48 protein-coding genes and 1 tRNA gene (2 of these 49 running past the window's edge) are annotated in these 57,671 nt (G+C 51.4%); 33 read left to right on the forward strand and 16 right to left on the reverse strand.

What is annotated here, in order from left to right; translation table 11 throughout:
- The 17 genes from bzdN to HZA49_06770 form a co-directional block, all read left to right on the forward strand.
- Window positions 1-888: the 3' portion of a benzoyl-CoA reductase, bzd-type, subunit N gene (gene bzdN / locus HZA49_06690; GenBank protein MBI5779127.1), read on the forward strand. It extends 240 nt beyond the left edge of the window; the window shows 888 of its 1,128 coding nt (coding positions 241-1,128); its start codon lies beyond the left edge, outside the window; its stop codon occupies window positions 886-888.
- 59 nt (window positions 889-947) lie between these two features.
- Window positions 948-1,349, forward strand: a complete 402-nt coding sequence (locus tag HZA49_06695) for a four helix bundle protein (protein ID MBI5779128.1) — start codon at window positions 948-950, stop codon at window positions 1,347-1,349.
- A gap of 55 nt (window positions 1,350-1,404) precedes the next feature.
- The gene (bzdO, locus tag HZA49_06700) at window positions 1,405-2,712 is read left to right on the forward strand and encodes a benzoyl-CoA reductase, bzd-type, subunit O (GenBank protein ID MBI5779129.1); all 1,308 of its coding nucleotides are present in this window, start codon (window positions 1,405-1,407) and stop codon (window positions 2,710-2,712) included.
- 6 nt (window positions 2,713-2,718) lie between these two features.
- A complete protein-coding gene (locus HZA49_06705; GenBank protein MBI5779130.1) occupies window positions 2,719-3,249 on the forward strand; it encodes a M23 family metallopeptidase in 531 nt (176 codons plus the stop codon).
- Between the two features lie 5 nt (window positions 3,250-3,254).
- Window positions 3,255-3,491, forward strand: a complete 237-nt coding sequence (locus tag HZA49_06710; GenBank protein MBI5779131.1) for a zinc ribbon domain-containing protein — start codon at window positions 3,255-3,257, stop codon at window positions 3,489-3,491.
- A gap of 11 nt (window positions 3,492-3,502) precedes the next feature.
- Complete coding sequence (locus HZA49_06715) at window positions 3,503-3,985, forward strand: HIT domain-containing protein (GenBank protein MBI5779132.1); 483 nt, start codon at window positions 3,503-3,505, stop codon at window positions 3,983-3,985.
- A gap of 106 nt (window positions 3,986-4,091) precedes the next feature.
- Window positions 4,092-4,541: a 50S ribosomal protein L13 gene (rplM, locus tag HZA49_06720; protein MBI5779133.1), complete on the forward strand. Its 450-nt coding sequence runs from the start codon at window positions 4,092-4,094 to the stop codon at window positions 4,539-4,541.
- 10 nt (window positions 4,542-4,551) lie between these two features.
- Window positions 4,552-4,947, forward strand: coding sequence for a 30S ribosomal protein S9 (gene rpsI, locus HZA49_06725; protein ID MBI5779134.1), 396 nt, complete (start codon window positions 4,552-4,554; stop codon window positions 4,945-4,947).
- A 52-nt stretch (window positions 4,948-4,999) separates the two neighbouring features.
- Window positions 5,000-6,493 carry a D-glycero-beta-D-manno-heptose 1-phosphate adenylyltransferase gene (rfaE2, locus tag HZA49_06730; protein MBI5779135.1) on the forward strand — a complete coding sequence of 498 codons (1,494 nt, stop codon included), beginning with the start codon at window positions 5,000-5,002 and terminating at the stop codon, window positions 6,491-6,493.
- Between the two features lie 14 nt (window positions 6,494-6,507).
- Complete coding sequence (locus tag HZA49_06735; protein MBI5779136.1) at window positions 6,508-7,083, forward strand: hypothetical protein; 576 nt, start codon at window positions 6,508-6,510, stop codon at window positions 7,081-7,083.
- Between the two features lie 84 nt (window positions 7,084-7,167).
- Entirely contained in the window at window positions 7,168-8,301 is a 1,134-nt protein-coding gene (gene oah / locus HZA49_06740; protein ID MBI5779137.1) for a 6-oxocyclohex-1-ene-1-carbonyl-CoA hydratase, read from the forward strand.
- A 46-nt stretch (window positions 8,302-8,347) separates the two neighbouring features.
- Window positions 8,348-8,674 (forward strand): helix-turn-helix domain-containing protein, encoded by a 327-nt coding sequence (locus HZA49_06745; protein ID MBI5779138.1) that lies wholly within the window; start codon window positions 8,348-8,350, stop codon window positions 8,672-8,674.
- A 314-nt stretch (window positions 8,675-8,988) separates the two neighbouring features.
- On the forward strand, window positions 8,989-9,735 hold the full coding sequence (locus HZA49_06750) for a 3-oxoacyl-ACP reductase FabG (GenBank protein MBI5779139.1): 747 nt from the start codon (window positions 8,989-8,991) through the stop codon (window positions 9,733-9,735).
- Between the two features lie 111 nt (window positions 9,736-9,846).
- Window positions 9,847-10,635, forward strand: a complete 789-nt coding sequence (locus tag HZA49_06755) for an enoyl-CoA hydratase/isomerase family protein (GenBank protein MBI5779140.1) — start codon at window positions 9,847-9,849, stop codon at window positions 10,633-10,635.
- Between the two features lie 83 nt (window positions 10,636-10,718).
- Entirely contained in the window at window positions 10,719-11,066 is a 348-nt protein-coding gene (locus HZA49_06760) for a hypothetical protein (GenBank protein MBI5779141.1), read from the forward strand.
- Between the two features lie 151 nt (window positions 11,067-11,217).
- The gene (locus tag HZA49_06765; protein MBI5779142.1) at window positions 11,218-12,402 is read left to right on the forward strand and encodes a hypothetical protein; all 1,185 of its coding nucleotides are present in this window, start codon (window positions 11,218-11,220) and stop codon (window positions 12,400-12,402) included.
- Window positions 12,403-12,416: 14 nt separating this feature from the next.
- Entirely contained in the window at window positions 12,417-14,072 is a 1,656-nt protein-coding gene (locus HZA49_06770; GenBank protein MBI5779143.1) for a DUF4173 domain-containing protein, read from the forward strand.
- On the opposite strand, the gene HZA49_06775 is transcribed toward HZA49_06770, so the two are convergent.
- The 4 genes from HZA49_06775 to hydA all read right to left on the reverse strand — a co-directional run bounded on the left by HZA49_06775 (window position 14,069) and on the right by hydA (window position 17,867).
- A complete protein-coding gene (locus HZA49_06775; protein MBI5779144.1) occupies window positions 14,069-15,121 on the reverse strand; it encodes a peptidylprolyl isomerase in 1,053 nt (350 codons plus the stop codon). The genes HZA49_06770 and HZA49_06775 overlap by 4 nt on opposite strands.
- A 21-nt stretch (window positions 15,122-15,142) precedes the next feature.
- On the reverse strand, window positions 15,143-15,589 hold the full coding sequence (locus HZA49_06780; GenBank protein MBI5779145.1) for a hypothetical protein: 447 nt from the start codon (window positions 15,587-15,589) through the stop codon (window positions 15,143-15,145).
- Window positions 15,590-15,780: 191 nt separating this feature from the next.
- Window positions 15,781-16,410 (reverse strand): riboflavin synthase, encoded by a 630-nt coding sequence (gene ribE, locus HZA49_06785; protein MBI5779146.1) that lies wholly within the window; start codon window positions 16,408-16,410, stop codon window positions 15,781-15,783.
- On the reverse strand, window positions 16,383-17,867 hold the full coding sequence (gene hydA / locus HZA49_06790; GenBank protein ID MBI5779147.1) for a dihydropyrimidinase: 1,485 nt from the start codon (window positions 17,865-17,867) through the stop codon (window positions 16,383-16,385). The genes ribE and hydA overlap by 28 nt, the downstream gene beginning before the upstream one ends.
- Window positions 17,868-17,973: 106 nt before the next feature.
- On the opposite strand from hydA, the gene rfbA reads away from it, so the two are divergent.
- The 4 genes from rfbA (at window position 17,974) to HZA49_06810 (ending at window position 21,420) form a co-directional block, all read left to right on the forward strand.
- Complete coding sequence (rfbA, locus tag HZA49_06795) at window positions 17,974-18,849, forward strand: glucose-1-phosphate thymidylyltransferase RfbA (GenBank protein ID MBI5779148.1); 876 nt, start codon at window positions 17,974-17,976, stop codon at window positions 18,847-18,849.
- Between the two features lie 30 nt (window positions 18,850-18,879).
- Window positions 18,880-19,944 carry a DUF362 domain-containing protein gene (locus HZA49_06800; GenBank protein ID MBI5779149.1) on the forward strand — a complete coding sequence of 355 codons (1,065 nt, stop codon included), beginning with the start codon at window positions 18,880-18,882 and terminating at the stop codon, window positions 19,942-19,944.
- Between the two features lies 1 nt (window position 19,945).
- The gene (locus HZA49_06805; GenBank protein MBI5779150.1) at window positions 19,946-21,187 is read left to right on the forward strand and encodes an NPCBM/NEW2 domain-containing protein; all 1,242 of its coding nucleotides are present in this window, start codon (window positions 19,946-19,948) and stop codon (window positions 21,185-21,187) included.
- A 158-nt stretch (window positions 21,188-21,345) separates the two neighbouring features.
- A tRNA-Val gene (locus tag HZA49_06810) sits at window positions 21,346-21,420 on the forward strand.
- A gap of 70 nt (window positions 21,421-21,490) precedes the next feature.
- Here HZA49_06810 and purF read toward each other — a convergent pair.
- The 4 genes from purF to HZA49_06830 all read right to left on the reverse strand — a co-directional run bounded on the left by purF (window position 21,491) and on the right by HZA49_06830 (window position 25,395).
- Entirely contained in the window at window positions 21,491-22,969 is a 1,479-nt protein-coding gene (gene purF, locus HZA49_06815; GenBank protein MBI5779151.1) for an amidophosphoribosyltransferase, read from the reverse strand.
- 104 nt (window positions 22,970-23,073) lie between these two features.
- Window positions 23,074-23,433, reverse strand: a complete 360-nt coding sequence (locus HZA49_06820; GenBank protein ID MBI5779152.1) for a four helix bundle protein — start codon at window positions 23,431-23,433, stop codon at window positions 23,074-23,076.
- A gap of 113 nt (window positions 23,434-23,546) precedes the next feature.
- Window positions 23,547-24,749 carry an Nramp family divalent metal transporter gene (locus HZA49_06825; protein ID MBI5779153.1) on the reverse strand — a complete coding sequence of 401 codons (1,203 nt, stop codon included), beginning with the start codon at window positions 24,747-24,749 and terminating at the stop codon, window positions 23,547-23,549.
- Window positions 24,750-24,966: 217 nt separating this feature from the next.
- Complete coding sequence (locus HZA49_06830; GenBank protein ID MBI5779154.1) at window positions 24,967-25,395, reverse strand: EamA family transporter; 429 nt, start codon at window positions 25,393-25,395, stop codon at window positions 24,967-24,969.
- Between the two features lie 822 nt (window positions 25,396-26,217).
- Between HZA49_06830 and HZA49_06835 the strand changes: the two genes are divergently transcribed.
- The 7 genes from HZA49_06835 to HZA49_06865 all read left to right on the forward strand — a co-directional run bounded on the left by HZA49_06835 (window position 26,218) and on the right by HZA49_06865 (window position 35,412).
- Complete coding sequence (locus HZA49_06835; protein MBI5779155.1) at window positions 26,218-26,328, forward strand: hypothetical protein; 111 nt, start codon at window positions 26,218-26,220, stop codon at window positions 26,326-26,328.
- Between the two features lie 73 nt (window positions 26,329-26,401).
- Window positions 26,402-26,872 carry a hypothetical protein gene (locus HZA49_06840; GenBank protein MBI5779156.1) on the forward strand — a complete coding sequence of 157 codons (471 nt, stop codon included), beginning with the start codon at window positions 26,402-26,404 and terminating at the stop codon, window positions 26,870-26,872.
- Window positions 26,873-26,975: 103 nt separating this feature from the next.
- Window positions 26,976-29,027, forward strand: coding sequence for a sigma-54-dependent Fis family transcriptional regulator (locus HZA49_06845; protein ID MBI5779157.1), 2,052 nt, complete (start codon window positions 26,976-26,978; stop codon window positions 29,025-29,027).
- 181 nt (window positions 29,028-29,208) lie between these two features.
- Complete coding sequence (locus tag HZA49_06850) at window positions 29,209-32,751, forward strand: putative Ig domain-containing protein (protein MBI5779158.1); 3,543 nt, start codon at window positions 29,209-29,211, stop codon at window positions 32,749-32,751.
- 98 nt (window positions 32,752-32,849) lie between these two features.
- The gene (locus HZA49_06855) at window positions 32,850-33,059 is read left to right on the forward strand and encodes a hypothetical protein (protein ID MBI5779159.1); all 210 of its coding nucleotides are present in this window, start codon (window positions 32,850-32,852) and stop codon (window positions 33,057-33,059) included.
- A 409-nt stretch (window positions 33,060-33,468) separates the two neighbouring features.
- Window positions 33,469-34,131, forward strand: coding sequence for a hypothetical protein (locus tag HZA49_06860; protein MBI5779160.1), 663 nt, complete (start codon window positions 33,469-33,471; stop codon window positions 34,129-34,131).
- A gap of 69 nt (window positions 34,132-34,200) precedes the next feature.
- Window positions 34,201-35,412: a hypothetical protein gene (locus HZA49_06865; protein ID MBI5779161.1), complete on the forward strand. Its 1,212-nt coding sequence runs from the start codon at window positions 34,201-34,203 to the stop codon at window positions 35,410-35,412.
- Window positions 35,413-35,564: 152 nt separating this feature from the next.
- Here HZA49_06865 and cdhC read toward each other — a convergent pair whose 3' ends face one another.
- From cdhC to HZA49_06885, 4 genes are read right to left on the reverse strand one after another with little or no spacing between them, the layout of a single operon-like run.
- Window positions 35,565-37,775 (reverse strand): CO dehydrogenase/CO-methylating acetyl-CoA synthase complex subunit beta, encoded by a 2,211-nt coding sequence (gene cdhC / locus HZA49_06870; GenBank protein ID MBI5779162.1) that lies wholly within the window; start codon window positions 37,773-37,775, stop codon window positions 35,565-35,567.
- A gap of 19 nt (window positions 37,776-37,794) precedes the next feature.
- Window positions 37,795-38,070 carry a hypothetical protein gene (locus HZA49_06875; GenBank protein ID MBI5779163.1) on the reverse strand — a complete coding sequence of 92 codons (276 nt, stop codon included), beginning with the start codon at window positions 38,068-38,070 and terminating at the stop codon, window positions 37,795-37,797.
- Between the two features lie 5 nt (window positions 38,071-38,075).
- Entirely contained in the window at window positions 38,076-40,037 is a 1,962-nt protein-coding gene (gene cooS / locus HZA49_06880) for an anaerobic carbon-monoxide dehydrogenase catalytic subunit (GenBank protein ID MBI5779164.1), read from the reverse strand.
- 12 nt (window positions 40,038-40,049) lie between these two features.
- On the reverse strand, window positions 40,050-40,838 hold the full coding sequence (locus HZA49_06885; protein MBI5779165.1) for an AAA family ATPase: 789 nt from the start codon (window positions 40,836-40,838) through the stop codon (window positions 40,050-40,052).
- Window positions 40,839-40,984: 146 nt separating this feature from the next.
- On the opposite strand from HZA49_06885, the gene HZA49_06890 reads away from it, so the two are divergent.
- The 5 genes from HZA49_06890 (at window position 40,985) to HZA49_06910 (ending at window position 45,469) form a co-directional block, all read left to right on the forward strand.
- Complete coding sequence (locus HZA49_06890) at window positions 40,985-41,530, forward strand: epoxyqueuosine reductase QueH (GenBank protein MBI5779166.1); 546 nt, start codon at window positions 40,985-40,987, stop codon at window positions 41,528-41,530.
- Window positions 41,508-42,803 (forward strand): SpoIID/LytB domain-containing protein, encoded by a 1,296-nt coding sequence (locus HZA49_06895; protein MBI5779167.1) that lies wholly within the window; start codon window positions 41,508-41,510, stop codon window positions 42,801-42,803. The genes HZA49_06890 and HZA49_06895 overlap by 23 nt, the downstream gene beginning before the upstream one ends.
- A 167-nt stretch (window positions 42,804-42,970) precedes the next feature.
- A complete protein-coding gene (tgt, locus tag HZA49_06900) occupies window positions 42,971-44,044 on the forward strand; it encodes a tRNA guanosine(34) transglycosylase Tgt (GenBank protein MBI5779168.1) in 1,074 nt (357 codons plus the stop codon).
- Window positions 44,045-44,152: 108 nt separating this feature from the next.
- Window positions 44,153-44,620, forward strand: a complete 468-nt coding sequence (locus tag HZA49_06905; protein ID MBI5779169.1) for a hypothetical protein — start codon at window positions 44,153-44,155, stop codon at window positions 44,618-44,620.
- A 42-nt stretch (window positions 44,621-44,662) separates the two neighbouring features.
- Window positions 44,663-45,469 (forward strand): dihydroorotate dehydrogenase electron transfer subunit, encoded by an 807-nt coding sequence (locus tag HZA49_06910; GenBank protein ID MBI5779170.1) that lies wholly within the window; start codon window positions 44,663-44,665, stop codon window positions 45,467-45,469.
- A 149-nt stretch (window positions 45,470-45,618) separates the two neighbouring features.
- Here HZA49_06910 and HZA49_06915 read toward each other — a convergent pair whose 3' ends face one another.
- From HZA49_06915 to HZA49_06930, 4 genes are all read right to left on the reverse strand, one after another.
- Entirely contained in the window at window positions 45,619-54,102 is an 8,484-nt protein-coding gene (locus HZA49_06915; protein MBI5779171.1) for a hypothetical protein, read from the reverse strand.
- A gap of 102 nt (window positions 54,103-54,204) precedes the next feature.
- Window positions 54,205-56,916: a DNA polymerase I gene (polA, locus tag HZA49_06920; protein ID MBI5779172.1), complete on the reverse strand. Its 2,712-nt coding sequence runs from the start codon at window positions 56,914-56,916 to the stop codon at window positions 54,205-54,207.
- A gap of 13 nt (window positions 56,917-56,929) precedes the next feature.
- Window positions 56,930-57,511, reverse strand: a complete 582-nt coding sequence (locus HZA49_06925) for an RNA polymerase sigma factor (protein MBI5779173.1) — start codon at window positions 57,509-57,511, stop codon at window positions 56,930-56,932.
- A protein-coding gene (locus HZA49_06930) for a metal-dependent hydrolase (GenBank protein MBI5779174.1) crosses the window boundary here: on the reverse strand, window positions 57,498-57,671 show its 3' end. Its footprint extends 393 nt past the window's final position; the window shows 174 of its 567 coding nt (coding positions 394-567); its start codon lies beyond the right edge, outside the window — the gene reads right to left on this strand; its stop codon occupies window positions 57,498-57,500. Before HZA49_06930 ends, HZA49_06925 begins: the two co-directional genes overlap by 14 nt.

A 57,671-nucleotide genomic window follows, 5' to 3' on the forward strand; every position in this document is an offset into this window, starting at 1 on the left:
CTGAAAGGCCGATATAATTATTTAGACGGAATTATGATCGCCCAATCGTGCCTGCATATCCGGCAGGCCTTTACCTCCTGGCAGCTGCATATCCCGGTGCCATACAGTTATTACCTGCCCATGCCCAATAATCTCCAGACCAAGTTTGCCCTGCCTTATCTGCGCGGTGAATTTGAGGCCTTTAAGAAATCGGTCGAAGGCTGGACCGGCAGGAAGATTACGGACCAGGACCTGGACAAAGGCATCGAGATAATGAACCAGAGCCGCCGGCTGATGAAACAGGCCTATGAAACCCGTAAGGCTGCCAACCCGCCGATGACCGGGCTGGAAGCGATGTATATGGCGGTGTCCAACCAGATGACCGACAAGCGGGAGCACAGCCGGATTATTGAAGAAGCGTTGAAGACGCTGCCTAAGCGGAAACTGGACCGGGAAACCGGGGCCCGGCTGATGATTGTGGGCAGCGAGGATGATGACACCGAATTTATCAAGATGGTGGAATCGGTCGGCGTTACGATTGTGATTGACGACCATTGCACCGGCTCGCGTTATTTCTGGAACGAGGCCAAGCCGGACCCGGACCGGTTGAACGCCATTGCCCGGAGATATATCGAGCGCCCGGCCTGCCCGAGCAAGGACTGGCCGGCCCGGACCAGGTTGCCGCATATATTAAAATTAGCCAAGGATTATAATGTCCAGGGCGCGATTGTCATCCAGCAGAAGTTCTGCGACCCGCATGAACTGGATATACCGGCTATTACCAAGATGTTAAAGGAAAATAATATCCCGACCCTGTTCCTGGAATTTGACGTGACCGTACCGATTGGTCCGTTCAAGACCCGGGTTCAGGCGTTCTTGGAAATGATATCAGAAGACGCGTTGTTCTAGAGGTTACATAAGGTTGCGGAAGGTTACAGGAGGTTGCTTAAGATTACAATTAGGTTGCTATGGAAAAGAAAACAGCGGCATATGAGAAATTGAGATTTTACCAGGATATTTGTGAGATTAGAAGGGCAGTATACTTAATTACCGAGCGTTTTGCTAAAAGTCATATGCGTTTGGTATCACAAATGCGCGATGCGGCCAGAAGCGCCAAGCAAAATATCAGGGAAGGTTACAAAAAAGGGACTATCGGGGAGTTTATCCATAGTATTAATATAAGTCGGGGGTCCCTGGAAGAATTAAGCGGTGATATTGAAGATTGCCTTGAAGACGGTTTAATGACAGCGGAGGAATTTAAGGAGATAAGTGGGCTTATTAAAAGCGCTGATTATTTATCAGACCGTTATATTAAAGCCATTAGTAAGATGAGGGAAGCAGGAACGTGGCGGACCCCGAGGGTCAAGTAACTTCTTGTAACATCGTGTAACTTATTGTAACATTTGTAACTATCAAGGAGCATCTATGAGCAATTTGTATCCCACCGAACAACTGAAATCCTGGAACAAGGCCAAGGAAATCAGGGAGAACTATTACCGCGATTATGCGGACGCCAAGAAAAAGGGCGGCTTGAGGTGGGCCGGCGGCGCCTGGTCTTTCGGGGCCATCCCGGCCGGATTGGGCGATGATGTCTTCCCGATTACCGGCGAACCTTACGGCGCTTCCATCGCCTGGAACAAGGAATTCGCTCTGGCCTGCCAGGAAGCGGCCGAGAAAAAGGGTTATGCCCGCGACCTGTGTTCTTATATGCGCAGTTACTGGGGTTCCATTATTCTTGATAAATACCTCTGGGGCGGGCCGTTCCCCAAACCGGATTTTATGTGGCAGGACCATATCTGCTGCAGTCATTCCAAATGGTATCAGGTGGCTAATGAGTTGGAAGGCGGTAAGGTGCCGGTATTTGAGATTGACGTGGCCGTCGGTCCGGAGGGCGAGGTCAATAAGAACCGGGTTGATTATGTGGTTAACCAGATGCTGGAGGGTGTTGAATGGCTGGAAAAGGTGACCGGCCGGAAATACGACGACCAGAAATTGATTGAAGCAGTGTATAATGAATGCCGGGCCACCTCGGTCTGGGCTGAGATATGCGAGCTGAACAAGACCGTGCCGGCCCCGCTGGACGAGAAGACCATGTATTCATTATATGTGCTGGGCACGCTGATGAAACACAGCAAGGTAGTGGCTGATTACTATGAGGAACTGCTGGCTGAGACCAAGGACCGGGTTAAACGCGGGATTGCGGCTATTCCCAACGAGCGTTGTCGGGTAATGAGCGATACCCAGCCGCCCTGGGCGTTCCTCAAGGTGTTCAGATATTTGGAGAAATTCGGCTGCGTATCGGTCGGCTCGCTTTATACATTCGGGTTAATCGGATTATGGGAGGTTAAACCCGATGGCACCTGGGGCGCCAAGACCACGCCTCAGCAGAAGGGCATCAAGATAAAGACCCGCGAACAGGCGCTGCGCATCCTGGCCGAATGGAATCTGGCCAAGCCGGAATGGCAGCACTTCTATTCGCCGGCCCTGAAGAGCGATATGATGATACGGATTGCCAAGGAATGGAAACTCAACGGCGTGATGCTTCATTATAACCGCGGTTGCGAAGGCTTGAGTTTGGGCATTGCCGAGAACCGCCTGGCCCTGCAAAAGGCCGGATACCCGGTCATGACCTTTGAAGGCAACATGGGCGATGAGCGCGAGTTTGACGAGACCCGGACCATGGCGCGCATCGATGCCTTTATGGAAACGCTGGATTTAAAGAAAATGGAATAACCGATTATGCGGTATTTACTGTCTGTTGTTTACTGTTTCCTGATAACTATCTTATGTACCGGTTGCCCCAGCACGCCTTTGCGCCTGCCGCCTGATGAAGAGATGCGGCTGGACCGGGAAATCAAGACCATTCTCCAGGCCAGCGAGCAGAGAGAAAAGGTGCCTTGGGAATCTATTGTTTCGGAATTGGGTTTTATCTCGCCACTGGAAGGCCGGGTTTTGGAGAACCGGGGCGAGGATGGCGTGAGTTTTAAGGCCACTGAAGGCCAGCCGGTCCGGGCTGTCAAGAGCGGTATGGTTACCTTTGTCTCGGACGATATGACCGGCTATGGCAAGGTGGTGACCATCAAGCATTCGGATGGATTCCTGTCTTTCTATGCCTATAATTCTGAGATTCTGGTCAAGGCCGACCAGGTGGTTAAGCAGGGTGATATTATTGCCCGGGCGGGAAAAAGCGGCCGGGCCACCCAGCCCCAGCTCTATTTTAGGTTATTCAAGGGCGAAACGCCGGTTAACCCGATGCGTTATTTACCGTAATTATTATGCCGTTATACGAATACCAATGCCGGAAATGCCAGCAGGTCTTTGAAGCGCTGATTCGTTCTGGCAAAGATACCGCGGACCTGTCCTGTCCTCATTGCAGGGATAGGAAGGTGAATAAACTCTTCTCCACATTTGCCACTAACTCCGACCAGCGAGGCGGTTTATCAGTTCCGGCTTCTTCTTCCAAGTCAGGATGCTCATCCTGCTCCAGAGGTTCTTGTACAACATGTAAATAATGAGGTAACAGATGAAGCAATTATGGGCGCCCTGGCGCTGCACTTACATCAACGTCAAGCCCGGCCATAAGAAAAGATGTTTCCTGTGCCAGGCGCTAAAATCCGTCACTGACCGTAAGAATCTTCTGGTCAGGCGGGGCAAGAAGTGCTTCGTGATGATGAATCTCTTTCCCTATAACGCCGGGCATCTGCTGATTTGCCCCAAGGCGCACAAGGCAAATCTGGAGGACCTCACCAAAGAAGAAATAAAGGAATTGTTTGATTTGGCCATTGAGATGAAACGGGCATTGACCAAGGTGTTGAAGCCGGAGGGGTTCAACATGGGATTCAATATCGGCGCCGTGGCCGGAGCCGGGCTCTTGACTCATATTCATCTTCATCTGGTGCCGCGCTGGGGCGGCGATACCAACTTTATGCCGGTCCTGTCCGGAACCAAGGTTATTTCCCAGTCGCTCAGCCAGTTATATGAAAGGTTACAAAAGTCCTCTAAATAGCCATCTTATTTCCCGCCAAAAACTCTAAAATACTTGACATATTCGTTGTGTTGATATATTCTGTCAAATTCTCATAGAGACCTTGTAAGTTATAAAGGAGCGAACAATGACAGTCAAGAGCGACAATAACAGGACTTTTCTGCTAAAGCGGGAAGAGTTGAAGCAGCAGTGGTATCTGGTTGATGCTTCAGATAAGATACTGGGCCGGATGGCCACCAAGATTGCCACAGTCCTGATGGGCAAGCACCAACCGACCTATACGCCGTATGTGGACAGCGGTAATTTTGTGGTGGTCATCAATGCCGAGAAGATTAAACTGACCGGCAAGAAGTCGCTGGAAAAGGTTTATAAGACCTATTCCGGTTATTCCAACGGCCAGCGGGAGACGCCGATTGCCACCGTGCTGGCCAACACCCCGGACCAGGTGGTCTATCTGGCCGTCAAAAGAATGCTGCCCCAGAACCGCCTGGCCAAGCAGATGATAACCAAGCTCAAGGTATATGCCGGCGCCAAACATCCTCATCAGGCGCAAAACCCGAAAGTATTGGAGGTATAGATATTATATTATGACAGAACCGCTTTTCTACCGTGGAACGGGACGCCGCAAGACCGCGATTGCCCAGGTTATCCTCAAAAAAGGGACAGGTAAGATAACCGTAAACAGTATGGAGTACGATAAATATTTTCTGATTCCCGAAGAACGCAATGCCGTATTAACTCCTTTGCAGAACCTGAAAATGATCGGACGTTATGACGTTACCGCTGAGGTAAATGGCGGCGGGAAACACGGCCAGGCAGATGCGCTTCGGTTAGGTTTGGCGCGCGCCTTGAAACTGGCGCATAGCACTTCTTTATCACAACTGAGCAAGGCCGGACTCCTGACCCGCGACCAGCGAATGAAGGAACGCAAGAAATACGGACAGAAGGGCGCCCGCAGACGCTTCCAGTACTCCAAACGTTAATCCGGATACCTGGAATCGTTTCTGGTTATCTTCATCTGGCGTCTTACGTTATATGATTAACGCTGATGTAATAGACAATCTACCGGCCCCGAAAATAATGGTCATCGGCGATTTCTTGCTGGACCGCTATGTCTGGGGCAAGGTGGAGCGTATCTCGCCCGAAGCGCCGATCCAGATACTCAAGGTCCAGAATGACGGCGATGATCGTTTGGGCGGCGCGGCTAATGTGGTCCATAACCTGATAACGCTGGGCGCTAAAGTCATTGCCCTGGGTGTTATCGGAACGGACAACGGCGGCCAGAGAATCATATCGCTTCTGAAATCACTCAACGGCAAGAACCGCCTTAATTATAATGGAGTTATCAAGGATAAATTTCATATTACCTCCATCAAGGAGCGGATGATCGCCCATAACCAGCAGGTCCTCCGGGTTGACAGGGAAGAACCGAACGAGGATTATTTTATTTCGCATTCCATCGAGAGGAAACTGTTGCACCACTTTTCTCGCACTATCAGGTCTGTGGATGCGGTAATTATCTCGGACTATGACAAGGGCACGCTGACCAAAACGTTCCTCAAAAAGATTATCCAACTTTGTCGTAAGTATCATAAGACGGTCTTAGTCGGTCCCAAGGGCCGGGATTTTACCAAATACCGGGGCGCTACGGCTGTTGTCCCCAATCGTTCTGAGACCGAAGAGGCCACCGGCCTGGAAATCACCAGTAAGGCGTCTTCGTATAAATCAGCCGCCCAGAAGATGCTTCGCAATCTGGCGTTGGATTTTACAGTGATTACCTTGGGTCCGGACGGGCTTTATCTGCTTGATAAGAAAGGCAGCTCGGCTTACGACCCGGCCCGGCATCGGGATGTTTATGATGTCACCGGCGCCGGGGATACTGTCCTGGCTGCGCTTGGTATTGCTTTTGCCGCTAAGTTACCGTATCAGGACGCCCTGCATCTGGCCAATCTGGCGGCTGGAGTGGTGGTCAGCAAAGTGGGCACGGCTACGGTTAGCCGAATAGATATTATACAGCATCATTATCTCAAGTCTCAGCACGAAAATATAAAGGCAGAGCATAAACTCAAGACCGTAAAAGAATTGGCTGTTATTCTATCGGCCAAAAAGGCAGCTGGCGGAAAAGTAGTATTTACCAACGGTTGTTTTGACCTGATACATCCGGGACATATCCGGACCCTGGAATTCTCCCGGGCCCAGGGCGATATCCTGATGGTCGGACTGAATTCGGATAAATCCGTAAGGATAATCAAGGGCAAGTCGCGGCCGATACTTAATCAGTCGGATCGGATTAAGGTGCTATCGGCATTCTCTGCCGTGGATTATATTGTGCTCTTTGACCAATCCACGCCGCTGGAATTAATAAAAGAACTCCGGCCCGATGTCCTGGTCAAGGGCGCGGACTGGGAGGAAGGTAAGATTGTCGGCGCTGATGTGGTCCGGAGTTACGGCGGCCGCATCGCCCGCGTGCCCCTGATACCGGGCATCTCCACCTCGGATATTATAAAGAAAATAAATAAATTTAAGTAGTTTTGGAGGTATTAATGAGATATATTATTGCCGTATTGCTGATATGCACAATGGAATTGGTATCCCTGGCTCAGGATAACAAGCCCGTGGGTGAACCTGTCAATAATTATAATAATGAGCCGGAGAAGAAGGAAATGAGTTTCTATATCGGTCCCTGGTATAACCAGTTTGATGCCGACCTGAATCTCAAGGGTAATATCGGCTGGGTGGCCGGGGTGCGTTATCCGGTGGATACCGGCGGCAAGATACCGATTAATATGGCACTGGAGATAACCTCTTTACGGACCGAGACGAAAAGCGGTAAGGGCGTGAGTGTCACCTCTATGGCTTTAGGCCTGGGTGAATACGGTTTTATTCCCGAGGAAAAGCGGCTCAGGGTGACGTTCCTGGGCGGGATTCAGCGCTATGGCGGCTTGGGTGATTCCGGCACCTTCTTTACCCTGCGTCCCAAGTTCAGCCTTTGGAGCACGCCGTCCACGAATCTTGAAGGGGTGGCCGGGCTGGATTTTGTCCGGACCAATGCCGCGGGCGGTGAGAGTCATTGGGAAATGAACTTTCCACTCGGGCTTAATTTGAGTATCAATTTTTGACCACAGATTACACAGATAGACACAGATTTTCCGGAAATCATTCGTGTAATAAGTGGTTATCGTTACTAAGAAAGGAATATATTTATGAAAGATATGCCCTGGTTAGAGCGCGATAATTCCAATAGAGACCATTTCCTGTTCAGTGAGGAGTTCTTCGGCAAGGAGCCGCCTACTGTTATCTACGAGAAGAAACCCATTGTCAATCCAACTACAGGTGAGGCAGTAAAGGGTCTCTATTCATCCTGGATTACCCTGAATAATCCGGCTCAGTATAATTCATACACTACCAGGATGGTCAAGGGCGTCATCGCCGGATTCCAGCGCGCCTCGGCTGATAACAGCGTCGTGGCCGTGGTCTTTACCGCAATGGGCGATAAGGCATTCTGCACCGGCGGTAATACCAAGGAATACGCCGAATATTATTCCACCAATCCGACCGAATACGGCAATTATATGGACCTGTTTAACGCTATGGTGGATGGGATTCTCAACTGCAAGAAGCCGGTGCTCTGCCGGGTTAATGGTATGCGGGTGGCCGGCGGGCAGGAAATCGGCATGGCCTGCGATATTACTATCTCATCTGACTTGGCCATTTACGGACAGGCCGGGCCCAGGCACGGCTCGGCCCCGGACGGCGGGGCCACGGATTTTATGCCGCTGTTTATCGGTCTGGAAAATGCCTTATGGTCCTGCACGGCCTGCGAACTCTGGAGCGCCTATAAGATGAAACTGCTCGGGCTTATCAGCAAGGTGGCGCCGGTTATCAAAGAGGGCGGGAAATTTATCCGCAATCCGTTGGTCGTGACCGATAAATACGTGGACAACGGCGAGGTTGTCTATGGTGAATTCAAGAAGGGCAAGGAGGCCGAGGATGCCAAGGCATATCTCAAGGCCGCCAAGACCGATTTTGAACTACTTGATAAAGAGGTCAATAATGTAATCTGGACATTCACCAACCTGATGCCGGGCTGTCTGATAAAGACCATAGACAGCATCCGACTGAAGAAGAAATTCTATTGGGACCAGCAGAAACTTCCTAACCGGCACTGGCTGGCCGCTAATATGAACACCGAGGCATATATCGGGTTCAACGCCTTCAACACCAAGAAGGCAACCGGCAAGGACGTGATTGACTTCATCAAATACCGCCAGTTACTGGCCGAGGGGCATTCGTTTGATGAGGAACTGGTCAAGCAGGTTATGCCGAAGCCGAAGTGAACCACAGATTACACGGATTGCACTGATTATACTTTAAGGGAAATCTGTGTCATCTGTGAAATCTGTGGTTGCATTTTTATATTTTCTTGATTATCTTTTGCAACTATTTGTAACCGAGGAAATCATGTCATATCCTAATATCTTTATCAAACTCACCGGACCGGAACGCATTCTGCTAAATCGTGAAGTTACCCGGCTGGCATCAACAGGCAGGATAAGGGCCTGTAGGCGGCTCCAGGCCATCTACCTTTCTGACAGCGGACATACCTACAAAGAGATTTGTCAGTCATTCGATGTCTCTTACCGCAGTGTCAAGGGCTGGGTGGCCCTATACCGTAAACAGGGGATAAGTGGGCTCTTAAAGAGGTCGTAGCTGTTGCATTTTGCCCCCTTCCCCTCACAAAATAGGGGGAGGGGGAGAGGCCTACCCCCTTCAGATAATCCCCCCATACGATATAAAGAGTAGCCATACGGATTGCAAAGAATAGCCAACCGGGTTGGAAAGATTATCCATACGGTTTGTAAAGAATAAGGTAGGTTATTGAAAAGTTGATATAATCATCTGGTTTCCTATTATTTTATTTCTTGCTAAAAACAGAGAGAGTTGATAAGGTGATAAGTAAATAGGTTGATAAGTGGTAATTACTTATCATCTTATAACCTTATTAACTTATAAGCTTTAATTATATGAAAGAATTAGAAGGCAAAGGCGCGATTGTCACCGGCGGGAGCGTGGGTATCGGCGCATCTATTGCCCTGGATTTAGCCCGGAACGGCGCTAATGTGGCGATCAATTACCGCAAGCACGCTGACGAGGCCAATAAAATCGTGGAGGAAATCAAGAAGATGGGACGCAAAGGCCTGGCCATACAGGCCGATGTGGCTAAGTCCGCTGATGCCGAGAAGATGGTTCAGTCCGCGCTCAAGGAATTCGGGCGCCTGGATATCTTAGTCAATAACGCCGGCATCAACCAGGATTCGGTGGTCTGGAAGATGACCGAGGAGCAATGGGATAACGTGATGTCCATCAATCTCAAGGGCTGTTTTAATTATATCCACGCGGTCGTGCCGCTGTTCAAGACCCAGAATTCAGGCAAGATAATAAATATTACCTCTATCAACGGGTTGAGAGGTAAATTCGGCCAATCCAATTATTCCGCCTCCAAGGCCGGGATTATCGGGCTGACCAAGTCCGTGGCCCGGGAACTGGGCAAATTCAGCGTCAATGTCAATGCCGTGGCGCCCGGACTGATTGAGACCGATATGGTGGTCAATGCGCCGGAAGAGGTCAAGCAGAAGGCGCTGGCGGAAATCGTCCTGGGCCGAATCGGCAAGCCGGACGAGGTGGCTTGGGTCGTCTCATTCCTGGCTTCTGATAAGGCCAGGCATATTACCGGAGAAGTAATAAAGGTGGATGGAGGACAGTATATATAAAAGGTTACAAGAGGTTACCTGATGTTACATGAGGTTACAAGATGTTACAGCAACCTTCTGTAACCATTTGTAACTTAATGTAACTTCTTGTAACACCTGAAAGGTTGAACTATGGAATATAAGCATATCAAATATCAGTTTTCAGACGGCGTGGCCCGAATAACCCTGAATCATCCGCCTCTGAATGTCCTTAATATCGCAATGATGAAGGAGATTAATGGGGTGCTGGAAGGGCTGGCTAAAGAGCAGTATTTACCTGATGGTAAGGCAGGCCTGAAACTGCTGGTCTTTGACGCCGAGGGCAAGGCATTCTGCGCCGGGGTGGATGTGTCCGAGCACATCGGTTCTACCGCGATTGAGATGATAAAGGATTTCCACCAGATATTCCGGAACCTGATAGCCATCAACAAGCCGACCCTGGCTGTGGTGCAGGGCGCGGCCCTGGGTGGCGGGTGCGAACTGGCCATATTCTGTGATTTTATCATTGCCGCTGAGACCGCCAAATTCGGCCAGCCAGAGATTCAGGTCGGCGTATTCCCGCCCATTGCCTGTATGCTCCTGCCCCGGATTATCCCGCAGGCCAAAGCAATGGAACTGCTCCTGACCGGCGTGGTTATCGGAGCGCCTGAAGCCCTGTCCATCGGCTTGATAAATAAATCCGTGCCTGTGGATAAACTTAAAGAAGAAGAAAACAACTTCACCTCCAAGATAACCAACTTGAGCGCCGTGGTACTGGGTTACACCAAATTAGCCGCATTGAAGCAGCAACAGAGCGCATTCCTTGAGTATCTTACCGAAGTAGAAAACATCTATCTCAATCAATTGATGAAGACCGAGGACGCCCAGGAGGGCCTGAATGCGTTTCTGTCTAAGCGCAAACCGGTCTGGAAGAATAAATAAACCGGAACCATCCCGCTGGGGTGGAACTTCGCTGTCGCTTCGCAGATTACACAGATGGGCACTGATTAAAGAGGGGAGATAATATGGGAACATTAAAGATTAGAGTTAAGAAGCTTAAGATATCTCTGAAAATGGTACGGCAGGATGCGCGGGGATTCGCAGACCTTTTCCCAAGGGTGATAAAATGGTGTAATAACCCCAGAGATAAAGGCGACTATTATTTCTTTGAGACGACCGGCTCCGGCCCATTTCTATTAGGCGGAATTGTTGTTGATATCGGGCCGGTGGCATACGGTCCGTTTAGGCACGATAATATTATCTTTATTGAAGATATATATAATCCTAATGACAATCCTGATGTCATACGCCGTCTTATAAAGGAAGTAATCAAGTTTGCCAAGACAAAGAGATGCCAGCATATTAGAGGGTAGATTGACTATAAAGATAAGGTTACTCTGCAGGCAATGCGTGAACTCGGGTTCGCTATCGTTCCCATAGATGACCGTAAAGATAGAAGCAAGACAAACCAATATCTGGTGGTTAAATCACTATAAAACTACGGATTGACAAGGGATTGAGAAGATGAAAATAATAAGCAAAGGCGCCATAAAGCGGATTGTAGTTGTTGTTCTTGTCATTATTGTCGGTTATGTGATATTGAACCAATTCTGCTGCGTCATAGAGACCACGCCTTATATAGCGCCGAAACTGCCTTATCGTGAGTTCGTTCCCGCCAAGTCAGGTAAGGGCGAATTGTTCTTTGATGCCGAATCACAGGTGCTGATTATGGTTTTGAGGGGCAGTCCTGCGGAATTGGGCAGTCAGCAGGGGATTTTACTTAAGCCACAGTTAAATACACTCGTCAGCAACTATCTAAACCGTTTCCTGCATACCGAGACTGGAAAGGCCTATGCGAGACAGGCAATGGAGTCAATGAAGAAATATATTCCCAAGGAATATCTGGAAGAGATAGCTGAGATGAGCAAGGCATCAGGCGTTTCTTTAGATGATATCTTATTGTTGCACACTATTATTGACGAGCCGAAGTTTCCGATGTGCAGCGTTATAATTTCATCCGGTTTGGCCAGCAAGGATAAGCAGACCATATTTGGCCGGAACCTTGATTATCTTCCTTTGGGTATTGCCACGTATTATAATATGATAACCATATATCATCCGGACAATAAGAAATCATTTGCCTCAATCATCTGGCCGGGCTTTGCCGGGGTTCTTTCAGGAATCAACCAGGATGGACTGGCTATTGCGATGCTGGTGAGTTTAGACGGGACAGACAGCGATGATGGAATGCCGTCTGTTATTCTGTTACGCAAGATTATGGAGAATGCTTCAGATATAAACCAGGCAATAGAGGTAATAAAAAGCGCGGACCGGTCAGCGCCGATTAATCTTGCGATGGTCGATGCGAATAATCAGTCCGTGATTGCCGAGATTACCCACAATAGGGCGTCCTTACGCTATCCTGAAAAGGGATTGCTGTTTAGCACCAACTGGTTTGTTTCACCGGATATGAATCAGGTCAAGGGTGATAACCGGTATGTGGATATGGTTAGGATGGCGGATAAATATTACGGACAACTTGATATGGAAAAGGTTATTTCCGTTCTGCGTGCAGTTAAGATTGACAATATCAACCTGCAATCAATGGTGATATTCCCGAAGGAAAGGATACTGTATTTTGCATCCGGCTCAAGGAATGCGGCTAACGGATATTTCAGGAAGATAGACCTGAATAGATATTTAAAATAAGAGAGGGGGGATGTATGACAGAAGAAAATGCTGCTACACCAATGCCAAATCCGGCTGAACCGGCGGCTGCGCAACCAACGGCTTCAGACAAGATAGGGTGGATTCCTGATATCACCAAGACGGTTATTCTTAGCACCCTGTTGCTGGTGATTATATTTGATTATTTTATCTACCAGAGTTGGGGCCGGACGGACGGCCTGGGTTTGGGAGCCCTGATTCTGCTAGTCGCCGGTCTTATCTGGCTGATTGAGCGGCCGTCTTTTTCCATCGGCGGATTAATTTGCGAAGGTCTGTTGATTCTGCTGGCTGTCAGAAGCATCTGGCAGGCAAGCGCCTGGGGCTGGATAACGGCTTTTATACTTATCTTTATTTTTACCTCATCGCTGAAGATGTTCTCTTTGCATATCACGGAATTAGTCCATTCATTTTGCTGGACCGGCTTAAAACTGCCTCTTATATTGACCGGTTATGCCCGGACGATATTGAAGCTGAGTTCGCGATTCCCATTCTGGGGCGCGCGATTATTCCGGCTCGGTCTTATCTGGCTGATTCCAGCCGTAATCGTGCTGGTCTTTATCATCATCTTTGCCCTGGCTAATAGCGTTGTGGCATCCTGGATGACGAGTATCTGGGATTGGGTCTGGGAGCAATTATCCCATATCCTGGATTATTTCCCGTCCATCGGCCATATCTTCTTCTGGATATTCTCATTTATATCAGCCGTGATTTTACTGGCGCCCCAGAAACTCAAGCTTACCGTGCTGACGCCGATATTGGGCGATGATGAAGAGATGAAGCAGGGCTCGGCACTGCCGTTTACCGACTTATTGGCCGCCATTGCCATTAATACCCTTGTTGCGGTGAATCTGGTTTTCCTGCTCTATAACATTGTGGATTTTTCCTATCTCTGGATTAAGAAGGCGCTGCCGCAGGGATTAAGCTATTCCGAATATGCCCGGAGCGGAACATTATGGCTGACCCTGGCGCTGGCCTTGACCAGTCTGGTGTTGGGAGTGATTTTCATCAGGGACCTGAATTTCCACCGCCGCACCCGGCTGCTGAAGATACTGGCTTGGATTTGGGTGGCTCAGAACCTGATTATTGCGGTTGGGACATTTCATCGGCTGTTGATGTATATAGATTGTAACGGCCTAACCCGGATGCGCATTGTCGGCGCTTACGGCATCCTGCTGGTGGTCATCGGATTATTAATCGTGGCTTTGAAGATGCATCGGGTGAAGAGTTTTCTCTGGATGACCCGGCGTCATCTGCTGGCCTTTTCCCTGGGGCTTCTGGCATTGGTCATCACGCCGATGGATGTAGTGGTATTCAAATATAATGTCCATCTTATTTTACACGGTAATCCCCGCTCAGCGGTCCAGTTGATTGTCCAGCCCATCACGGCCGAGGGTATTCCGGCCCTGATTCCGCTGCTGGACTGTAAGGATGAAACTATCCGTAAGGGGGTGGCTGGTATTCTGCTCCGGGAGCAGGAAAATTTGCGGCAACTGCAGGATAAGGAACAGCGCTGGGTGGAGCGGGAACTGTCGCGCTTCAACGCCCTGAAGGAAATCAAATCAGTCCGGAGCACATTAGAGAAGATTATACCTGACGGGCAATGGCAAAAGGCGATTAATGATCTTAACGAGCATACCAAGAAATGGTATTAAAATGGTAACTTTTTCGGCGGCTCGGTTCCGGCCGGGGTAATCGGGGTAGAGGATTTTTCTATATTCACTTTGTCTGCCTTGTATTCGTGCAGGCGCTTGAAGTTAATCACGACAGAGGTTATGGCGTCATCCTTGGTCAGCATCCGGACCACCGGCATGCCTTTTACCACCCGGCCGAAGATGGTGTATTTGCCGTCCAGTTCTTCATTTTCTTTGTCACTTGTATAGATATAAAATCTGTAACTGTCTGAAGGCATCGGCTTACCTGAGGAAACGTCTGTGTCACGAATCATACCAAGCACGCCTTCCTTGTGCTTGATTTGGTTTTCCTCAAATGAGATAGCATAGTCCAGCGGCTCTTTCCGTCCCAGACACACGCCCAAGTCAGGCCTGATTTCATAGACCGCGGTGGGCGAATAGACGTTGGCTTGGATAATGGATATAAAATTAGCCACGGTATTAGGCGCGTCATCCTCGTAGAGTTCTATCTCAAGGTCACCCTTGGCGGTCATTATGGTCAGGCGGGGCAGATTCCTCTTCTGGGATATTTCAGCCAGCTGCTTGTTTAATTCGCCCTTGGCCCATTCTTCGTTGACCTTGAGCTGATTGAGCAGCTGGGTTACCTGCTCGGTGATAGGGTGCTTGGGGAATTTTTCCAGGATATAGTCGTATTCCTTTTTAGCTTCGTCAAATTTATTCTCGTTCAGGTAAATATTAGCCAATTTATACCTGATGAGCGGGGCGACCGGCGTCATGCCATAATTTTGGAGCATGCCTTTTAATTCTTCGGCATTATCAGACTTTTCCAGTTTATATGATGCCTCTTGGGTCATCTTGTCAAGCCGGTAATGGCGCCACCAGAGCAGTCCGGCAACCAGGCAGACGCTTAACAGGATAAAGAACAGCAGGTTTTGGTGGGTGTTGATAAAGGTGGATATCTTGGCCCAGAACGGAATCTGGATAATATCTTCCTTGCCAGGCGGCGGTTTATTGGGATATATCCTGGCCTCGCGGTTTGAGGGATTCTGTTTCTCTGTTGTCGGACTCATTTTCTGTCTTTCCGTGGTGGACTATTTCCCGTAACCCAGTTCAATGGTCAGGTGGGTCTCAGAGCCCTTCTGGTTAATGTTAATCAAACATTGTTCGTGGTTTTTCAGGAATCCGATAGTCAGAGAGGATTCTTTTGGATTAGGGTTATATGACCTGTTTTCCATCCAGTTGAATTTAGTCATCTGTTTACTGTAGAATTCCATGAGGTCTTCGGTTCGGGCGCTGCCGATATACTTGATTGAAGTGGTCCGGACGCTGCCGGTCACATAGGCCCATGATTTATCAGGGCGGTGCTCAAAGTTAGCCGGTACCGGCACATCCGGCGCCTGGTAGTTCTTTACCGATGGGGTGGTAACCTTGGTGGTCTTGGACGACTTATTGCCTAAAATACGGCAGGAAGAAATGCCCATTACCAATAGTCCGCTTAGCAATATGGTTCCGATAATCAATATTTTAGAGTTTTTCATATTTATCTCCTTTTACTCGCTGTTGGACTTTTGTCCTTACAGCGAGTTATCCCGATGTATCCCGCTTCGGCGGGACGAATGTCGGGATGATGTTATAATATCGGCTCTTTAGATACTATTCTTAAATACTAAATATATGAAGATATATCAAGAAAAATAGCCACAGATTTAACAGATTAAATTTTGGACTGTTAAAATCCGTCATCCGAGCGGGAACCGGCCGGCGGCTTTTGGGGTAGCAGCTTCTGGATATATTTACCGAGCATATCCACCTCGATATTGACCTTATCTCCGATTTTCTTAGCTCCGAGAATGGTAGATTTAAGAGTATGGGGAATCAGGCCGAGCGAAAACCGGTCGGAACGGATATCAAATGCGGTTAAACTCACGCCGTCAATGGCAATCGAGCCTTTTTCTATGATGGATTTGGCAGTTTCCGGCGGGCAGGTGATCTGTATCAGGCAATTTGAACCTGATTTTGTTATGGATGATACCTTGCCCACGGTATCAATATGCCCCTGGACAAAGTGTCCGCCAAAAGGGTCTCCGGACATTATCGCCAGTTCCGTATTGACCTTGTCGCCGGCTTTGAATGAACTCAGTGTTGTTCGTTTGACCGTCTCGGACATTACGTCAAAGGTAAAGGTGTTTTTATGGCTGGTCTTGGTGGTCACGGTCAGGCAGACGCCGTTAATGGCGATGCTGTCTCCGATTTTAACCTGTTTATCCATGGCAGGTATCTTGACGGTCAGTTGCAATAAAGAGCCTTTTTGGGCGGTCTTTATTATCTGGCCTATTTGCTGGACGATGCCTGTAAACATAACGGGTTGAATTTATTGCGTTTCAGGAATTTGCCGCTTCCTTTGGCGCCACAGAAAGCGTGTTTCTGGACAATGACCTGTCCGCTGGCAATGACACAGGAAATAGCGCCCTTGCCTTTGTATCCTTCAAAGGGGCAGTAGTCGACATCCTGGTGAAGTTTGATTTTCTTGATATGCAGTTTTAGGTTAGGGTTAAACACCACGATATCAGCATCGGCGCCTATGGCTATTTCTCCCTTTTTGGGATAGAGCCCGAACAGTTTGGCCGGCGCCGTGGCAAAGACGTCCACTAATTTATTGATATTAGTATTTTTGTCCTTTATGATTTCGTTGAATAACAGGTATAATCTGGTTTCCACGCCCGGTATGCCGTTGGGTATCTTGGAGAAGTCATTCAATCCCAGCGTCTTCTGCCCGTTAAAGTTGAAGGCGCAGTGGTCCGATGCCACCGTGTTAATGGCGCCGGCCTTGATGCCGTCCCAAAGGGCCGTGAGATTATATTTGCCCCGCAAGGGCGGAGACATCACGTATTTGGCGCCCTCAAATTCAGGCGGCAGGTTAACGCTGCCTTTGTCCCCTTTTATCAAGGGCGCATTCGGCGCTTCAGTATATTTGTCAATGGATAAAGTTAAGTATTGCGGGCAGGTCTCGGCGAATACCCTTTTATTTCCCAAGAGTGTTTTCTTAACATTCTTCAGTCCGCCTTCAGAACTCAAATGCACGATATAGAGGTTGCCGTTATTGTCCGATGCCAGTTTTATCGCCTGGGCTACGGCCTGTTCCTCCGAGTCAGCCGGCCGGCTCAAGGCGTGATAAAAGGGCGAGGTCTTGCCGTTGGCCAGGAGTTCCCTGGTTAATTTATCTATTTCTTCGCCGTTCTCGCAGTGGAGCATGGTCAGGAATCCGAGTTTGCCTGATTCGGCTAATATTCGACCGATGGCTTCCGGGCTGGACATCAAGCTGCCTTTATAAGCCATGAAGAGTTTAAATGAGGTAACGCCTTGGTTGATGATTTCCGGAATTTCCGAGATGGTATTGTCATTCACATCGGTCAGGGCGACGTGGAACGAGTAGTCAATCACAGCCTTAGATTCGGCTTTTTTGTGCCAGTTGTCAAGGGTTTGCTTAAGGGTCTCGCCTTTGTTCTGGATGGCGAAATCAATAAACGTGGTGGTTCCGCCGCAGGCCGCGGCCACCGTGCCGGTGTAGAAATTATCGGCCGTGACCGTGCCGCCGAACGGCATATCAAAATGGGTGTGAACGTCGACTCCGCCGGGCAGGATGTATTGGCCCTTGGCGTCAATCACTTTGTCGGCCTCAAATTCGGGCAATAAATCAGCGCTGGCGGTCTTTGACTTGCGTTCTATCTTGGTGATAACGCCGTTTTCTATGGCGATATCCGCCTTAAATGCCTCGGCTGAGGTTACCACCGTGCCGTTGAGTATTTTTATCTTCATAATATAACCATATTTATCATAAAGGAGTTTATTGGTCAAGAAAACCTTGACTTAAGGGGTGCTAAAATTATATCCTGATTAAATAAATAAAGGATAGGAGGAATTAATGAAAGGTATCATATTAGCCGGCGGCAGCGGGACACGTCTTTATCCGGTGACACTCGGGGTTTGCAAACAGTTACTGCCGATTTATGACAAGCCGATGATTTACTACCCGTTATCGATTCTGATGTTTTCCGGCATACGGGAAATCCTGATTATATCAACACCACAGGATCTGCCTAGGTTTAAGACGGTGTTTAACGACGGCCGGCATCTGGGTCTTAACATCTCTTACCAGGAGCAAGCTCATCCCAATGGCATTGCTGAGTCATTTATATTGGGCCAGGAATTCATCGGTAAAGACGATGTCTGCCTGTTATTAGGCGATAATATATTTTACGGGCACAACTTCCTGACGCTCCTGAAAAAGACGGTTGAGGACGTGAAGACCAAACGCGGCGCTACCGTTTTCGGATATAATGTCCGTAATCCGCAGGCCTATGGAGTGGTGGATTTTGATGCCGCCGGTCGGGTGTTGTCGATAGAAGAGAAACCTAAACAGCCCAAATCCAACTATGCGGTCACCGGCCTCTACTTCTATGACAATGAAGTGGTCCGGATTGCCAAAAGCATAAAACCTTCCTGGAGAAACGAGCTGGAGATTACCGATGTTAATAAGGAATACCTGAAGAATAACAAACTGCGGGTAGAACTTCTGGGCCGAGGTGTGTCATGGCTTGATACCGGCACGCCCGAGGATTTACTGGATGCGGCCGAGTTCATCGCTATTTTAGAAAAACGGCAGGGATTGAAAGTCGCGTGTATAGAAGAAATAGCATATCAATTGGGATACATAGACAAGAAACAATTATTGGGATTGATAGAACCGCTCAAGAAAACCAGTTATGGCCAGTATCTTCAGAATATAGCCGATAAGTAGCGTATCTTCAATCAGGTGAGGGAGTTCACAGTGAGTAAATCTAATCCGAGCGCCGTTTATTTCACACCTACCGATAATAACGAGCCGACTGCTTCTGTCTCCTCTAAGCTGAAATCACTGTTCAGGAAGGCCGGATTTAATAAGCTGCTCAAGAAGGATGATTTCGTGGCGCTTAAGATGCACTTGGGCGAAGAGAAAAAGAAGAGTTTTATATCTCCAGTATTCGTCAAGGTGATTGTTGATATAGTCAAGGAAGCCAATGCCAAGCCGTTTGTTACCGATACCAACACCCTTTATGAAAGCCCGCGGGTTAATGCGGTGGACCATCTGGGACTGGCCGCCCGGCACGGGTTTTCCTATGAGAATCTGGGCTGTCCGGTCATTATTGCTGACGGGCTCATCGGCGAGAATCAGGTATCGGTCCCATTCCAGGGCGAGCGGATTCATATTGCCGGCCTGGCCAAGCGGGTTGATGTTATCCTTGCCCTGACCCATTGCACCGGTCATTTGCTGACCGGTTATGGCGGCGCTATAAAGAATATTGCCATGGGCCTGTCCGGACGGGGCGGCAAGTTGGACCAGCATTCTGGTGTCAAACCGGAGATTATCACCGGCGACTGCCAGGCCTGCGAGGTCTGCATCATCCACTGCCCGGCAGAGGCGATTACGCTTGTTAATGGTAAGGCGCATATTGATAAGGATATTTGTTATGGATGCGGCGAGTGCTTTGCTGTCTGTCCGCACAAGGCGGTCAAGGTTGACAAGTGGCATGCGACTTCTGACCGTATGCAGGCCAAGATGGCCCGCTATTGCGCCGGTATCCTCAAAGATAAAAGAGCCGGATTCATCAACTTTGCTACCACCATCACCAAGAATTGTGACTGCATTGATAAACCCGAAAAACCACTGTTGCCTGATTTGGGTATTCTGGCTTCCTCAGACCCGGTGGCGATTGACATGGCCAGCATTGATCTGATTAACCAGAAGGCGGAGAGAGATATTTTCCGGGAGGTCTGGCCTGAGATTGATTATACCATTCAGTTCAGGGAGTCGGAGAAACTAGGAGTCGGCAGCCGGGCTTATAAAATAGAATAAGATGAAAACCATATTAGCCATAATTATTATCCTCTTTAGCGGTTATATCTATGCGACTCCGACTGGAACTCAGGTTACGGACCTTGACGGCCGCGTCTTTGAAGGGGATGGAATAAGATTTGAGAATAACAATCAGGTGGTTTTGTTGTCAAAAGGAGTCACTCCAACCTCTTTCGCCTGCAATAATCTGGTCGGGATATCGTTTCATGGTAATCCGGTCACCCCGTCTATTCAAGCCGGGGCCGGGTTCCGGATAACCCTGGTCAATCAGGATGTTTTATACGGCGTGATTTCAGATACGGCCAAGAACGGATTTGCGGTTTATAACAGCATCCTGGGCAAGATAGTTCTTAACTTTGAGCAGATATCAGCCATTGAAAGGATGGAGGACAAGGAGCCGCTGTCATTGAAGATAATGGATGCGGTTCGGAAGACCGAGCGTGAGGACACGATATTCCTCCTTTCAGGCGATATGGACAGCGGGATTGTCATTTCGCTCACCCCGGAGAGCGTCAGCATCAGGTCAACGCTCTATAACCAGGACCGGACCTATAAGATGAAAGACGTTTGGGCCATTAACCTGTTCTCATTCCCGGCCGCGCCACAAAAGACAGCCGGTAATGATTTACCGGCCGTGGTGTATCTGGCGGATAATTCCAGGTTAAATGGCTCCATTAGTCAGTCTCTATCAGAACAAACGCTTGGTCTGGTTCAGGGAAAAGTTAATTATCAGATTCCGATTCAAGGCGTAAGTTTCATCTGTTTCAGGAACAGCCGCTGTATTTACCTGTCTGATTTAGAGCCGGCAGATGCCAAGGAATATATCTCACCTGATGATAAGTCCAGAACTTTCCTCTGGCATTATCAGAGAGACAGAGGGCTGTTCAGCCAGAAACCCATTTATCTGCAAGGGCGGAAGTATTCCAAGGGGTTGGCCGCGCACGCCAATTGCGAACTTACCTATAAATTAGATGGTTCATACCAGAAGTTCTTTGCCACTATCGGCTTGTCTAACGAGAGCGTCAAAGGCGAGAATGACGAGTTATCAGGCAGCGTCAGGTTTGTTATCTATACAGACGGCAAAAAGACATACGAGAGCGAGGTCTTCAGGAAAGACAGCCCGCCTAAAGACATGTCCCTTGATATCAGGAACGCCAAGGAAATCAGGCTGGTGGTGAGTGATGCCGGAGACGGTTATATATTAGACCGCGCCGCCTGGGCCTTGGCTCGTGTAATTAAATAAGAATCATTTCATAGCAGAATTTATATTGACAATGGATAAACGGCTTGATATTTTACTTGTATAAATACGGGCGGTTAGCTCATTAGAAACTGTTAGCGACAAAGGAGCGTTACAGTTTCTTATCCCGGCTTTATGTCGGGAGCGGAGGAATAACTTACGGGCGGTTAGCTCAGCGGAAGAGCATCTCGTTTACACCGAGGAGGTCAGGGGTTCAAATCCCTTACCGCCCACCATTTTCAGTCAGCTGGTCGGCCAGTCAATCGGTTGACCGGAAGACAGGCAGACCGGAAAACCGGCAGACATTCAACACGAACACTGCGCCTTGCGCCGGTCCTGTTCTATCTCCTTAAACATACTGTCCGATATCTTGGTCGGATAGACACCGGTAAAGCAGGCCGTGCAATATTTGTTATTCCCCTGGCTGCATGAGGATGCGAATTTCCTGATACTGACCGCCTTAGTTAGTCCGTTCAGGGTTTGGTAAATCAATTTATCTGCGCCGATTTCCTTGGCAATCTTATCCTCGTTTTTATTCCGAGCAATGAATTCGTTCTTGGTCTGCATATCAATGCCATAGACGCAGGGATACCTCAGGGGCGGGCAGGTCACGGCCAGATAGACCTCTTTGGCTCCGGCGTTTTTTACCAGATTGATTATCTCGCGTGAGGTCGTGCCCCGGACAATGCTGTCATCAACCAGAAGAACCTTCTTGCCGCTGATTTCGGCCCTGATGGGATTGAGTTTTTGCCGGACCGTGCTTTCCCGCGCTTCCTGCAAGGGCATAATGAAGGTCCGTCCGATATAGCGGTTCTTGACCAGTCCTTCGCGGAAGGGCAGTCCCAGTTTCTCGGCCATGGTCGTTGCGGCCGGCTTGGCGCTGTCCGGAACCGGCACCACGATATCGGCCTTGATATTCCGCTTGATGACCTCTTTGGCCAGTTCCTCGCCCAGCCGCAGCCGGGCTTCATAGACATTGATACCATCCATAACGGAATCCGGCCGGGCAAAATATATCCATTCAAAAATGCAAGGCGTATGGGCCTTCTTCATCAGGCGCTTGGAGAACAACTGGCGCTGGGCCTTGAAGAACGGTTCCTGTTCCTGGATGAAAATCGCCTCGCCCGGCATCACGTCGCGTTCCAGTTGATAGCCCAGGATATCCAGCGGCACGCTTTCCGAGGCAAAGGCGTAATTATCGTCCTTCCGGCCGAAGACCAGCGGCTTGATGCCCTGCGGGTCGCGGAAGGCAAACATTCCTTTATTGGCGATTATGCCCACCACCGAATAACTGCCCTGGACCTTCTTGAAGACAGCATGAACCGCCTTAAAAACCATTTCGGGAGAGAACTTGCGTAGATTATTATTTGCCAATTCATTGGCGAAGACATTCAGGATGGTCTCGACATCACAGCGGGAATTCAGATGGTAGAAACTGTCTTTCTCCAGCGCCTTTTTTAGTTCCGAGTAATTGGTGACGTTGCCGTTATGGGCCATGGCAATACCCAGCGGCACATTGATATAAAATGGCTGGGCATCCTCGGCATCACCGCCGCCGATAGTCGGATAGCGGGTATGGCCGATTCCCATATTACCATTCAAACGGGCGATATTCTTCTGGTTGAATATATTCTGGACCAGTCCGTTGCCCTTCTTGAGATGGAACTGCTGGTCGCAGGTGATGATGCCGGCCGCATCCTGGCCCCGGTGCTGTAATGCGCCTAAGCCGTTATAGAGCTCGCCGACAATGTTCCCAGAACCGCAAACACCTAATATTCCGCACATTAAATTGGTCTCCCTGTCTACCGGTCATCCGGTCTATCTGTCAGGCGGTCATTCGGTCTACCTGTCAATAGGTTGTCCGGTCTATCGGTCGGTCTGTCGACCGGTTATTTCTTCCTTAAATATCGCCTGAGTCCATCTATTAGTTTACGACAAAGCGTTGCGGTTTGATATATCCTGTCAAATTTATTCTGGTTAATATAGTTTTGGTCTAATGCGACGTATAAACATGATTGAATCTCAGAAGCGGAGTTTCTTGAATAGCCCAAATAGCGCAGGAAATCATTATCTCCGCCGCTATCAAATCCTTCGGCAATATTATTCATTGTAGAAATTGCTGACCCTGTTATCTGGTCTACCAGTCGCCTGTCTTTGGTAAAATTAGCGGCTATCTGGTAAACCATTTTTGTAAGTTCCCTGGCTTTCTTCCAGCACTCTAAATCTTCGAATCTATTTACTTTCATTATGCAGTCATCCTGTCTATCGGTCTCCCTGTCTGTCTGTTAACCGGCTAACCGGCCGACTGTTAGACCGACCCACCGACTGGCCGACCGGCTGACTGGTTGACCGGCCGACTGTCCTATCCGCCACTCAAGCCGACCACCACCAGCACCAGGGCGCAGATGGTGATGGCCACGGTGGCCGTAATCGCCGCGGTATTCATCAGCCAGCCGCTCCGGTATTCGCCCATCAGCTTCTTCTTGTTAATCAGGATGAGCATAATGATTAACACCGGCGGCAGCAGCAACCCGTTCAGGGTCTGCGAGATAATCATTATCCAAATCAGTGAAATCTTCGGAATCAACACTATAACGGTTCCGATAATCAATTGCAAGGTAAATATGCCGTAAAATTGGGGCGCTTCTATGAATCGTTTGGAGACGCCGCTCTCCCAGCCGAATATTTCGCAGACCGAGAACGAGGTGGACAGGGGCAGGATGATGCCGGCGCCGATTGAGGCAATCAATAACCCGATGGCAAACAGGTAGGTAGTGTAACTCCCGCCCAGCGGAGACAATGCCAGTGCCACGTCTTCCGCGCTCCGGACTCCGCTTCCGCCCTTACCGTGCAGGCACGAGGCGGTCACGATAATAAAGAATATCACCAGCCCGACGCTCAGGCCCGAGAACAGCGCCTCCCACCTGAAATACTTGTAATTGGAAATGGTGATGCCCTTTTCCACCACGCTGGACTGGTGATAGAAGACCATCCAGGGCGCCAGGGTGGTGCCGATTAAGGCCACCATCAGCATCAGGAACTTATGGTCGAAACTGAATGACGGCGTGATGACCGCCTGTCTGACCTCGGCCCAATCCACCGGCGCCAGGAATCCGGCCACGATATAACACCCGTAGAACAGGATGCCGACCAGGAAGACCTTCTCAAACCGCTTATAGTTGGCCTTGATGGTCAGAATCCACAGGGCCGCGACTATCATCGGCACGGACAGGTATTTATTGGACAGATAATTGATATTTAAGAGCGTCATAGCCGCGGCAATGCCGGCGATATTGGAGGCCGCGTTGGCAATGCCGGCGATGAACTTTCCGACCATGATGTAGAACGAGGCCTTGACCCCGAAGTTTTCTCTGATGAGGTCTGATAAACCCTTGCCGGTGACCGCGCCTAATCGTCCGCTCATATCCTGGTAGAGCAATAAAATAGCCACTACCGGAATCACCATCCAGAGCATGCCCAGCCCGAAATCAATCCCGGCTACGGAATAGGTGGTGATACCGCCGGCATCGTTGCCGAAATTGCCGGTAATCAAACCCGGGCCCATTAGGGACAGGACGATTAAGAAACTTGCCCAGAAGCCTTTCTTACTCGCTGTTAACGACGAAGGAGTGTTACAGCGAGTTAGACCCGCCTCTGGCGGGTTCTGGTTGCCAGTTTGCACCGGTGGGGTAGCTTCACCTTGCGAAGTGGTTGGAACATTATTCATGTTTTCTGTCTATCTGTCTGCCTGTCTTCCGGTTCGCCTGTCGACTGGCTGACCATCATCCTATCTTCACCAGCCAGACACCGCCGATAATCAGTCCGGCGCCGAGAATCCGAAACAGAGTCGCCTGTTCACCCAGGATTAATATGCCCAGCAGGGCAGTAACTAACGGATAGGTGGCTGAAATCGGGATAATCTTTGAGGTAGCGCCTAATTTCAGCGCCCCGAAATAGGTCAGCATGGCCAGGAAACCGGCAATCAGTCCGGTAGCCGCGAACAGGAGCATGGTCTTGGGCGGGGTGGACAGGACTTCCCTGGTCTTGCCCATTACGATTACAGTGATGAAAACCGCGATGATGATGGCCAGGTTCCTGAATGCCAGTCCGACTATGGGCGAGGTGGTTTCCAGCCCCTTCTTTTCCATTATTGGCGTAGTGCCCCAGAGTATGGCGGTCAGAATCAGAAGTATGACAATATTTAGCTGCATTGTTTTAGTCGTTAAGTTTGCCGGTTTTCCTGTCTACCGGTCAACCGGCCGACTGACTGACCGGAAGACCGAATATAAATGTTTTGTTCGGTAAAAGCAAGAAATTTAACAACTGGATTAAACGGATTAATCAGATTAATTAAATCAGTTAAATCTGCTAAATCCTGTTGTTTATACTTTCCTATACGGGGAGAAATAATAACCCGAATAATCAAGAATAAACATTGCTTGGAAAAGAGCAAAATGGCCCTGTCCCCCGAACTCTACTGAGACCGCGTTAGCGAATGCTTTCGGGGGACTGGTCGGGAGTACGCCAAAGGCGCACGCACCGGGCTCTAAGCGTTAGCGTGACTCCGAGTACCTACTGGAACGCAGGTCAACAGGATGGTGGTAAATTCGGGCGGGGGCGGATTTAATTTGCATTCATTCCGGAAAGTGGTATGATATCATTAAATTCGTACGTGTCCCCAGATTACCCAGATTACCAAAAACGATTATGGTGGAAGAAACAATCAGGAATCTTCCGGTTACTTTTGGTATTTCTGATATAGAACGTGTATGTCCGGCCGTGAGCCGCGATATGATTAGAAATGTTCTAAACCGTATGCGTCGAGAAGGGTATCTAACCTGCAAAGGAACCGGCCGGCGGGCGCTTTGGGAGAAACGTGGTAATAAACCCCCTAAACGTGGTAGTAAACGTGGTAATAACTAATTAAGCATTCGGCAGTTAATGACGGAAGAAACCTTGCCCGGCAAAGAGCAAAATGATAGGATGGAATTAAATGGCGTCACCGGAATACCGGAGCGGCGATAGAGAAGAAGATGGCCGGTGAAATCTGGGAGCAGTTAAAGGACGGAACCCTGACCAATGCGGCTAACCTGACTAACCAGGACCAGGTTAATTCATTGTGTAATTGGCTGATTAAATTATAGGGGAATAATCGGCGTCACCGGAATTACAAGGAATGTGTTTCGGGGAAGATAAGATATATACTGGAGATTATAAATGAATACAGATATTCTTACTGCTTTGATTGGCGCAGGAGGCACTATTATTGGAGCAATTATAGGTGCTCTTTTGGCCAGAACTGATTTTTTTGACAGATTATTTAAGGGAAGTAAGTTTTTGAGTTTAGTGGGGAAATGGAAATCTACTTGGGAAGATTATAATTATCCAAACAATGCTTATAAAGAATTATTAGTTATTGAACGTCAAAAAGGATCAAATATTTATGGATATATAACCATGGAGGATAAACCAGACAAGAAATGGAATTTTGAAGGTAATTTTAGCGGACGTTTCTTGCAGTTATTCTATTTTCCATCTAAAGAAGCAGAAGATAAACTCTTTCTTGATTATGGTTGTTACTTCTTTGAAATGCAAGGTAACGGAGCTTTTAAAGGATACTCTATAGGCTTTGATTATGAAGCAAATAGTATGGGCGTTTCAACGCATAGAATTGAAAGAATTAGATAGCACGAAAGATTCGGAGAATGCAGTTTTATCTTAATTATACCGAAGAAAATATTAATTCGAAATTCGGAGGAAAGTGTATTGTGTCCCCGGAATTTACAGTCAAATGAAGCGTCAGAAATTGTCCGAATATCTTGACCGTATCAAATCAGCCCTGGACCAGCAGGACTATAACAATGCGAAACGAATAGGCGAAACGGCCCTGAAAAAACTCCGTACCCTCTCTTATTCTTCTCTGGATAAATACCAGTTGTATGTAAATTTAGGAGGCGTTTATTATCATCTGGCGGAATATTCCCGTTCTTTGGACATTTTTTACCGGGCTTATCTGGTATCAGTAAGGTTTTCTCTTTCGGAGACAAGGATTATTTATGCCTCATTTGGTATGGGGCATAATCTTCTTATGATGAGAAATCTTGACCTGGCCTTAGCCCAGTTCCAGAAGGTGGAACAGTACTATAAAAAATATGGTGATAAGATATTTCCGATGGATGCTCAACGTGATGCGTGGACTCTGCTTATGATTGGGCATTGCTATCTTGGTAAAAACGAATTAGAAAAGGTAAGTGATGTTATTGAAAACAGATTGTCTTCTCGCGAGATTATTCTCTTATCTAAAGAAGCTCTTGCGGATTATAACCAGCTCAGAGGTGGGTATTTGATTGCCATAAATGAATACAAGCAAGCTCGTGAATCATTACGGGAATGTATTAAACTCGGTGAACAATTTAACCTTCCTACAAGAATACTGGACGCCAAAAGCTATTTGGCTGTAATTAACCTTCTGGAAAATAAGATAGATGATGCCATTAAAACATTACTGGAAAACCTGAGAGATGCCAGGCGTCTGAAATTCAATAACTTCATTTGCGAATCAGGACTTCTTTTGAGTAAGTGCTATTTGCTTAAAGGTCTGCCTGACAAGTCCGCATCTATAGAGGAGCGTATCAAACCCATCCTGGCAAAATTAGATACGGTTTGGCTCTATGAAAAGATCCGTGAATTTGAGAAACTCTATCGCCAGTTGAAATTGCCCAGGCAATCGCAACCCATCCCAGCGATTTTGGTCAATGCATTGAGTCGCCGTCATGAAACCTCGCCTTATAAATGGAGTATCATTGGTAACTCTGCGGCGATGCAAGAGGTATTTCAGCTAATAGAAAAGATTGCCCCGACGGATTTGCCGATATTAATCCAGGGCGAGACCGGCACCGGCAAGGAACTGATTGCCCAGGCGATTCACGCCAATAGCCCACGTTCAGCCAAGACCTTCCTGGCATTTAATTGCGGGGCGATACCGGAGTCGCTTCTGGAAAGCGCGCTCTTTGGCCATACCAAGGGCGCCTTTACCGGCGCGGAAGAAGACAAAAAAGGTTATATTGAACTGGCCTCTGGCGGCACGCTCTTTATAGACGAGATTAGCAGTATGTCAGGCGGGATGCAGCAGAAACTCCTGCGGGTCCTGGAGGAGAATCTGGTCTGGCGGATTTGCGCTCAGAAACAGATAGCCGTCAACACCCGTTTCATCTTTGCCAGCAACCAGGACATAAAGCAAATGGTTAAGCAGAAGTTATTTAGGGAAGACCTGTTTTACCGGATTAATACTATTATTGTTAATCTGCCGACTTTAAGAGAACGGAAAGAGGATGTGCCGTTATTGATAGAACACTTCCTTAAGAAATACCACCCCTCACCCCAATCAATCAAATCCCCCCATCCCCCTTTTGCAAAGGGGGAGAAAGGGGGATTAGAAATAAGGGGAGATTTTATTCCCGAAGTATCGCAAGACGCCCTCCGTCTCCTCACCGCCTATTCCTGGCCCGGCAATATCCGCGAACTGGAAAACGAGATAAAACGTATCTGTGTATTACACCCGAATACAAATCTTATTATTAAACCAATGTTGTCCGATATCATCCGCAATTATTCGGCTGATGAAACCCAGTTGCCTGCCCGACCATCAGGCGGTGCCGGCGCAACCCTTAAGGAATTAACCTGCGCCTTCCAAAGAAATATGATTATCCAAACCATTAAAAAATGTAATGGCCGTATTACACATGCGGCCCGCTTACTTGGGTTCACTCGTCCCCATCTGCATGAAAAAATGAGGCAACTAAATATCCCATCCGGCAAAAGTAATAAAAACCTGTCAGTGTAAGATTTTCCTGACACCCAATCCTAAAATCTCATTATTCCCGTCTTTGACGATATTCCCTAACTCATTGATAAGCAAGGTAATAAGAAATCTTTATTGAATCTGTAAGTCCTCATCCATCTGGCACGATATTTGCATATATATAGGTAAGATTAACCGTGTAAAAACATAAGCAGGAGGTTGTATGAGAAACAGCGCAATAATAGCGGCCCTATTTCTGGTGGCCTTTGTCACCACCTTTAACTACGGCGGCTGCGGCTCCAGCAGCGGCGTCAGCGGCTCCAGCGTCCCGGCAGACCGGCCGCCGGTATTAACCTCGCCCGACGATAAGAATGTCAATGAAAATACCTTGCTGTCATTCACTCTCTCCGCGTCAGACCCGGACGGCGATACGATTGCCTATTCAATGGTCGGAACGCCCACCGGCTCGGTCTTAAACCCATCCACCGGCGCATTCTCCTGGACCCCGTCCTATACCCAATCCGGCAGTTATCCGGTCACCTTTACCGCAACAGCCAATAGTTTAGCTGACTCCAAGCCGATTACTATTATAGTAAGCAATGTCAACCGGCCGCCGGTTCTGGCCGCCGTGGGCAATCAGACGGTGAATGAAGCCGTGCTATTAACATTTACCGTCTCAGCCGCTGACCCGGATGGCGATACGATTACTTATTCAATGGCTGGCACACCAACCGGCTCAACCCTGAATTCATCTTCTGGCGTATTCTCCTGGACGCCCGGCTATGCCCAGACCGGCAATTATAATGTCACCTTCCGGGCCGAGGATGTCTCTGGCGCCTTTGACGACGAAACCATCACCATCTCGGTTGGCGATGTCAACCGACCGCCGGTCCTGGCCGCCATCGGCAACCAGGCCGTAAATGAGGGCACGACATTAACATTTACCGTCTCTGCCACTGACCCGGATGCGGACACCATGACCTACTCGGCCAGCGGCTTACCATCTGGAGCTGTTTTTACCCCGACTACCGGCGTCTTCTCTTGGACTCCCAACTATACCCAGGCAGGTATATATAACAGTGTTACCTTCACGGTCACGGACAGCGGCGCTCCCAATCTGGCTGACAGCGAAACCATAACCATCTCGGTAAATAATACGGATAGGCCGCCGGTATTAACCGCGCCGGGCAATCAGGCCGTAGATGAGAATAGCAATCTGTTATTCACCCTTTCCGCATCAGACCCGGACGGCGATACGATTGCCTATTCAATGGCTGGAACGCCGACCGGAGCCGCTTTAAATGCCGGCACAGGCGACTTCGCTTGGATGCCTGATTATACTCAAGCAGGTGATTATGTCGTCACCTTTACGGCCACCTCAAACAGTTTATCCGACTCCAAAGCCATAACCATCCTGGTCAATAATATCAACAGGACTCCTGTCCTGGCCGCCATCGGAAACCAGGCCGTCAATGAAGGCGCGCTATTAACATTTACCGTCTCTGCTACTGACCCGGATAACGACACCCTGACCTACTCGGCCACCGGCTTACCCGGCGGCGCAACCCTGAATTCATCTACCGGCGCATTCTCCTGGATGCCCAACTATATCCAGTCCGGTGATTATAATGTAACTTTCCGGGCCACGGATACCGGCGCATTGTTTGATGAAGAAGCCATCACTATTACGGTGACTGATGTGCCGGGCGCCGTCACGCTCTTCGTAACCAACAACGGGGGCGGCGCGGTCTCCTCATCCCCGGCCGGCATCTCCGGCAACGCCAGCACCAGCGCCGGATTCATCCCGGGCACGGTCGTCACACTGACCGCGGTCGCGGACGCCAATTACGGCTTCATTGGCTGGACCGGCGCATATACCGGCGCCGGCGACTGCGTTCTCACGATGACCGCGGACACCAGCGTCACCGCCACCTTTACACCCCTTATTGTTGTGTCATTAGTCCCGGCCCGGACATCGGGCGTCGCGCCCCTGGCCGTCTTCTTTGACGCCTCATCCACCACGGCTGTCGCGACCACCCGTCCGTTCCACGACCTGGAATACCGCTGGGATTTCGGCGACCCGCTTGGCTCACCGGTCAGCGGCACCACCTGGGCCACCGGCAGTAATCCGGGCGTCAACAGCCGCAATGAAGCCACCGGTCCGGTCGTGGCGCACGTCTTTGAAAGGCCCGGCACATACACAATCAACCTGACCGCGTTTGACGGCACCAACACCGCGGTCGCCAATACGACTATCACGGTCCAAGACCCTGATGTAATCTTTGCCGGCACAAATACTATTTGCATCGGCGCGACAGTCACTCCGACACCGGGAGTTGACGGCTGTCCAGACGGAGCTTTCACAGTTATGCAGCCAAACTTTGCCACGGCCATCACCACCTACGCAACCACGGGAAAAAGAGTGCTGTTCAGGAGGGGAGATACGTTCACTTCCACGGCATCTGGTGCACTAACCAGTAACGGGCCAGGAATCGTGGGGGCGTTTGGCGCTGGTGCGTCGCCCATTGTGCGAATGACGAACAATACTGTGATATTAGCTTTATCCAACAGAAGCACCCCGGGCATCGGCGACTGGCGCGTGATGGACCTGGAGTTTGATGGTCTGTCAACGCTTCTTTCAGAAGGGGTCAGGACCCAAGGGGGTATAAATCAGGTCACTCTCCTGCGATTGAATATGCACGACATACACGATGGCTTTGGGTTTACTGCTACCATATTGGATTCTCAGAATGGCAACGGCTATCCCGGCCACAAGACGTATGACCAGATTGCCATAGTTGATTCATCTGTTGTGCGCATAGTCGGCACAACCGGCGGGGTTGGATTCGCCGGGTCCGGGAAGCATTTCGCGATGCTGGGGAATTTTGGAGATGACGCCATATTAGGCGAGCACGTGGTGCGGCTTTTTTACCTGTATAAAGCCGTAGTCAGCAACAACACGCTCAGCAGGCAGGCGTCGACCAAGGGGGTCATCAAGATGCACGGCCCGACCTGGACACCATCTACGGATTACCATACCGACCCGCCCCCGACAGGGGTAGAAGGCGAGACGGGCGGATATACCGAATTAGTCGTTCTTTCCGACAACAAATTTGTGGGGATGTCTAACGCTGTCTACACGGTTAATATGGCCGCCCAGGACTCTTACAAAGACGAACGGCTGAGAAATATCATTGTTGAACGCAATTGGTGGCCCAAGCCGATTGATATAACAAATAGCGTTGTCAAGGCACTCGCGGTCGATGCCGACGAGGTTACTATCCGGAATAATATCTGCGCAATATCTAGTGGTGGTTTTGTCCTGGTGCGCGGCACCCCAGGCAGTCCAACAGACATTATAACACCTCCTCCGACTAACGTTCGCGTGTATAACAATACCATCTACAGCAATAGACCCACCTCTGTCGGATACTTTATTGCTGTTGATATCAGAGCACCGTCTACGAATGTCACCGTGTATAACAATTTGGCCTATGCTCCATACGTTAGAACTGACTCATGGGCTACGAATATGGTTATCGATGCCGGCACAGGCACTATTACAGCGGCCAACTCTACAAACTTCCAAATAAAAAACACCTTCCCCGGATGGTTCAGCGCCACGCCGGATGTTCCAACGGACTTTATGCTGATGGGTGGCAGTTACGCCATCGGAGTCGGCGCGTTGGTCCCGGTCTGGTCCGATTTCTTCCGCACGCCCAGGCCGCAGGGCAGTATGGATATGGGCGCCGTCAAAGCGCCGTAAATGTTCCCCTCACCCTTCCCTCTCCCCATTGGGGAGAGGATAGGTGAGGGGGTATAAAGTCATTATGCTGATGAATGAAAGGTTAATAGGATATGGATATGCTGGAAATTAACTCAGCGGAATTACCCGGCGATATGGCGGTGACGCGTTTTGACGGGGAGCCGAACGGCACGACATTTATAGATTTGGAAAACTTCCGGCACGCGAAAGGCGTCAATGCCGCAGTAAAGAAATTTACCAATGATATGAAAAGCGGGACGTCTTTCTCAGAGTGTAAACTTGTCCATTACCTGGGCTCAAAGATATAAGCCCGGTTTGTCGAGGGAGGTGAAAACTTCACTGGGGGCTGGGAAAGTTTCACTGAAGGCATTGAAGGTTTTACGAGGGCAGTGATGGTTTCACTGAAGGCGGTGAAAACCTTACTGAGGGCGGTGAGAGTTTCACTGAGGGCGTGGAAAACTTTACTGAAGGCGGGGAAAGTTTCACTGAGGGCAGAGTAAGTTCATTGAGGGCGGTGAAGATTTCATTGAGGGCGGTGAAGATTTCACTGAGGGCGGTGAAAGTTTCACTGAAGGCGGTGTGTTATTTATATAACATCTTTAATTTTAATAACTTATAGTAAATCCTGATTTCTAATCCCTTTCTTTCCCCCTTTGCAAAAGGGGGATTAAGGGGGATTTAATAGGTTGATACCAAAATCGGGATAGGAGGTGTAAAATGCCAGGAAGAGATTATATACCGTACTCAGACGCGGAGTTTGACGAGTGGTTGCGCAATTTCAGCGCCAATATCGGCCCGATCGGCACAACTCTCGGACTGCCGGCGGCCAAGGTTACCGCGGCCGTTAACGCCTATCCGGCCTGGCAGGTCAAATATGTGGCGCACCAGGCCGCCCAGGATGCCGCTCGGTCCGCGGCCGAGGACAAGGATGCCGGACGCGATACGGCCAAGGATACGGTTCGGGAAGTGGCCGGAATGGCCCAGAAAAGCCGGGACCTGACCGACGGGCAAAGAGAGACCCTGCGCATCACCGTGTGGGATACGAATCCGACCCCGATTCCGCCGGACTATGTGCTGAATCTGGCGCCGCCTAACCTGATTCTGGACTGGCATCAGCGCGGGCAGGTCACGGTCCATTTCGGCGTCAACCCGTCCAACGAGAAACTCAACGCCAAACCCAAAGACATTGCGGCGGCCAGAATCTCGTATCGGATAGAAAGCGGGCCGTGGACATTCGTGGCCGACGACACCAACAGCCCCTATCTGCATAATCTGGCCATCACCGAGCCACAGAACGTGGAATACCGGGCTCAGTGGATTGACAAGAAACAACGCGTCGGTCCTTACAGCGAAACGGCTAAGTGCACGGTATCACCATAGTACGAATTAAATCCCCCCAGCCCCCCTTTTTCAAAGGGGGGTAAAGGGGGATTTGGAGAGATTATTTTTATGCCATTATTACCTAATGAGGTCAAGACCGAACACATCGCTAACGGCGCAGTGACCACGCCGAAGATAGGCGATGCCCAGGTGGCTACTGCCAAACTACAGGATGACTGTATTACCACAGTGAAGATAGCCAATGCGTCTGTCACCCGCGACAAAATCGGCGAGAAACAGGTCAGTACTTCCCGCTTGAAGGATGCCAGTGTCACCACGCCTAAAATTGCATCTGCGGCTGTAGATAGCAGTAAGCTGGCAGTAAGCAGCGTCATCACTGAAAAGATTTCCAATGCGTCAGTTACTACGGATAAGATTGCACCTGGCGCGGTAATCAGTAGTAAGTTGGCAACAGATAGCGTGACTACTGAAAAGATTGTTTTCGGGGCAGTAACCGGTCCCAAAATCGGCCCAGGTGCAGTCACGGCAGAAAAACTGGGCGCTAACGCTGTCACCACCGAGAAGATTGCCAATGGCGCAATAACCCAGGCCAAGTTATCATTTACCCCGCCTTCAGTAGCAAGGCCTATCACGCCTGCGGTGACAACCGATGAAATTGCCGATGCCTCAATAATCGCCCAGAAGATTGCATCCAGCGCAATTACTGCCGCTAAACTTGCGACAAGCGCAGTAGAGACCGCCAAGATTGCCAACAAGGCCGTGACCGGCGCTAAAATCAAGGATTACGACATCGGCTATACCCAGATTGCATCCAACAGCATCAACCGCGAGAAGATTATCAACGGGGAAGTCATAACCGATAAGCTCGCAGACGGCGCGGTGACCGCCGAGAAATTAGCGCCGGGCGTTGGTGGCGGTGATAGATTCGTCTGGGGCGCGGAGGGACAGTCAGGTAATCCCCGCAGTTCGGCTGATGTGCTTTACTTAACCAGTATTAGCGCGGATATTCCTTACACAACCTTTGACCTTTCGGTCTGGGTTCCGGCTAATGCCAAGGCAGTGCTCCTGCAACTGGGCATCTTCAATCAGGCGTTTACATCAGGTCGGGCGTTCTTCCGGGTGCGAACTAATGCTGACCAGCGGGATGCGCTCGGCGTCGGGATGGCGCCCGGACAGAATTCTATGATGGCCAATAGCGGAATCGTGCCGCTGGTCGTAGGCACCGGGCCGAGGACGATTGAGTACACTCTGGAATCAGTCGGCGGGCCGTGGATTGCGACTTTTACGATGTGGATTACGGTCGTTGGCTACATTATGTAATAAAAAACCCCCTCACCCTTTCCCTCTCCCCAGCGGGGAGAGGATAGGAGAGGGGGATTTACTTTTATGTCTACCCAATAATCCCGTCATTCGACGGGATAATAGGCAGTCCCTACGGGACTCCCTTCGGTCGTAACGCCCGTACGGACTAACTACCCGATAATCGGCGGCATGGCCAGCGCCGGATGCCCGGTTTTCTGCAGGTGCGCAATCACTTCTTCTTCAGTAGTCGCCGTTGTTTCGTCCGCCATCATTTCCAGCAGTCCCGGCACGCCTTCTTCCGCGGCCCGCTTGTTAATCAGGTCCTTGAGTTCTTCCTTGAGGATTTTGGGCAGCCAGACCAGCCGCTTGATGCCGCCTTCGGCCAGGAGGAATTTCTTGCTGACGATATAACGTTTGCCGTGCCCGACAAATCCGGGTATCTGCTGTCCGCCGCCGACCGTGCCGGCCAGGGTGGAGAACTTCATTCCGGACGGCGTCATCCCGGCGAATTCCCGGCTGACGGTCATTACGCCGTTGGCGCCGGGCAGGACCGCGGCAATGCATTCAAAGCATCCGCACGAGGTCATCGGGTCGTTCATAATGCTGTAGGCGCTCATGGCCTGGATGGCCTTGCGCGACGCTTGGGCGATGAATTCGTTACAGCCGGTCCATTGTCCGTTGAGCGCGTTAATCACGTCGCCCTTGGGTACCGGCTGGTTCGGCCCGCGCGGATTAATCTCAAACGCCGCTTTGCAGGTGAACCAGTTATACGAGCCGCATAAGCCGGTCCGCTCCGGTGAGACCACGCAGACGTGGGTCGGCGCGAAACTCTGGCAGAGCAGGCAGGAATAAAATGTGTCGGTTGATTCGTCGGTCATCGAGCCGACCCGTTCGTCCCGTTTACTATAGACCGCCCGGGCTACATCGCGCATCTTCAAGACGTCCGCTTCCTTGGTGTATATCTTGACCTGGACCTTGTCCACGATGGAGGCGAATTCGTTGTGGAACTGGGCGTGGATAATCGTGCCGATGTGGGCCAGTTTAAAACCCTTGGCCTTGGCTTCCTTGCTGATGCGAATCCAGATAATTTCGCGCTGGCCCATGTGGAATACGCCCTGGGCCTCGTTGATGAAGTTGTGCAAGCGCCGCTCCAGAATCGGCTCGAAGTCGGCCTGCATCTTGCGGCCGGAAACCTCGGCGACAATGCCGATGGGCAGCATGGTGCCTTCCTTGATGTCGGTTATTTCCGGGCCGATTATTTCTATTTTATTGTCGGTAACTTCGTTGGCGTCCTTGGTAGTGACGAATTCAAATGCCGGGGTTTTATTACCGCCCATTTCCACGTAGGTGTCCTCGCCCCGAATCCGTTCGCCTTCAAATGCCGCACCGTAAGAAACCGGGATGGGTATCTTGGCAATATGGAGTTTTAATCCTCTGACTTCAATGGCTTTGGCAATCATCTTATCAGCCGGCACCGGCGAGACTACGTGTTCGTAGGTGCAAACGCCGGTGGGCAGGATTTGCCCAATGTCGGTTTCGGAGATGGCCGGGAATCCGTAATTGATAACGCCGGCGGCCTGGGCGTGCTTTTCATCATCCACCTCGCCGAATGCCAGGACGAATGCGAATATGCGGTTTTTGTTGTATTTCAGGATGCGTTGGTAATCGCCGGGCTTGACGCCGCCGAATGCCAGGGCGGCTCTGGTGGCAAATCCGACCGCGTGGATGGCCGCGGTTGAATCGTTGCCCAGCGGCACTAATCGCGTTTCCCAGCCCATCTGGACTCCGGCCTCGCGCAGTTGGCCGGCCATGCTTTTTCCATTATTGCCGGCCGCCAGGAATACATACAGGTTTTTCTCCTGAAGCTCCCGGGCTATTTTTACGGCGACTTCGGTAGATGGGCAGACGCCGACGCAGGCCGCAAAGCCCGGGGCGCTTCCGTCCACGAATTCCACGCCGCGTTTTCTCATGATAATATCATCAGCCGCGCCCAGCCAGAAATCGCCTTCTTCCGGGCAGTTCTCGCCGACCACGTAGGGCAGCGGGTCCTGGAGGTATTTTAATGCCTCAATAATCTCGTCCGCAAAGAGCGTGGCCATCCCGGCGTCAAGGGTGTGGCCCAGATAGGGCACCCAGTGCTTTTCATCCGGCACCGGATGGAGCAGTTTCTGGGCTTCCTGGAGCAGCTCGGTCAACTGGCCGACCTTGGCGATATTCATTCCCAGTATGCCGTGTGAAATCGGCAGGTAATAGCCGGTGTTAGGAAATTCCACCTTCTTATCGGCGCCGTGTTTCTTTAATGCTTCGCTGAGTTCTTTCTCGGCCCGGGCGACTAATTTGTGCGCGCCCCGGATAGCTTTAGTAGCGATTATTTTGGACATAAATTAAACTCCTTCTAAATTATTTAGTGAGTGCAATAATCAGTATATACACGATTAAGAGAAGTGTCCATATCCAAGCAATAACAGTTCCTATAATAGCCAATGTTTTTCTTGGGAATGGTTCTCTGTTTATCAGGAGAAAAATAAGCCCGTAGATAGCAACTATTGGAGCCCCACAACCAAGTAAACCGCCTATAAAAATTGTCCATGTATTTTTTAGTTGTCTATCTCTTCTTAAAACATTAGCCATGGCCTGTTCCATGACTTCTTTTTGTTGATTATTTTCTTCTATCATATCTTTTATACTGTCAAATCTCTCCGGGCATCCATATCATAAAGTTTGCGCTCCTGCGCCTTCTGGATACCGAGGGCTTCGCGCTTCTTGTTGATATGGTCAATAATCATGGCGGCCATCTTGCCGGCATCCGGCTCAAACGCCCACTTGCCTTTATATATCTTTTCGTATTCTTCAAATATGTATTTGGTCATGGTCGGGCTGCCCATGGTCGGCCAGGTGGCGCCGAAGACAACCAGCGCGCCTGAGGTGACAAAGTATTGGCCGATGGCAATGGCCTTTTCACTCATCCATTCCGGAGCGCAGCCGGCTACCGGCAGGTCAGACAGGTCTGTTCCTAACCCACCTTCCTTGACCATCTCGCAGCAAGCCACCAGGATGCGGCTGTTATCCACGCAGGCGCCGCAATGCAGCACCGGCGGCATGCCGACTGCCTCGCAGACCTCGCGCAGTCCCTTGCCGGCGAATTTGGCGGCTTCGGGCACCAGCAGTCCTTCCTTGGCGCAGGCAATGGCCGAACAGCCGGTTTGGACCACCAGGATGTCGTTGCCAATCAGTTCCTTGACCAGTTTGAGATGGACGTCATCGTGTTTGACCCTGGGATTGTTGCATCCGACCACGCCGACCACGCCGCGAATCCGGCCGTTGATGATGTTGTCATTGAGCGGGCGGTATGAACCACGGAACGAGCCGCCCAGCATATAATTAATCGTCTCGTGCGAGAATCCGGCTATCAGGTCCGTGACCTTGTTGGGGATATTGGTCTTGCCGCGCTTGGGGTAATTTTCTATGGCGACCGTGACAATCTTCTTGGCGATATTCAGGGCGTCGTGCTCGTCGAATTCAATATGGGTGGCGCCCTGGATTTTGACCGTGGGCGAGGTGGTAATCAGTTTGGTGTGGAAGCATTCAACCAGTTTGCCCAGGGCCGGCATAATACACTGGACGTCTACGACCATGGCTTCGACCGCGCCGGTGGCGATGGCCAGTTCCTGCTGGAGGAAATTCCCGGCCAGCGGCACGCCGTGGCGCAGGAGGATTTCGTTGCCCGAACAGCACATCCCGGCCAGGTTGATGCCCTTGGCGCCTTTTTGTTTGGCCAGGCTGACCAGTTCCGGGTCGCGGCTGGCCACGGTGACCATCTCGGCCATCAGCGGATTATGGCCGTGGACAACAATATTAACCTGGTCGTTTTTCAGCACGCCCAGGTTGACCTGGCTGCGCACCGGCACCGGTGTGCCGAACATAATATCCTGGAGTTCGGTGGCAATCATCGAGCCGCCCCAGCCGTCCACCATTGAACAGCGGCTGCCCTGGAGGAGCAGGTTTTTGTAGTCGGCATCGTCGCCGATATGGGTCCGGGACATCATCTCAACGATTTCCCGGTCAATGCCGCGGGGTGTGACGCCGGTCTGGTTCCAGATTTCCTGGCGCTTGGCCGGCGCGCGTTTAATCATCTGAAGCCCTTTTTCCGTGCCGAATTCAGCCAGGGCTTTCTGGCCCAGTTCTTCGGCGACCTTGTTGCTCGGCTTGTCTTTGGTGTCTATGCCGAAATCAGCCGCGACTTTATTTAGTTTTACGGTATCCTTAATCTGGTAGCCGGGGACTTCTCCCTTGGCCGCGGAGATGAATGTATGGCAGACGTGGCGGGAGTGCTCGCAGTGGGCCGCGGTGCCGGCGGCGATCATCCGGCAGAAATTACGGGCTGCCACCGTGTTGATATCCGCGCCGCAGACGCCCTTGACCTCGTCCGGTTTCTTGGGATTGAACCGGCAGGGTCCCATGCCGCAATGCTTGCAGCAGGCGCCGACTTCGCCGATGGGGCAGGGCTTGACCTTCTGCGCCCGCTGGAATGCCGTGTCATAATTAGCGGCCTCGGCGTATTTTAACATTTCTATAGTGGCTTCACAGACAGATGGGGCTTCTTTACCTTTGGGGTTAGTGTCTTCTTTCACGACTGCGCTCATAAACAGTTCTCCTTATCTATTCTGGTATTGATTAGATGGGTTTTTGCTATGCTCCAAAAATTCTATGATGGATGTGACCTCATGATTCACCTGCTGGTCCATCACTGCTGTTTCTTTCTTATCTAAACCGTTTATTGAATCGGAATAGGGAATATTCCCGATTAATTTAATTTTGTCAAGGTATTTCGTAATAAATTGCCGGTCTTCCGGCGACCTGATTTTATTACCGACGGCCGCCAGGTTCTTTATCCCGATTTGTTCGGCCAGTGTTTTGATTCGGTGCGCGGCCTGGATACTGCGCAGGCCCGGCTCGACTACGGTAATCATCCAGTTAACCGCATCAGCCGTGGACCGGCCCAGGTGTTCCACCCCGGCTTCCATATCAATGATGACCCGTTCATTGCGCTCCAGTAGGATGTGCCTGACCAGTGTTTTAATCAGGGCGCTGGCCGGACAGACGCAGCCGCCGCCGCCGGTGGTGACTCCGCCCATGACGATTAACCTGATGCCGTTATGTTCATGGGCAATCTTATCAGGCAGGTCGTCCACTGTGGGATTGAGTTTGAACATCTGTCCGAGCGTGCCGGGCTTGGCGCCGGTGCGTTCCTCAATCAGTCCGGACATCTCGCTTAAGGGGATGATTTTGTCGGGTTCGGGAAATCCCAGCGCGCCGGCCAGACTGGTCACCGGGTCGGCGTCGATGGCCAGAACCTTGTAGCCGGCTTTGGCCCAGGCATTGGCCAGAAGGGATGCGATAGTGGTCTTGCCCACGCCGCCCTTGCCGGTAATTGCAATCTTCACCCAGCCCCTCAATTTCTATACTAACCCAGTCCTTCCTTAATCTTTATAAGGAGGGGCTGGGCTCATCCTACTTCTCTAAAGCACTACGACCATAAATTAAAGCAAATATCTTGGAATATGTTAACAAATTTTGGCAGAATATTATTATGAACAATCTGCTTCTTCACATCTGCTGCGGAGTGTGTGCCGTGGGATTAATCAATAAGTTTAAGCAGGATGGCATTAAGGTTACCGGCTACTTTTATAATCCCAATATCCACCCATTTATGGAATTCCGGAAACGCTTGAGGGCGGTTGAGGTCTTATCCGAGCAGGAGAAAATGCCGATACATTATGAGACCTCCTATGGGTTGGATGAATTCCTGGTTGCCGTGGCGCCTTATGCGAAGATATACGAAAAGAACCGATGCCTGAAATGCTATGAGATGCGGTTGATTAAGACCGCCCAGAAGGCCAGGGAATTAGGATGCGATTCGTTCGCCTCGACCCTGATGGTCAGCCCGCAACAGGACCAGGACGCTATTAGAAATATCGGAGAAAAGGTTGCCAAGGCAGTTGGAATTGGTTTTAAGTATGAGGTAGTGACCGATTTGTATCATGAATGCAAAGAACTGGCCAAGAAACGCCAGTTATACCGCCAGCAGTATTGCGGGTGTGTGTTCAGCGAGTATGAGAGATATAACAAAAAATAAGGATACAGGATGCAGGATGCAGGATACAGGAAATAAGGCGCCTGTTCTGGTGTTCCTTTGTGCCTTTGCGGTAATAATCTTGGTTGCCGGCTGCGCTTCCAACGGCTCGGCGTCATCGTTTTACCGCTATGAGACGGCCAAAAAGGTATTGAGCGAGCCGCCGTATCTACAGGTTTTGCTGGCCGAATACGGCAATGCTGATTCGGCCGTTATCAAGGTCGGCGCTGCCTATGCCTTATATCCTTATCTGGACAATCGGGCCAATAAATTCATTGGCCCGCAGCCGTTATCAAAGCAGAATGCCATGTTTGAGCCGGTCAAGGTATCAAACAATGACGGCGATATCGTGCTGGGCGGGGTAAGCAATTTCTTTGGCAATGATATCGTGCTGGTGCCGGCCAGCAGTTCAGCCCTGATTTTGGTGGGCAAACGGAATTACAAGGGTCGCCTGAGGATAAAGGCCCTGCCCAATAACAAGATTGCTCTGGTCAATATCATTGATATGGAAAGTTACCTGCCCGGCGTGGTCTCCAACGAGATGGACGAATCTTGGCCCCAGGATTCGCTGGCGGCTCAGGCCATATCGGCCCGGTCATTTGCTTTTTACCGCATCAAGCAATCGGCCGTGGGGCAGTCCAAGAAGCTGTTTGACTATGACCTGACCGACGACATCTATTCCCAGGTCTATCGGGGCGAGGAGCGGACCGGTCCCAAGACCAGGCAAGCCGCAGAACAGACCCGGGGCATTATCCTGAGTTATGATGCCATGATTTTCAACTGCCTGTTCCATGATACCTGCGGTGGGCATACCGAGCCCGGTGATTTGGTCTGGGGCGGAACGGTTGTTCCGCCGCTTAAGGGACGCCCCTGCGGTTTCTGTTACCATTCCAAGCACTCGCAGTGGAAGGTTGAATTCACCCAGCCGGAGATTATCAAGGCGCTGGACCTGAAAGGCGAAATCGATGATATATTGATAACCAAGGTTGCGCCGGGCGGGCATATCGTGGAACTGGCGCTTAAAATATCCGGCCGGGCCGAGCCGATTACCTTCCAGGCCCAGAAATTCAGGATTGCCCTGAATCCCAATAAACTCAAGAGCACGCTTTTTAAGGTGACTAAGAAAGGCGTCTTGTTCGAATTCACCGGCCGGGGCTGGGGCCATGCTGTCGGTATGTGCCAGGAAGGCACGCGCGGCATGTCCGAAAACGGATTCACCCCGCTCCAGGTCCTGGAGTATTATTACCCCCAGGCCAGGGTGGTTAAGATTTATTAGCATAGAGCAGGCTGTCTAAAAAGCCCCATTTTGTCATTGCGAGCGATCGAAGGGAGCGTGGCAATCTCTATTTTCTGCGGGGAATGCGAGATTGCTTCGTCGCTCCGCTTCTCGCACTGACACTTTGGGGACAGCCTAAGTGCGTAGAGCATATAGTAATTAATAAAATGAACGAAGCATTCAGTTTCAATATCATCGCTAAGGATAAATCATCCCAGGCCCGGTCCGGGGAATGGAATACCCCGCATGGACCAATCCGCACCCCGGCGTTTATGCCGGTCGGCACCAACGCTACGGTCAAGGCGCTCACACCACAGCAATTAAAGGACTGTAACGTCTCGGTGCTTATCTGCAACGCTTATCATTTGCATCGCAGGCCGGGCGAGAAGATAGTGGCGCAGATGGGTGGACTGCATAGGTTCATGAATTGGCCCGGCCCGATTCTGACCGACAGCGGCGGGTTCCAGGTGTTCTCGCTGGCGGAATTAACCGAGGTATCGGACGACGGCGTGGAATTCAAGGACCCGATTAACGGCGACACCATCATGTTCACACCGGAAAAGGTGATGGAGATAGAAGAAGCGCTGGGCGCGGATATCATCGTCCAGTTTGACCAGCCCGTGGCCTATCCGGCGACATACGAAGCCACCAAAGAGGCTACCCTGCGCAGTATAAAATGGGCTCAAGCATGCCTCAAGGCCAAGAGCCGTCCGGACCAGATGCTCCTGGGTATTGTCCAGGGCGGGATATTTAAAGACCTGCGTGAGCTGTCCACCAAATCGCTCTTGGATATGGGATTTACCGGTCTGGCCATCGGTGGCTTAAGCGTGGGCGAGGGCAGTGAACTGATGTTCGAATCCATTAGGGCCATCAGGCATTTAATCCCGCCGGAATACCCGGTCTATCTGATGGGCGTGGGTACGCCTGAGGATATAGTCAAGGCCGTGGAGTTGGGTGTGGACCTGTTTGACTGCGTTCTGCCTACCCGCAACGGACGCAATGGCTATGGGTTTACCGCTAACGGTAGTATTAGGATTAGGAACCTGCAATACCAGTCAGACCAATCTGCGCTGGACTCGGAGTGCAAATGCTACACTTGTACCAATTTCACCCGGTCATACCTGAGGCATCTGTTCCAGTCAGAGGAGATGCTTGGTCCGACCTTGCTGTCTATGCATAATGTTTATTATTTCCAGTCGTTGATGAAACAGATGAGGGGAAAGATATTGAATAAAGATTAAATGCGTACACGGATTAAACAGATTTTGCTGATTTAGCGGATAATCCGGGTGTCTCTGTGGTGAAAGATTTTCTTGATAGGACGCATAATAAAATATATCCTGATTGATATGGTCAGAGTTAGATTGTTGATAGGGTTAATGCTGATATTTCTGGCGCTGGGTTGCCAGTCAACCGGCGTGCCGCTGGTGCCGGCCTATCCCTGGGCCGGATGCGGTGTGGGGAGTTTCGTCCAGTATAAAATGATTATGCCGGACGGCAAGACCGTGCAGGAAAAGCAGACCGTGATTGACGTCAAGCCCGGCCAGGTGCTGGTTGAATCGTCGGCCCTGACCGATGACGGCTGGGAGCCCAAGGGCAAGATGATTGTGCCGCTCAATGTGCCCAAGCGTCCGCCGGCCGGCGCCGTAGCTCTGGCTCAGGAACAGCTCATCATTGCCGGCAAGACCGTAAACTGCAATGTCATGGAAAGCAACGGCATCCGGGTCTGGATGTCCGATGAGGTGCCGGGCGGACTGGTCAAGCGGATGAGCGAGGGAGTAGTAGTCCTGGAAGTGATGGACTTCAGGAAGAAATAGCAACCACAGATTACACAGATTTCGCAGATTAAGCAGATAATAATGACAATAAAGTCAACAATAGATGCCAGGGTGATATCCAACAAGCCACTGCAAAAGGGCAGGGCGTGCAAATATTTCCGGATGGCGCTGGCGTTGAATAAACCAGTCAAAAAGGTTATTCCGGGCCAGTTCGTGCATATCAGGTTAGAGTCGAAAGAACACGTCCTGCCCAGGCCGTTTACCATATTTGACGTGAAAGATAAGGGTAGGGTTATTGAGGTGGTCTATCAGGTAGTGGGCAAAGGCACGGAATTGATGTCGTATCTTAGGCCGGGCCACAAAGTCTGGGTCTTGTGTCCACTGGGCAACGGATTTAAAATAGATAAGAAGATTGGGATGCATGTCCTGGTTGGCGGTGGTATCGGCGCGGCCGGATTATATCTGCTATTAAAGGAAATGACGGTCCAGCGGATAAAGAACATCTATGTCTTTATCGGCGCCCGGAGCAAAGACGACCTGTGCTTGTTGCCTGACTTCAAAAAGCTATCTAAGGACATAGTCGTAGCCACCGAAGATGGCTCTTTGGGTACTAAAGGTCTAATTACCTCTTCATTAGAGAATTTCCTGAACAAATTCGTCATTAGGCCTTCGTCATTAGGCATTTCTTTATATGCCTGCGGTCCTCGTGGAATGTCTGAGGCCGTCCGGAAACTCGCCATAGCCCGGAACATCCCAGCCCAGCTTTCCCTGGAAGCCCGGATGGCCTGCGGCGTGGGTTTATGCCGGGTGTGCGTCTGCCGGACTACCAAAGGGTATGCCACGGTCTGCGAAGACGGCCCGGTGTTTGATGCCCAGGACCTGGCCTAAATACGGCATTTCGGCTTGATATCAGTTGATACCGGCTTGACATCAGTTGATACCGGATATATATCAATTGATTTCGGCTTAAAATCAGTGTATTTCGAGCTTAAATACATGGATTTAGGCCTATAATCCAGGGATAAAAGAAGGTAGGTCTATTCATTCGGCGCGCCGGCGTAGTAATATGTTGACTGTTCTACGGCTGAGCCGTTTCTGGTCTGGGGGGTGTTGCCTGAATAGCCGTTACATTCGTAGTAGAGCCGACCGGCGCCGCCTGCGCCGCCATAATCGCCCCATCCGTCCTGTCCGCCCCGTCCGCCATTAGCTGAGATGGTGCCTGAATTGGTAATGGTATTAACTCGTAAAACAGCCGAGCCGCCGGCCCCGCCACCACCTAAGCCGGCCGTTGCGTAAGTGGCTTCATAATAATCTATTCCAACGCCGCCATTGGCGATAATATAGCCGGTGTTGGAGATGACATTGGCTCCGATGAACAGGAATCCGCCGCCGGTCCCGGCATTGGTGCCGGATATGACTTCAGCATAATCATCACTAACACCGCCACCGGCCCCGCCGCCGGCCCCGAGATAGGCGCGTCTGTTTAACTGGGTGGAATCACCATAGAGACCGCCGCCGCCGGCATCGGCGCCAAAATCAGAGCTGCCCTGACCGCCGGCGCCGCCGATTGTGCTTGAGCCGGGCGAGCCGACCCCGTAGGCCAGTCCGACACTTCCATATCCTCCGCCTCCTCCGCTTCCGCCAAAATAGAAGCCATTTCCGGATGTGTCATACAAGCCACCCGCACCACCGCCGGCCGGACCAATGGTGCCGGCTGCAGCATTTCCTGTATAAGAGATGGTGCCGTTGGTTGAATAGCCGCCGCCGCCGCCGCCGCCGCCCGGATTCTGGCTCTGCGCGTTCGTGGCTGAGGAACTGGTGGCCGTGCCGCCTGAGGCATATCGGGGTTGGATATATGATTCACCGGCTTCTGAGCTGCCATTACATGTAGTTCCTGTCCCGCCTCTATGGCCTCTGGCTGAGGCGTTTATATAACAAGTGGAGTTGATGGTGATAGTTCCGTTGGCCCTAAAGGCCATAACGCCTCCGGTTGAGCCATTCCAGTAATTACAAAAAAGCTCAGAACTGCTTCCGGAGATGGTGACATCGGTGTAATTGGGTACGCGCTGGACAATTATCCGCTGGGTCGTGCCGTTATAGGAATTGGTCAGCGGAGAAACGAGAGTGATAGAATAGTTATCCGGCAGGGCGATGATGCGCTTGAATTCGTATAGCCCGACATTGGTGTAACTGGATGCCGTGCCTTGGAGATTGATGATGATGACCTCGTCATTGACGGCAAATCCGGTCGGCCGGGCACCGGTGGATGAGATGGTGGATTGGCCGGACGGGATATTGACATCTATGGTCCAGATGACTGCATCAGCAGTTCCGGTTCTGGTTGTCTGCTGTGTCTGGGTATTGATGTTAAAGCCGCTGGTAACGGTAATCGGTCCATCTGCGCCTGAGCCGCGGTAATCAGGCAGGATGGTGGTGAACGACAGGGGACTGCCATAACTGGTGCCGGAGCTGTTGGTGGCCACGATACGGAAGTAATAGGTGGTGCTGACCACCAGCGATGTGATGGGCGCGGAAACACTGACATCGATGGTGCCGTTGCCGGCGTTCTGGAGCGCGGTGGTATTTCCGTAGGTGATGGTGGTTCCCCACTCAAAGTAGTAATTGGTATCAGCGCCGTTGGGATTGACCGTGCCGCTCAGGACCGCGGAGTTATAGGTGATGGTGACAGCTGAATTAGTATTGACCGTCGGTCCGGTGCTGGGCGCCGGGCTATAGCCGGAGAATGAATCGTATTGGAGATAGGTCCGTCCGGCGCCGCCGCCGCCGCCGGAATAATATGGAGACGTTCCGCCCGTGCCGCCAAAGGTGGCGATGCCGTAGATATTCTGGTTGGTGATGACGCTGGCCTGGATGTAGATAGAGCCGCCTGAGCCGCCGCCGCCGCCGCCCGGGCAGGAACGAGCCACGGTGTTAGGAGTGACGCCAGCCAGGCCGCCGGCATAGATATAGGCATTGTCCGTAGTAGAGCCGGCCTGATTGTAATAAACGATGACGGTATTGGCGCCGATACAGATGAATCCGCCGCCTGTGCCGCCCGAACCGCCAGTCTGTTCTCCGCCCGTGCCATAAGAACCGCCGCCGGCGCCGCCGCCGGCACCGAGGTATGCCCGGTAGGGCAATTGAGTGGTATCGCCATAGGTGCCGCCGCCGCCGCCGCCGCCTGCTTCAGGAGTCCAAGGAACGCCAGCCAGACGGTCGCCGCCCCGGCCACCGGTCGTACCTGAACCGGCCGTGGCTGTGATGGTGCCGGAAATAGTGCCGACTCCGGGCTGACCAACTGTGCCATAACCGCCGCCGCCACCGCCACCGGCCAAACTGAAATAAGAGACAGAATATGCTGCGCCACCGCCGCCACCGGCCGGACCAGTCGTGCCCACTGAACCGACCGTAGATGAAGAACTATCTGTGGCGCTGCTACCGCCGCCTGCACCGCCCGGATTTGGAGTAGCCACGCCATTATAAGAACTGAATGAGCCGGCCTGCGCGCCTGAAGAATAGAGCCCGCCGAAATAGGTTTCACCAGCTGGCGCATTAGAACTCCGAGCTACTCCGGTGCCGCCCCGGAGGCCCACGCCATAGGCGCTGACATAGGCCGTTCTGGTGGCCGGGGTATCGGTCGAGCCGACTGAGACGGTGTTCAGGCCACGGAATGCCAGGACGCCGCCGGTCGCGCCGTTCCAGGCGCTGCAGGTTAGGTTGGTATCCCAGGGCACGGCCACGCCGGAGTAATTGGGTATGCGCTGGAGCATGACATATTGGGTGGATCCGCAATTGGCGTCAGAGCCGGTCGCGTCGCCGTAATACCTGATTTTAGGCCAGGCAAAGGTAACGACATTGCCGGCCACTGAGGCGACACGCAGGAATTCATAGTTGCCGGTATTGGTAAAGGCGGTGGATGAGCCCTTTAATGAGATGAGGATAACCTCGTCGCCCGGGCTTATGGCGCCGGATGGGGCGTCAACCAATGTGGCAGTATTGGCAGTCATGGTTGAGACCCGTGAGTTCCAGGCATCTGCCTGGGTACGGCTGCCGCTCCAGTTAGTATTTATATTAAACGTTCCGGTAACGGTCAGCGGGCCGTCTGCGCCTGAGCCGCGATAGTCCGGATAGGTGGTAAAGGTCAGGTTTCCGCCCAGTGTGGTGCCGCCGGAGTTGGTGGCCCTTAACCTGAAGTAGTAGGTGGTGCTGGCGGCCAGAGAGGTTGAAGTCAGGGTAACACTGACCGGAACGTCTGAGGTGCCGCTGCCGGCGTTCTGGATGGTGGTGCTGTTGCCGTAGGTGATGGTGGTGCCCCATTCAAAGTAGTAGTCGGTATTATTCCCGTTGGGATTAACCGTGCCGTTTAAGGTGGCCCAAGTTACGGTAATAACCGTGGCCGGGTCAGTGGTGACTATGGGCGCGGTGCTGACTGAGATTATATTAAAGGCATTTGAGGTGGCGCTGATAGTGCCGGAGAGCGCCGTGGCGCTTAAGACATAGCCGGTGCCGGCCAGGCTGATACTTAAATCATTAAAGGTGGCAATGCCGGATGCGTCGCTGTTTCTGGTGAGCGTGCCGGCCATGGTTGTGCCGTTGGTGGTTGTTATTGAAACCGCGGTGTTGGAAACCGGATTGCCTACTTGGTCCCTGACCAGGATTGTTATGGCCGGAGAGATGGTATTTCCGGCATTGGTATCGGTTGGCTGCTGGATAAAGGTAAGTGTAGATGATGAACCAGAGGCGGTGACCGAGAACGGACTGGATGTGGCAGATATTAAGGTGCCGCTGGTGGCGGTCAGGGTTCGATTGGCGCCGATGCCGTAAACGGTCACGCCGGTAAAGGTGGCCAAGCCGCCGGAGGCCGGGACATTGGTGGTGGTTCCAGAGAGTGTGGAGCCGGCGCTGACGGTAAGAGAGACCGGATTAGTGGCCGTGATAACATTATTGTCGTATTGGTCGCGGATGATGACGGTAACCGCCGGGGCGAAGGCCGCGCCGGAGATTGTATCGGTCGGTTGCTGGACGAATGCCAACTTATTGGGCGATGCCGGATTGACGGTAACGCTATTGCTGGCTGAGGTGGCGGTCAGGGCGCCGGAGGTAGCGCGGATGGTGATGGTCTCAGCCCGGTTATAGGTGGTAGCTGTAAATGTAGCTACTCCACCGGATGCGGCCACGGTATTGCCCGAGGCGAATCCAGTAGTGCCGGTGACAGTCACGACCGTGACGCTGGCATTGGTCACCACCCGGTTATTATACTGGTCGGTAATCTCGGCGCTGAATGAGGCCCAGGAACTGCCGGCAATCTGGGGCGAGGCGGGTTGGGTGACCCAGAGCAGTTTACTGGCATTAGCCGGATTGATGGTGAAATTGCTGGAGGAAGTAGTGGTGCAACCGATTGCCGAGGCGCTCAAGGCGTAAGTCCCGGTCAGGGTGATACTCAGATTATTAAATGTCGCCAGGCCCGATGAATCGCTAGTTTGTGCGAGTGAGCCACTCATTAATGTTCCATTAGTGGTGGTGACAGATACCGAGACGCTGGGTACATAATTGCTATAGACATCCCGGACCCGGATGGTCATGGCCGGCGAGATGCTCTGACCGGCGGTGGTATCAGTCGGCTGCTGGACGAATATGATATTATTTGCGCTGGCCGGATTGATGGTGAAGTTACCGGAGGCAGTAGTGGTGCAACCAATGGCCGAGGCGCTTAAGCCATAGGTGCCGGCCAGGGTCATACTGAGATTATTAAACGAGGCCAGGCCGGCGCCATCGCTGGTCCTGGTGAGCGTGCCGCTTATGGCCGTGCCGTTAGTGATGGTGAGCGATATCGAAACCGACGGCACGGTGTTGCTATATGCGTCCGTGGACCGAACGGTAATTATCGGCGCGATGGTTTGCCCGGCAGTGGTGGTGCTGGGCTGCTGGACAAATGCCAGGGTGCTGGCTGTGGCCGGATTTATGACAATGCTGTTGCTGACTGCAGTAGAAGTAATACCTCCTGATGTGCCGCGGATAGTGATGGTCTCGGCGGTATTATATTTTAGCGCACCAAAGGTGGCCAGGCCGGACGATGCCGTGGTTGTGTAGCCGGAGGCAAATCCGCCTATGCCGGTGGCGGTAACCATAGTCATCACCGTAGAACTATCCGTGACACAGCGGTTGCCGAAGGAATCGATTACCTCAATACTAAATGAGCTCCAGGTATTACCGGCTGTCTGGGGCGAAGCGGGCTGGGTGACCCAGCGCAACTGGTTAGCCGGGCCGGTCAGGTTATTGACCGTAATCGCGGTGCTGGTGCCTTGCTTGCTGTTGGCGTCAATGGCTGTGATGGTGAAGCCGTCCGGCGGCGTGCCGTCGTGCCGGGCCCGGTAATAAATGGTGGCTACTCCGCCGCTGAGGTTATAAGTGCCGGTGGTGGTGATATATGAGTTATTGGTGTAGAAGGTAATGGTCGGGGTGGCTGTGACCACGGCGGTGGTAATAGTAACGGCGGTGGAGGTGCTGACCGTATTATCAGAGATATCCTTAGCCGTGACAACCGCGCTTTGGGTGCTCCAGGATATTACGGATGAACTGGCCGGTACGACCGTGTAATAACTTATGCCGCCCGGAACGATTGTAAGGGTCCGGTTGGCGGTTTTGGTTGGGGTCGCCACCGAGGTGGCGGTAATGGTCACTGTTCCGATTGATAAGCCGGTGAGTTTATCCACATTGAGCGTGGCCGTGCCGGTGCCGTTTGTTTTGGTCCAGGTATGGGTGTCAGGGACAATGTTGTTGGCTGCGTCTTTGGATGTGGCAGTACAGAGATATTCCACACCAGACCCGATGGAGCCAGATGGTGTTGAGACCGTGACCGAATTGACTGCGCCGGGTATGACCGTGACTGTTTTACCGCCGGACTTGGTTGGAGCAGATACCGATGTAGCGGTAATGGTAACCGTGCCTGACAAGACGCCGGTGAGTTTGTCCACACTCCGGTTGGCTGTGCCCGAGCCATTGGCATTAGACCAGGTGTATGTGTCCGAGACAAGATTACCTGCTGCATCTGTAGAGGTGGCGGTATATGACGATGTCTGGATACCGGAGGTAATCGGGTCGGAGCCGGATACAGTGACTGTGTTAATGGCGCCGGGGATGACTAACACTGTCTTACCGCCGGACTTGGTTGGGGATGAGGCCGAAGTCGCGGTGATGGTGACCGTGCCTGATAAGACGCCGGTGAGCCTGTCCACACTCCGGGTGGCAGTGCCGGTACCGTTGGCGTTGGTCCAGGTAAATGTATCAGCCACCTGATTAGTGGCTGCGTCACGCGAGACCGCGGTATATGATGATGTCTGGATACCGGAGGTAATCGGGTCGGAGCCGGACACAGTGACTGTGTTAATGGCGCCGGGGATTACGGTGACGGTCTTACCGCCGGACTTGGTCGGAGCCGCCACCGAAGTCGCGGTGATGGTGACCGTGCCTGATAAGACGCCGGTGAGCCTGTCCACACTCCGGGTGGCAGTGCCGGTTCCGTTGGCATTGGACCAGTTATATGTATCCGATACCGTATTGCCGGCGGCATCGCGCGAGACCGCGGTGTATGATGATGTCTGGATGCCGGAGGTAATCGGGTCAGAGCCGGTCACAGTGACCGTAGCCACTGAGCCCGGCACCACGGTCAGGGTGCTGTTACCTGATTTGCTCGGAACCGCCACCGAGGTGGCCGTAATAGTGACCGTGCCGATTAATGTGCCGGTGATTCTATTTACGTTGAGCGTAGCCGAGCCCGTTCCGTTGGACTTGGTCCAGGTAAATGTATCGGTCACGGTATTGCCGGCCGCGTCACGGGATGCGGCGGTGCAGGTATATTCCACGCCGGATGAGATGGAACCGCTGGGCGCCGAGACCGAGACCGTGGAAATCGCGCCGGGCGCCACTGTGACGGTCTTGCCGCCGGATTTGGTCGGGGCAGCCACCGAGGTGGCGGTGATGGTAACGGTACCGGCCAGGACGCCGGTGAGTTTATCGACACTCCGGGTGGCAGTGCCGGTGCCATTGGCATTAGACCAGGTGTATGTGTCTGATAGAGTGTTACCGGCGGCATCGCGCGAGACCGCGGTGTATGACGAGGTTTGGATTCCTGAGGTAATCGGGTCAGAGCCGGTTACAGTGACTGTGCTAATGGCGCCGGGCAGGACTATTACGGACTGTCCGCTGGACTTGGTCGGCGCAGTGTTGGAGGTGACGGTGATGCTGACCGTGCCCGAGAGCACGCCGGTAAGTTTATCGATACTGAGATTGGCCGAACCGGTGCCATTGGCCTTGGTCCAGGTGTAGGTGTCAGGGATAATATTGCTGTTGCTGTCATAGGATACGGCCGTATATGATGAAGATTGGACACCTGAGTTTATGGAAGACGAGCCGGTCACGACTACAGTAGCAACAGGTCCGGCATTGACGGTCAGGGTCGGAGATGCCTTGGTGCGTCCGGCCCGGTCTGTGGCAGTAAGGACCATTGAGCCGGCCAGGGTTATCCTGACATAGATCGTGGCAGTTCCGTTAGTCATGGTATATGTGCCGGTGGAATTGGCAATGGTTAAAGCATTATTACTGTAATAGGTCAGGCCGGTGCCGGAATTCATGGTCAGGGTAAATGGGTTATGCGAGGTGACCAGCGCATTATTGGAATTGTAGGCCGTGACAGTCATGGTCACGCCATTGCCGGCGGTAATGGTAGTGGCGGTGGGTGTGATGGTATAGGATTTTATCGGCCCGGTCACGAAGGAATAGGTGGAAGACGACCGGATGCCGAATGGGTTATAGGCATCTACCTTCCAGTAATAGCGGGTTGTTTCGGTCAATCCGGCCGAGGTTGGAATCTGGATACTCAAGTCACCAGGCCTGGTCGTGTCCGTATAAAGCGGCGAGGCGAAACCGGAGTCGTTATCTAGATAGATGGTGTATTTGGTTTCCTTGGGCGCATTGGTCCAGTTGAATTCAGGGGTTAAAGACATTCCGGAATCATTATTAACCGGCGTAGCCAGGTTGAATGTGTTTGGTGCTGTGCCGCCTGCTGATGTATAAAAGCATGATGGGTCATTCGATGAAATGGTTGTGCCATAGGCATTTACGGCCTTGACCCGCCAGTAATACCAGACCCCGCCCCATAATAAGCCAAATGGAACGGATTGTTGGGTGGTATTTTGTCCTAAGGTGGTGGAGTAAACCATATTAGCCGCTGAGAAATCATCCTCCTTGGCGATTTCCAGGATGTAACTTGTGGCGTTGCTTGAGGCGTTCCAGGCTACGGGCACGGATGTTGAGAAGACGTCAATATTAATAGAGCCGTCAATTGGCCAGGTGGTCTGGAAAGTTCCGGGTATCGGAGCGCTGCTGCCGGAACCTCCGCCGGATTTCTTGCGGTTTAAACAACTGTTACTTAGCAGGAGTAATGAAATGGCAATGCTGATTACAGCGATAGTTTTAATGAGGTGTCCGGGGTAATGTTTTGATGAGTCCGATTCTGGAATCATTCTATTAGACCTCTACCCTCACACCAATGTATTGGTGTACGGGTCTACTATATAATTATACCCCAATGCGAGGTTAAATCAAGAGAAATATGGAAAATTTCTTTATCTGACCGGTTTCAGGTCGGACCAGTTCTTGCCCCTGGAAATATCCACCCTTAACGGAACGGATAACTCCACATTAAAGCCGCCTTTAAAGTTTTCCATCTCGTCGCGGATTAACGGCAGGGCTTTCTTTTCCTCATCAGCCGGGACTTCAAAGACCAGTTCGTCGTGCACCTGCAGTATCATCCGGGTCCGGAGTGATTCCTTAATCAGCCGTTGGTGGATATTTATCATAGCCAGTTTCATCAGGTCGGCGGCCGTGCCCTGGAGCGGCGCATTGACCGCCACCCGCTCGGCAAAACTGCTCACCGCCTTGTTGGGGTTGTTGATTTCCGGCAGTTGCCGTTTCCGGCCCAGGAGGGTGGTGATGAATCCGGTCTGATGGGCCTGCTGGATGGATTTGTCAACATACGCCTTGACGCCCGGATAACGGGCAAAGTAACTGTCAATATACGACTGGGCCAGGCCGTGGCTGATATTGAGCTCCGTGGCCAGGCCGTGCGAGGACATACCGTAGATGATGCCGAAATTGATGGTCTTGGCCAGGCGGCGCATATCGCTTGAGACCATATCCTCCGAGACTGAGAATAGTTCCGAGGCGGTCCTGGTGTGGACATCCTGATTGGTCTCAAAGGCGTTCAGCAATGATTTATCCTGGCAGAAATGGGCCAGCAGGCGCAGTTCTATCTGGGAATAGTCCGCGCTAATCAGGAAGAAACCTTTGGCCGGGATGAATGCCTCGCGGATGCGTCGGCCTTCCTCGGTCCGGACCGGGATATTCTGGAGATTGGGGTTGCTGCTGCTCAGTCGTCCGGTGGCGGTAATGGTCTGGTTATAGGAGGTGTGGACCCGGCCGGTCTTCTTATTGACCAGCAGGGGCAGGGCGTCAATATAGGTATTGACTAATTTGGAGAAGGAACGGTATTCCAGGATTTTAGCCGGCAGTTCGTGTTTGTATGATAGCCGGGTCAGGGTTTCATTGTCCGTGGAAAATCCGGTCTTGATGCGCCGGGCGCCGAATTCCTTGAGCAGGGGAGCCAAAACCTCCTGGAGCTGTTTGGGCGAATCAATATTGAATTCCTTTTCGGCTGATTTGTAGATAGTTGTCTTGAGCCGGTCGATCCGGGCCTGGAATTCCTTGGATAACTCGGACAGGAATTCGGTGTCTATCCTGACGCCGGTAGTTTCCATATCGGCCAGGACTTCAATCAGCGGGATTTCCAGTTTGGCGTAGAGGTCCTGCAGCCCGGCTTGCTTCACCTGGGGCAGCAGGATTTTCCCGGCCAGGAAGGTGATGTCCGCATCCTCAGCCGAATAATCCCTGGCCTGGTTGACCTCAACCTGGTTGAAAGTGATTTCCTTTTTTCCGGCGCCGACCACGTCTTTATAGGTAGTGATTTGATGGCCCAGGAGTTCCTGGGCGATATCCTCCAAACTATGCCCGCGCCGGGCCGGATTCAGGATATACGATGCAATCATAATGTCGTCAATCGGCTGGGCGATTTTAATGCCGGCCTGTCCGAAGACCTGCATATCAAACTTGAGGTTCTGGCCGATTTTGCGCTTGTCCGGGTCGGCCAGCAGTGGTTTGAGTTTGGCCAGCACGTCCTTGACCGGCAGTTGCTTGGGCGCGCCGATGTAATTGTGCCTCAGGGGAATATAATACGCCTCGTGTTCCTGGCAGGACAGCGAGATACCTACGATATCGGCCGAGACCGGTTCCAGTGAGTTGGTTTCCACATCCACGGCGAATTCCTTTGCCTTAGCCAGTTCGCTTAATAATTTATCGAATGTTTGCTGGTCAATGACCAGATGGTAATTTTCGGAAGAGACGGTTTTTACCGGCGCTAATTCTTTCAGGAACTTGGTGAATTCCAGTTCTTTAAACAGGGCCTGTAGTTTTTCAATGTCGGGCTTGCCGGGCCGGTATTTGTCGGGCTCGCCAGCCAAAGCGGGCTCTATTTTTATGGTGCTGAGTTGTTTGCTCAGCCGGGCCAGTTTGATATTTTCTTGGTTAGAGAGGGTTTCCCTTAACTTCTCTTTCTTTATCTGGGCCGTGTTCTTAAGCAGGTTGTCCAGGGATGAGAACTGCTTAATCAGTTCCACCGCGGTCTTTTCGCCGATGCCCTTGACGCCCGGGATATTGTCCGAGGTGTCGCCCATCAAGGCAAAGACATCGGTAATCCCATCGCCAATGGTGCCGAACCGTTCTCGGACCTCAGCCAGACCGGTGCGCTTGTCTTTCATGGTGTCCCAGAGCGTGACGCGGTCCGAGACCACCTGGGTCAGGTCCTTGTCGCCGGTGATAATTACTACGTCAAATCCTTCTTTTTCCGCCTTTTTGGCGATACTGCCGATCAGGTCGTCTGCCTCCAGGCCGCTCTTCTCGGCCACCGGAATATTATAAGCCCGGACAATGTCCTTGATATAGGAAATCTGGGGCTTGAGTTCGTCCGGCATCTCAGGCCGGTTGGCCTTGTAGTCGGAATAAAGTTCCTTGCGGAAGGTCGGGCCGGGCATATCAAACGCCATGACTAAGTATTCCGGCTTGGTATCGCTGATGACCTTAAGAAGCATGGAGGTGAATCCATAGATGGCGTTGGTGGGCAGTCCCTTGGAGGACGCCAGATTCCTGATAGCGTGGAAGGAACGATAGATATATGACGAGCCGTCGATGATGAATAGTTTCTTGAGCGATGATTCTTTAGGCATCAGTGATTACTGGTTAATCTTCCTTGATATATTTCTTTAGCCGTTCTTTCAGGTTCTGGCGCGCCCGCCAGAGTATGGATTTCACGGCCGGGACCGATTGTTTCATCGTCCGACCAATTTCTTCATACGACATTCCTTCATACTTGTCAAGGATGATAGCCATTCTTTGCTGGGCCGGCAGTGAGTCAACGGCTGATTTGACATCCAGCCGGACCTCTTTTTGGTGGAAGGTGTCAACTATCGGTTCGCTGTTATCCTTGAAGCCGAAGTCATCTGAGAAGTCCGTGGCCTTGGTCTTGCGCCGGGATGAGTCCCGGATTTCATTGACGCAGAGATTATGGACTATGGTAAAGAGGTAATACTTGAACTGGGTAGTGGGCGTGTACCGGTCCCGGGCCTTGTAGATTCTCAGGAATACTTCCTGGGTCATATCCTCGGCATAAGAGCGGTCGTTGATATAGCGGGAAATAACGCCGAAGACCATCTGCTGGTATTTGCCGAAGAGTGAGTTGAAGGCGTCCTTATTGCCCTTCTGGAACTCCCGCATCAGAATGGCATCCTCATCGTTCACTAATTGTTTATTATTTTCTGTCATTGTGTTTATATTTGTTAACGGTCTGGACAAATAACCTGTCTGCCCGGGCTGAGAATACCTCCAGCGGAGAGAATCCCTTTTTCCAGGCCAGGATAAAGACCAGCACGAACATTATTATAGTAATGACGAAATTCTGCCAGCCGTTTAAAGGCCACTGGTC

It is taken from the genome of Planctomycetota bacterium (assembly GCA_016235865.1).
GTDB lineage: Bacteria > Planctomycetota > MHYJ01 > JACQXL01 > JACQXL01 > JACRIK01.

Coding starts and splice junctions, on each gene's coding strand:
- HZA49_06865 (MBI5779161.1), top strand. CDS start 34,201: ATGCCATTATTACCTAATGAGGTCAAGACCGAACACATCGCTAACGGC.
- HZA49_06765 (MBI5779142.1), top strand. CDS start 11,218: ATGAAAATAATAAGCAAAGGCGCCATAAAGCGGATTGTAGTTGTTGTT.
- HZA49_06905 (MBI5779169.1), top strand. CDS start 44,153: ATGGTCAGAGTTAGATTGTTGATAGGGTTAATGCTGATATTTCTGGCG.
- HZA49_06770 (MBI5779143.1), top strand. CDS start 12,417: ATGACAGAAGAAAATGCTGCTACACCAATGCCAAATCCGGCTGAACCG.
- HZA49_06755 (MBI5779140.1), top strand. CDS start 9,847: ATGGAATATAAGCATATCAAATATCAGTTTTCAGACGGCGTGGCCCGA.
- rplM (MBI5779133.1), top strand. CDS start 4,092: ATGACAGTCAAGAGCGACAATAACAGGACTTTTCTGCTAAAGCGGGAA.
- cdhC (MBI5779162.1), bottom strand. CDS start 37,775: ATGTCCAAAATAATCGCTACTAAAGCTATCCGGGGCGCGCACAAATTA.
- tgt (MBI5779168.1), top strand. CDS start 42,971: ATGAACGAAGCATTCAGTTTCAATATCATCGCTAAGGATAAATCATCC.
- HZA49_06895 (MBI5779167.1), top strand. CDS start 41,508: ATGAGAGATATAACAAAAAATAAGGATACAGGATGCAGGATGCAGGAT.
- HZA49_06890 (MBI5779166.1), top strand. CDS start 40,985: ATGAACAATCTGCTTCTTCACATCTGCTGCGGAGTGTGTGCCGTGGGA.
- HZA49_06750 (MBI5779139.1), top strand. CDS start 8,989: ATGAAAGAATTAGAAGGCAAAGGCGCGATTGTCACCGGCGGGAGCGTG.
- hydA (MBI5779147.1), bottom strand. CDS start 17,867: ATGAAGATAAAAATACTCAACGGCACGGTGGTAACCTCAGCCGAGGCA.
- purF (MBI5779151.1), bottom strand. CDS start 22,969: ATGTGCGGAATATTAGGTGTTTGCGGTTCTGGGAACATTGTCGGCGAG.
- HZA49_06760 (MBI5779141.1), top strand. CDS start 10,719: ATGGGAACATTAAAGATTAGAGTTAAGAAGCTTAAGATATCTCTGAAA.
- oah (MBI5779137.1), top strand. CDS start 7,168: ATGAAAGATATGCCCTGGTTAGAGCGCGATAATTCCAATAGAGACCAT.
- HZA49_06805 (MBI5779150.1), top strand. CDS start 19,946: ATGAAAACCATATTAGCCATAATTATTATCCTCTTTAGCGGTTATATC.
- HZA49_06835 (MBI5779155.1), top strand. CDS start 26,218: ATGGCCGGTGAAATCTGGGAGCAGTTAAAGGACGGAACCCTGACCAAT.
- rpsI (MBI5779134.1), top strand. CDS start 4,552: ATGACAGAACCGCTTTTCTACCGTGGAACGGGACGCCGCAAGACCGCG.
- rfbA (MBI5779148.1), top strand. CDS start 17,974: ATGAAAGGTATCATATTAGCCGGCGGCAGCGGGACACGTCTTTATCCG.
- bzdO (MBI5779129.1), top strand. CDS start 1,405: ATGAGCAATTTGTATCCCACCGAACAACTGAAATCCTGGAACAAGGCC.
- HZA49_06830 (MBI5779154.1), bottom strand. CDS start 25,395: ATGCAGCTAAATATTGTCATACTTCTGATTCTGACCGCCATACTCTGG.
- HZA49_06735 (MBI5779136.1), top strand. CDS start 6,508: ATGAGATATATTATTGCCGTATTGCTGATATGCACAATGGAATTGGTA.
- HZA49_06915 (MBI5779171.1), bottom strand. CDS start 54,102: ATGATTCCAGAATCGGACTCATCAAAACATTACCCCGGACACCTCATT.
- HZA49_06840 (MBI5779156.1), top strand. CDS start 26,402: ATGAATACAGATATTCTTACTGCTTTGATTGGCGCAGGAGGCACTATT.
- rfaE2 (MBI5779135.1), top strand. CDS start 5,000: ATGATTAACGCTGATGTAATAGACAATCTACCGGCCCCGAAAATAATG.
- polA (MBI5779172.1), bottom strand. CDS start 56,916: ATGCCTAAAGAATCATCGCTCAAGAAACTATTCATCATCGACGGCTCG.
- HZA49_06705 (MBI5779130.1), top strand. CDS start 2,719: ATGCGGTATTTACTGTCTGTTGTTTACTGTTTCCTGATAACTATCTTA.
- HZA49_06850 (MBI5779158.1), top strand. CDS start 29,209: ATGAGAAACAGCGCAATAATAGCGGCCCTATTTCTGGTGGCCTTTGTC.
- HZA49_06910 (MBI5779170.1), top strand. CDS start 44,663: ATGACAATAAAGTCAACAATAGATGCCAGGGTGATATCCAACAAGCCA.
- HZA49_06825 (MBI5779153.1), bottom strand. CDS start 24,749: ATGGGCCCGGGTTTGATTACCGGCAATTTCGGCAACGATGCCGGCGGT.
- HZA49_06695 (MBI5779128.1), top strand. CDS start 948: ATGGAAAAGAAAACAGCGGCATATGAGAAATTGAGATTTTACCAGGAT.
- HZA49_06925 (MBI5779173.1), bottom strand. CDS start 57,511: ATGACAGAAAATAATAAACAATTAGTGAACGATGAGGATGCCATTCTG.
- HZA49_06710 (MBI5779131.1), top strand. CDS start 3,255: ATGCCGTTATACGAATACCAATGCCGGAAATGCCAGCAGGTCTTTGAA.
- HZA49_06860 (MBI5779160.1), top strand. CDS start 33,469: ATGCCAGGAAGAGATTATATACCGTACTCAGACGCGGAGTTTGACGAG.
- ribE (MBI5779146.1), bottom strand. CDS start 16,410: ATGTTTACAGGCATCGTCCAGCAAATAGGCCAGATAATAAAGACCGCC.
- HZA49_06855 (MBI5779159.1), top strand. CDS start 32,850: ATGCTGGAAATTAACTCAGCGGAATTACCCGGCGATATGGCGGTGACG.
- HZA49_06845 (MBI5779157.1), top strand. CDS start 26,976: ATGAAGCGTCAGAAATTGTCCGAATATCTTGACCGTATCAAATCAGCC.
- HZA49_06875 (MBI5779163.1), bottom strand. CDS start 38,070: ATGATAGAAGAAAATAATCAACAAAAAGAAGTCATGGAACAGGCCATG.
- HZA49_06780 (MBI5779145.1), bottom strand. CDS start 15,589: ATGAAAAACTCTAAAATATTGATTATCGGAACCATATTGCTAAGCGGA.
- cooS (MBI5779164.1), bottom strand. CDS start 40,037: ATGAGCGCAGTCGTGAAAGAAGACACTAACCCCAAAGGTAAAGAAGCC.
- HZA49_06775 (MBI5779144.1), bottom strand. CDS start 15,121: ATGAGTCCGACAACAGAGAAACAGAATCCCTCAAACCGCGAGGCCAGG.
- HZA49_06715 (MBI5779132.1), top strand. CDS start 3,503: ATGAAGCAATTATGGGCGCCCTGGCGCTGCACTTACATCAACGTCAAG.